The sequence below is a fragment of the Rhodococcus sp. C-2 genome (assembly GCF_027854095.1).
Classification (GTDB): domain Bacteria; phylum Actinomycetota; class Actinomycetes; order Mycobacteriales; family Mycobacteriaceae; genus Rhodococcus_F; species Rhodococcus_F qingshengii.
In genome coordinates, this window is the sequence record NZ_JAQGFI010000011.1 from 1 (window position 1) to 57,671 (window position 57,671).

General features: G+C 62.8%; 53 protein-coding genes (1 of these 53 running past the window's edge). 25 read left to right on the forward strand and 28 right to left on the reverse strand.

The genetic code is table 11. The features are described from left to right. Positions 1-417 precede the first annotated feature (417 nt). A complete protein-coding gene (locus tag PCS43_RS22435; protein ID WP_007732784.1) occupies positions 418-933 on the forward strand; it encodes an OsmC family protein in 516 nt (171 codons plus the stop codon). A 37-nt stretch (positions 934-970) separates the two neighbouring features. Further along, on the forward strand, positions 971-2,284 hold the full coding sequence (locus PCS43_RS22440; protein WP_003939848.1) for a bifunctional o-acetylhomoserine/o-acetylserine sulfhydrylase: 1,314 nt from the start codon (positions 971-973) through the stop codon (positions 2,282-2,284). 65 nt (positions 2,285-2,349) lie between these two features. Here PCS43_RS22440 and bphC read toward each other — a convergent pair whose 3' ends face one another. The 4 genes from bphC to PCS43_RS22460 form a co-directional block, all read right to left on the reverse strand. Continuing rightward, positions 2,350-3,270, reverse strand: coding sequence for a biphenyl-2,3-diol 1,2-dioxygenase (gene bphC / locus PCS43_RS22445; protein WP_003940493.1), 921 nt, complete (start codon positions 3,268-3,270; stop codon positions 2,350-2,352). A gap of 34 nt (positions 3,271-3,304) precedes the next feature. After that, positions 3,305-4,483, reverse strand: a complete 1,179-nt coding sequence (locus PCS43_RS22450; protein ID WP_125052032.1) for an acyl-CoA dehydrogenase family protein — start codon at positions 4,481-4,483, stop codon at positions 3,305-3,307. 171 nt (positions 4,484-4,654) lie between these two features. Continuing rightward, entirely contained in the window at positions 4,655-5,524 is an 870-nt protein-coding gene (locus PCS43_RS22455; RefSeq protein ID WP_019745379.1) for an alpha/beta fold hydrolase, read from the reverse strand. Between the two features lie 76 nt (positions 5,525-5,600). Continuing rightward, positions 5,601-6,509: an IclR family transcriptional regulator gene (locus PCS43_RS22460; protein WP_003940451.1), complete on the reverse strand. Its 909-nt coding sequence runs from the start codon at positions 6,507-6,509 to the stop codon at positions 5,601-5,603. Positions 6,510-6,647: 138 nt separating this feature from the next. Here PCS43_RS22460 and PCS43_RS22465 point away from each other — a divergent pair, with 138 nt between their 5' ends. The 3 genes from PCS43_RS22465 (at position 6,648) to PCS43_RS22475 (ending at position 9,424) form a co-directional block, all read left to right on the forward strand. Continuing rightward, positions 6,648-7,523 (forward strand): TIGR03619 family F420-dependent LLM class oxidoreductase, encoded by an 876-nt coding sequence (locus tag PCS43_RS22465; RefSeq protein ID WP_083056640.1) that lies wholly within the window; start codon positions 6,648-6,650, stop codon positions 7,521-7,523. A gap of 32 nt (positions 7,524-7,555) precedes the next feature. Then, the gene (locus tag PCS43_RS22470; RefSeq protein ID WP_003939809.1) at positions 7,556-8,047 is read left to right on the forward strand and encodes a nuclear transport factor 2 family protein; all 492 of its coding nucleotides are present in this window, start codon (positions 7,556-7,558) and stop codon (positions 8,045-8,047) included. 129 nt (positions 8,048-8,176) lie between these two features. Further along, positions 8,177-9,424: an Nramp family divalent metal transporter gene (locus PCS43_RS22475; protein ID WP_209909920.1), complete on the forward strand. Its 1,248-nt coding sequence runs from the start codon at positions 8,177-8,179 to the stop codon at positions 9,422-9,424. Positions 9,425-9,480: 56 nt separating this feature from the next. Here PCS43_RS22475 and PCS43_RS22480 read toward each other — a convergent pair whose 3' ends face one another. Further along, positions 9,481-11,076: an acyl-CoA synthetase gene (locus PCS43_RS22480; RefSeq protein ID WP_007729448.1), complete on the reverse strand. Its 1,596-nt coding sequence runs from the start codon at positions 11,074-11,076 to the stop codon at positions 9,481-9,483. 370 nt (positions 11,077-11,446) lie between these two features. On the opposite strand from PCS43_RS22480, the gene PCS43_RS22485 reads away from it, so the two are divergent. Then, complete coding sequence (locus PCS43_RS22485) at positions 11,447-12,385, forward strand: 3-oxoacyl-ACP reductase (protein WP_007729451.1); 939 nt, start codon at positions 11,447-11,449, stop codon at positions 12,383-12,385. Positions 12,386-12,412: 27 nt separating this feature from the next. Beyond that, positions 12,413-13,156: an SDR family NAD(P)-dependent oxidoreductase gene (locus PCS43_RS22490; protein WP_019745385.1), complete on the forward strand. Its 744-nt coding sequence runs from the start codon at positions 12,413-12,415 to the stop codon at positions 13,154-13,156. Between the two features lie 21 nt (positions 13,157-13,177). On the opposite strand, the gene PCS43_RS22495 is transcribed toward PCS43_RS22490, so the two are convergent. Further along, complete coding sequence (locus PCS43_RS22495) at positions 13,178-14,083, reverse strand: amidohydrolase family protein (protein WP_003940342.1); 906 nt, start codon at positions 14,081-14,083, stop codon at positions 13,178-13,180. A gap of 125 nt (positions 14,084-14,208) precedes the next feature. Between PCS43_RS22495 and PCS43_RS22500 the strand changes: the two genes are divergently transcribed. The 3 genes from PCS43_RS22500 to PCS43_RS22510 all read left to right on the forward strand — a co-directional run bounded on the left by PCS43_RS22500 (position 14,209) and on the right by PCS43_RS22510 (position 16,953). Beyond that, positions 14,209-14,736, forward strand: a complete 528-nt coding sequence (locus tag PCS43_RS22500) for a nuclear transport factor 2 family protein (RefSeq protein ID WP_050654616.1) — start codon at positions 14,209-14,211, stop codon at positions 14,734-14,736. 4 nt (positions 14,737-14,740) lie between these two features. Further along, positions 14,741-15,874 (forward strand): oxidoreductase, encoded by a 1,134-nt coding sequence (locus PCS43_RS22505; RefSeq protein ID WP_003940612.1) that lies wholly within the window; start codon positions 14,741-14,743, stop codon positions 15,872-15,874. Positions 15,875-15,954: 80 nt separating this feature from the next. Beyond that, entirely contained in the window at positions 15,955-16,953 is a 999-nt protein-coding gene (locus tag PCS43_RS22510) for an MDR family oxidoreductase (protein WP_209909923.1), read from the forward strand. Positions 16,954-16,958: 5 nt separating this feature from the next. Here PCS43_RS22510 and PCS43_RS22515 read toward each other — a convergent pair whose 3' ends face one another. Beyond that, complete coding sequence (locus PCS43_RS22515) at positions 16,959-17,510, reverse strand: ribonuclease H family protein (protein ID WP_007729467.1); 552 nt, start codon at positions 17,508-17,510, stop codon at positions 16,959-16,961. Positions 17,511-17,555: 45 nt separating this feature from the next. Between PCS43_RS22515 and PCS43_RS22520 the strand changes: the two genes are divergently transcribed. From PCS43_RS22520 to PCS43_RS22530, 3 genes are all read left to right on the forward strand, one after another. After that, complete coding sequence (locus PCS43_RS22520) at positions 17,556-18,509, forward strand: DNA-3-methyladenine glycosylase family protein (RefSeq protein ID WP_193594923.1); 954 nt, start codon at positions 17,556-17,558, stop codon at positions 18,507-18,509. A 17-nt stretch (positions 18,510-18,526) separates the two neighbouring features. Then, positions 18,527-19,177 carry a pyridoxamine 5'-phosphate oxidase family protein gene (locus tag PCS43_RS22525; RefSeq protein ID WP_003940212.1) on the forward strand — a complete coding sequence of 217 codons (651 nt, stop codon included), beginning with the start codon at positions 18,527-18,529 and terminating at the stop codon, positions 19,175-19,177. A gap of 111 nt (positions 19,178-19,288) precedes the next feature. Continuing rightward, positions 19,289-19,786, forward strand: a complete 498-nt coding sequence (locus PCS43_RS22530) for a hypothetical protein (protein WP_003940625.1) — start codon at positions 19,289-19,291, stop codon at positions 19,784-19,786. A gap of 7 nt (positions 19,787-19,793) precedes the next feature. Here PCS43_RS22530 and PCS43_RS22535 read toward each other — a convergent pair whose 3' ends face one another. From PCS43_RS22535 to PCS43_RS22555, 5 genes are all read right to left on the reverse strand, one after another. Further along, complete coding sequence (locus PCS43_RS22535; protein ID WP_003940184.1) at positions 19,794-20,183, reverse strand: ArsR/SmtB family transcription factor; 390 nt, start codon at positions 20,181-20,183, stop codon at positions 19,794-19,796. A 60-nt stretch (positions 20,184-20,243) separates the two neighbouring features. Next, positions 20,244-21,440, reverse strand: coding sequence for an acetyl-CoA C-acetyltransferase (locus PCS43_RS22540; protein ID WP_063315757.1), 1,197 nt, complete (start codon positions 21,438-21,440; stop codon positions 20,244-20,246). A gap of 40 nt (positions 21,441-21,480) precedes the next feature. After that, positions 21,481-21,933 carry a MaoC family dehydratase gene (locus PCS43_RS22545; RefSeq protein WP_003940415.1) on the reverse strand — a complete coding sequence of 151 codons (453 nt, stop codon included), beginning with the start codon at positions 21,931-21,933 and terminating at the stop codon, positions 21,481-21,483. Between the two features lie 67 nt (positions 21,934-22,000). After that, on the reverse strand, positions 22,001-22,747 hold the full coding sequence (locus PCS43_RS22550) for a GntR family transcriptional regulator (RefSeq protein ID WP_042448526.1): 747 nt from the start codon (positions 22,745-22,747) through the stop codon (positions 22,001-22,003). Between the two features lie 31 nt (positions 22,748-22,778). Next, entirely contained in the window at positions 22,779-23,930 is a 1,152-nt protein-coding gene (locus tag PCS43_RS22555) for an acyl-CoA dehydrogenase family protein (protein WP_003940468.1), read from the reverse strand. A gap of 200 nt (positions 23,931-24,130) precedes the next feature. Between PCS43_RS22555 and PCS43_RS22560 the strand changes: the two genes are divergently transcribed. The 3 genes from PCS43_RS22560 to PCS43_RS22570 are packed head-to-tail and all read left to right on the forward strand — an operon-like array spanning position 24,131 to position 27,253. After that, positions 24,131-25,006: an HpcH/HpaI aldolase/citrate lyase family protein gene (locus tag PCS43_RS22560; RefSeq protein ID WP_058226587.1), complete on the forward strand. Its 876-nt coding sequence runs from the start codon at positions 24,131-24,133 to the stop codon at positions 25,004-25,006. Beyond that, entirely contained in the window at positions 25,003-26,001 is a 999-nt protein-coding gene (locus PCS43_RS22565; protein WP_209909926.1) for a MaoC family dehydratase, read from the forward strand. The genes PCS43_RS22560 and PCS43_RS22565 overlap by 4 nt, the downstream gene beginning before the upstream one ends. Positions 26,002-26,032: 31 nt before the next feature. Then, complete coding sequence (locus PCS43_RS22570) at positions 26,033-27,253, forward strand: CoA transferase (RefSeq protein ID WP_208690219.1); 1,221 nt, start codon at positions 26,033-26,035, stop codon at positions 27,251-27,253. A gap of 66 nt (positions 27,254-27,319) precedes the next feature. Here PCS43_RS22570 and PCS43_RS22575 read toward each other — a convergent pair whose 3' ends face one another. Continuing rightward, positions 27,320-28,477, reverse strand: a complete 1,158-nt coding sequence (locus PCS43_RS22575) for an acyl-CoA dehydrogenase family protein (RefSeq protein WP_003940617.1) — start codon at positions 28,475-28,477, stop codon at positions 27,320-27,322. Positions 28,478-28,672: 195 nt separating this feature from the next. On the opposite strand from PCS43_RS22575, the gene PCS43_RS22580 reads away from it, so the two are divergent. The 5 genes from PCS43_RS22580 to PCS43_RS22600 all read left to right on the forward strand — a co-directional run bounded on the left by PCS43_RS22580 (position 28,673) and on the right by PCS43_RS22600 (position 34,876). Then, positions 28,673-30,136 (forward strand): MFS transporter, encoded by a 1,464-nt coding sequence (locus tag PCS43_RS22580; RefSeq protein ID WP_174519483.1) that lies wholly within the window; start codon positions 28,673-28,675, stop codon positions 30,134-30,136. A gap of 134 nt (positions 30,137-30,270) precedes the next feature. Beyond that, positions 30,271-31,401: a thiolase family protein gene (locus PCS43_RS22585; protein ID WP_003939840.1), complete on the forward strand. Its 1,131-nt coding sequence runs from the start codon at positions 30,271-30,273 to the stop codon at positions 31,399-31,401. A gap of 54 nt (positions 31,402-31,455) precedes the next feature. Further along, positions 31,456-32,220: an SDR family NAD(P)-dependent oxidoreductase gene (locus tag PCS43_RS22590; protein WP_125052042.1), complete on the forward strand. Its 765-nt coding sequence runs from the start codon at positions 31,456-31,458 to the stop codon at positions 32,218-32,220. A gap of 41 nt (positions 32,221-32,261) precedes the next feature. Then, complete coding sequence (locus tag PCS43_RS22595; RefSeq protein WP_209911712.1) at positions 32,262-33,917, forward strand: class I adenylate-forming enzyme family protein; 1,656 nt, start codon at positions 32,262-32,264, stop codon at positions 33,915-33,917. A gap of 53 nt (positions 33,918-33,970) precedes the next feature. Continuing rightward, a complete protein-coding gene (locus tag PCS43_RS22600; RefSeq protein ID WP_245361854.1) occupies positions 33,971-34,876 on the forward strand; it encodes an NAD(P)H-dependent flavin oxidoreductase in 906 nt (301 codons plus the stop codon). Here the strand turns inward: PCS43_RS22600 and PCS43_RS22605 are convergent. Genes PCS43_RS22605 through PCS43_RS22630 form a run of 6 tightly spaced genes read right to left on the reverse strand, consistent with a single transcriptional unit; the run spans position 34,873 to position 40,916 of the window. Then, positions 34,873-35,769, reverse strand: coding sequence for a LysR family transcriptional regulator (locus tag PCS43_RS22605; RefSeq protein ID WP_003939949.1), 897 nt, complete (start codon positions 35,767-35,769; stop codon positions 34,873-34,875). The two genes, PCS43_RS22600 and PCS43_RS22605, sit on opposite strands and share 4 nt — an antisense overlap. 3 nt (positions 35,770-35,772) lie before the next feature. After that, positions 35,773-36,675: a LysR family transcriptional regulator gene (locus PCS43_RS22610; protein ID WP_007729501.1), complete on the reverse strand. Its 903-nt coding sequence runs from the start codon at positions 36,673-36,675 to the stop codon at positions 35,773-35,775. Positions 36,676-36,705: 30 nt separating this feature from the next. Continuing rightward, positions 36,706-37,518, reverse strand: a complete 813-nt coding sequence (locus tag PCS43_RS22615; RefSeq protein ID WP_030537193.1) for an enoyl-CoA hydratase/isomerase family protein — start codon at positions 37,516-37,518, stop codon at positions 36,706-36,708. Further along, a complete protein-coding gene (locus tag PCS43_RS22620) occupies positions 37,515-38,276 on the reverse strand; it encodes a crotonase/enoyl-CoA hydratase family protein (RefSeq protein ID WP_065351440.1) in 762 nt (253 codons plus the stop codon). The genes PCS43_RS22615 and PCS43_RS22620 overlap by 4 nt, the downstream gene beginning before the upstream one ends. Positions 38,277-38,313: 37 nt before the next feature. Next, on the reverse strand, positions 38,314-39,360 hold the full coding sequence (locus tag PCS43_RS22625) for an MBL fold metallo-hydrolase (protein ID WP_030537195.1): 1,047 nt from the start codon (positions 39,358-39,360) through the stop codon (positions 38,314-38,316). Continuing rightward, entirely contained in the window at positions 39,357-40,916 is a 1,560-nt protein-coding gene (locus tag PCS43_RS22630; RefSeq protein ID WP_064074250.1) for a long-chain-fatty-acid--CoA ligase, read from the reverse strand. Before PCS43_RS22630 ends, PCS43_RS22625 begins: the two co-directional genes overlap by 4 nt. Before the next feature lie 187 nt (positions 40,917-41,103). Here PCS43_RS22630 and PCS43_RS22635 point away from each other — a divergent pair, with 187 nt between their 5' ends. Beyond that, positions 41,104-42,048: a LysR family transcriptional regulator gene (locus PCS43_RS22635; protein ID WP_209909933.1), complete on the forward strand. Its 945-nt coding sequence runs from the start codon at positions 41,104-41,106 to the stop codon at positions 42,046-42,048. Here PCS43_RS22635 and PCS43_RS22640 read toward each other — a convergent pair. After that, on the reverse strand, positions 41,982-42,872 hold the full coding sequence (locus tag PCS43_RS22640; RefSeq protein WP_007729523.1) for a LysR family transcriptional regulator: 891 nt from the start codon (positions 42,870-42,872) through the stop codon (positions 41,982-41,984). The two genes, PCS43_RS22635 and PCS43_RS22640, sit on opposite strands and share 67 nt — an antisense overlap. 182 nt (positions 42,873-43,054) lie before the next feature. On the opposite strand from PCS43_RS22640, the gene PCS43_RS22645 reads away from it, so the two are divergent. Beyond that, complete coding sequence (locus PCS43_RS22645; protein ID WP_209909936.1) at positions 43,055-44,725, forward strand: chitobiase/beta-hexosaminidase C-terminal domain-containing protein; 1,671 nt, start codon at positions 43,055-43,057, stop codon at positions 44,723-44,725. Positions 44,726-44,789: 64 nt separating this feature from the next. Here the strand turns inward: PCS43_RS22645 and PCS43_RS22650 are convergent, their stop codons facing one another. Continuing rightward, on the reverse strand, positions 44,790-45,980 hold the full coding sequence (locus tag PCS43_RS22650) for an acyl-CoA dehydrogenase family protein (RefSeq protein WP_007729528.1): 1,191 nt from the start codon (positions 45,978-45,980) through the stop codon (positions 44,790-44,792). A gap of 310 nt (positions 45,981-46,290) precedes the next feature. On the opposite strand from PCS43_RS22650, the gene PCS43_RS22655 reads away from it, so the two are divergent. Next, positions 46,291-47,511, forward strand: coding sequence for an acetyl-CoA C-acetyltransferase (locus PCS43_RS22655; protein ID WP_007729531.1), 1,221 nt, complete (start codon positions 46,291-46,293; stop codon positions 47,509-47,511). Positions 47,512-47,516: 5 nt separating this feature from the next. Here the strand turns inward: PCS43_RS22655 and PCS43_RS22660 are convergent, their stop codons facing one another. The 5 genes from PCS43_RS22660 to PCS43_RS22680 form a co-directional block, all read right to left on the reverse strand. Continuing rightward, the gene (locus PCS43_RS22660) at positions 47,517-48,713 is read right to left on the reverse strand and encodes a CaiB/BaiF CoA transferase family protein (RefSeq protein WP_007729534.1); all 1,197 of its coding nucleotides are present in this window, start codon (positions 48,711-48,713) and stop codon (positions 47,517-47,519) included. Positions 48,714-48,800: 87 nt separating this feature from the next. Continuing rightward, positions 48,801-49,541 carry a 3-oxoacyl-ACP reductase FabG gene (gene fabG, locus PCS43_RS22665; protein ID WP_058226592.1) on the reverse strand — a complete coding sequence of 247 codons (741 nt, stop codon included), beginning with the start codon at positions 49,539-49,541 and terminating at the stop codon, positions 48,801-48,803. Positions 49,542-49,583: 42 nt separating this feature from the next. Continuing rightward, positions 49,584-50,750, reverse strand: coding sequence for an acyl-CoA dehydrogenase family protein (locus PCS43_RS22670; RefSeq protein ID WP_064114207.1), 1,167 nt, complete (start codon positions 50,748-50,750; stop codon positions 49,584-49,586). A 120-nt stretch (positions 50,751-50,870) separates the two neighbouring features. Then, positions 50,871-52,391, reverse strand: coding sequence for an acyl-CoA synthetase (locus tag PCS43_RS22675; protein ID WP_003940405.1), 1,521 nt, complete (start codon positions 52,389-52,391; stop codon positions 50,871-50,873). 45 nt (positions 52,392-52,436) lie between these two features. Then, the gene (locus tag PCS43_RS22680; protein WP_003939812.1) at positions 52,437-53,234 is read right to left on the reverse strand and encodes an enoyl-CoA hydratase; all 798 of its coding nucleotides are present in this window, start codon (positions 53,232-53,234) and stop codon (positions 52,437-52,439) included. 109 nt (positions 53,235-53,343) lie between these two features. Here PCS43_RS22680 and PCS43_RS22685 point away from each other — a divergent pair, with 109 nt between their 5' ends. Continuing rightward, a complete protein-coding gene (locus tag PCS43_RS22685) occupies positions 53,344-54,774 on the forward strand; it encodes a coniferyl aldehyde dehydrogenase (RefSeq protein ID WP_193594916.1) in 1,431 nt (476 codons plus the stop codon). A 36-nt stretch (positions 54,775-54,810) separates the two neighbouring features. Here PCS43_RS22685 and PCS43_RS22690 read toward each other — a convergent pair whose 3' ends face one another. After that, positions 54,811-56,733, reverse strand: a complete 1,923-nt coding sequence (locus PCS43_RS22690) for an SEC-C domain-containing protein (RefSeq protein ID WP_270923121.1) — start codon at positions 56,731-56,733, stop codon at positions 54,811-54,813. Positions 56,734-56,768: 35 nt separating this feature from the next. Further along, positions 56,769-57,671: the 3' end of an SEC-C domain-containing protein gene (locus PCS43_RS22695; RefSeq protein ID WP_125052050.1), read on the reverse strand. The gene runs 990 nt beyond the window's last position; the window shows 903 of its 1,893 coding nt (coding positions 991-1,893); the start codon falls outside the window, past its right edge — the gene reads right to left on this strand; it ends in the stop codon at positions 56,769-56,771.

Genomic DNA, 57,671 nt, shown 5'->3' on the forward strand with positions numbered 1-57,671 from the left:
ACCCGCTGAGCCCGACGAATCAAGCGAAACGGAGGTCGCCTGAAACACCCTCATCCACAGGTCTTGACAATATCTCCGCCAAGGACGCAGTGTTGCGCTCTCCGGACATCGCCGAAGGACTCGACGCTTTCGCCACTCGTCGGACACCCCGGTGGAGCGGACTGCCGCCCGCATGACAGACCACAATCCGAGACAGATTTCCTATACGTCTGGTCGGAAAGGGTATGAACCGGTTACAGTCTCTCCTGTGACGGGAATCGGCGCATACGAGACGGGCACGCTGCTGACGCGGCGGCGCCATGTCGACTTTGCGCATGTCTGTACATCCGGGTGTCCGATCTACTGATCGGACCTACGACGTGAGCGCCGCTCACGTCGATACTCGTATGTACACCCAGATCAGGGGACATTTCTGTCATGACCACCGCCTCCATCTCACACCTGAGTTCCGTCGTAGCAGCCAACGCCGACGCCATCGACAAAGACGCGAGCAAAGCGCACGTCGTCTTCAAGGCTTCCGCCCAGGCGCACGACGCCGTTGCCAGCACTATTTCTCTCGGTAAGTACAGCGTCGAGGTCGACGAGCCGCCGGCCCTCGGCGGCGAGAACACCGCAGCCAATCCTGTCGAGTACTACCTTGCTTCCCTGCTCTCGTGCCAGGTGGTCACCTACCGCGTCTGGGCGGACAAACTCGGTATCGCTCTCGACGACATCTCGGCCAGAGCCGAAGGTGACCTCGACGTTCGTGGATTCTTCGGCTTCGACGACGCCGTCCGTCCGGGATTCTCCGAGGTCCGCGTGGTCGTCACCCTGACCGGCCCCGAAACCCGCGAGCGCTACCTGGAACTGCAGGAAACGGTCGACGCACACTGCCCCGTACTCGATCTCACCCGCAATCCCGTCCCAGTGCATACAGTCGTCGAAACCGCCTGACCCGCACCAACCCACCTTCACCACGGAGTATGAATTCATGAGCGAGAACACCCCCGTCGATACCGATCCGACCGCCGATTGGTCGTTCGAAACCAAGCAGGTCCACGCCGGACAGGGCCCGGACAGCGCCACCAACGCTCGGGCGCTTCCGATCTACCAGACCACCAGCTACGTCTTCGACAACACCGACCATGCGGCGGCGCTCTTCGGCCTCGCCGAGCCGGGCAACATCTACACCCGCATCATGAACCCGACGCAGGACGCCGTCGAGCAGCGCATCGCCGCCCTCGAAGGCGGAGTCGCGGCTCTGCTGGTTGCGTCCGGTCAGGCCGCCGAATCCTTCGCGATCCTCAACCTCGCCGAGGCCGGGGACCACATCGTCTCAAGCCCTCGCCTGTACGGCGGCACGTACAACCTCTTCCACTACACGCTGCCCAAGCTCGGTATCACCGTCGACTTCGTCGAGGACCCGGACAACCTCGATCACTGGCGTGAGGCAATCCGTCCGAACACCAAGGCGTTCTACGGCGAAACCATCTCCAACCCCAAGAACGACGTGTTCGACATCCCCGGCATCAGCGCAGTCGCCCATGAGCACGGCATCCCACTGATCGTGGACAACACGGTCGCAACTCCGTATCTCATTCAGCCGCTGAAGCACGGCGCCGACATCGTCGTCCACTCCGCCACCAAATACCTTGGCGGACACGGCACCGCGATCGCCGGCGTCATCGTCGACGGTGGCACCTTCGACTGGACCCAGGGACGCCACACCAACTTCACGACCCCCGACCCCAGCTACCACGGCGTCACCTTCGCCGATCTCGGCGCACCCGCCTACGCCCTCAAGGCACGCGTTCAGCTTCTGCGCGACCTCGGCTCGGCCATCGCACCGTTCAACGCCTTCCTCATCTCGCAGGGTATCGAGACACTGAGCCTGCGCATCGAGCGCCACGTGTCCAACGCCCAGAAGGTCGCGGAATTCCTCGAGGGCCGCGCCGAGGTCACGTCGGTCGCGTACGCCGGACTGGAATCCTCGCCCTGGCACGAGCGCGGAAAGCAGCTGGCTCCCAAGGGAACCGGCGCCATCGTCGCGTTCGAGCTCGCCGGTGGAGTCGACGCAGGCAAGAAGTTCGTCAACGCACTGACGTTGCACAGCCACGTCGCCAACATCGGTGACGTTCGCTCACTCGTCATCCACCCCGCGTCGACGACGCACTCGCAGCTCACCCCCGAGGAGCAGCTCGCTTCGGGCGTCACCCCGGGGCTCGTCCGCCTTGCGGTCGGCATCGAAGGGATCGACGACATTCTCGCCGACCTCGAAACCGGTTTGGCCGCAGCAGCTTCCTGATCTATCGCACGAAAAAGCTCGGCCCCGATATGCCATTGGGACCGAGCTTTTTCGTTGCGTAAGAGCTAGCTCTTGGGAGTGAACGCGGCCAGCGGTTCACTCTCGGACCAGTCATGGCCCCAGTAGCTGTCGGCCGTGATTTCCTCAGCGGTGTAGAAGGCTTCGTCGACAAGCATGCCTTCGCAACCGAACTCCAGATCCCATCCACCCGGTGCGCGCACGTAGAACGACACCATCTTGTCGTTCGTGTGGCGACCCAACGTCGAGGAGATCGAGAAGCCGAGCTTGGCAACACGATCGAGAGCCTGACCGACGGCGTCGAGAGTCTCGGCTTCCATCATCAGGTGCACGAGACCGGGCTCGTCAACCGGCGGCGCCGGGCACAACGCCAGGCTGTGGTGGCGCTGGTTGACACCCATGAAGCGAACGCGGCGAGCCGGCGGCGGCGCATCGATACCGCCGAGACGGATGGAACCGCGCGGGAGGAATCCGAGCACCTCGGTGTAGAAGGTGTATGCCTCGTCGAAACGCGTAACCGGAAGCACCACATGGCCGAGGCCCTGATCGCCGGTGACGAAACGGCCGCCGTGCGGGGTGACCAACGGGCTGTGGTCGAGTACCGGTCCGAAGAAGACCTCGACTCGGTTGCCGTTGGGATCGTCGAATGCGATGACCTGCTCGGCATCGCGGTAGCTGGCGTCGACCTCGGAGAGAACCTCGACCTCGACTCCGGCCTTCTCCACTGCTTCACGAACACGCTGGAGCGCGAACTGATCTCGCACTTCCCAACCCACTGCGAGAGCCTTGTCCGTCTCACCGGGCAGGACGATCAGTCGCGCACGACGCTCGTCCAGGCGCAAGTAGAGGCCGTCGGCTTCCGGGCCACTACCGACCGCGAGGCCGAGTCCGTCGACCACGAGCTCGCGCCAGCGAGCCACGTCCTGCGTTTGGATCCTGAGATACCCCAGGCCCCTAATTTCAGTCATGCCTAACCGTCCTTGCTTCGAAAGTATTTGTGGACTAGATCATCGAGCGGTGGATACCCTGCGGTTCGCCGCCGAGCTGCGAGAGCGTCGACGCATGGAAGATGGAGCCAGGCACATGAATCGCATGTGCCAAACCGGCATGAGCATCACGCCAGAACCGCTGCATCGGCGTGCTCAACTGCAAAGCCCCACCACCGGAACGAGCAAAGATCTCGTCCACCGCACGCACCGCACGCCACGCGGCAGCAGTCTGCGTACGGCGACCGATCGCACGAAGCTCGAACGAAACTTCCTGCCCCTTCTCGGTCATGTCCCAGAAACGATCCACCGTCTCCAAGATCGCAGCCCGAGAAGCAGCGATCTCGGCCGCCGCCTCACCGATCGCGAACAGCACGTACGGATCTTCCTTGATCGGAACACCACTGACCGTCACACGCTCACGCTGCGCCGCCATGTTGCACGCCAACGCACCTTCGGCGATACCGATCAACGACGAGGTGATCCCCAACGGGAAAATGCACGAGAACGGGAACTTGTACAACGTCTCCGTACGGCCCGCTTCCTTCCACGCCGTCCCGTCGTACACCTTTCCGGCGTCGATCGTGCGGTAGGTGGGCAGGAATGCGTCCTTGACGATCAGGTCCTTCGACCCGGTTCCGCGCAGGCCCACGACATTCCAGCTGTCCTGGTCGATGTCGTAATCGGAGCGCGGCAGCAGTACGTGCAGGTGCTTCGGCGGCATCAACGGCTTACCGGACTCGTCACCGACCATCGCGCCGATCATGATCCAGTCACAGTGATCGGTACCGGACGAGAACGACCAACGACCGTTGAGGATGTACCCACCCTCGACCGGCCTCGCCACACCCATCGGCGCATACGGCGACGCCATCCACGTATCGGGATCGGTTCCCCACACCTCTTCCTGAGCCTTGCGGTCGAAGAACGCAAGCTCCCACGGATGCACACCGACGATGCCGCTGACCCAGCCCGTGGCACCGTCCATCGCGCCGATAGCCATTGCCGTCTCGGCGAATTCACGCGGATGCGCCTCGAGGCCTCCGAACTCCTTCGGCTGGAACATCCGGATGACGCCGGAGTCGCGCAAGCGCTTCGCGCTGCCGTCCGTCAAGCGCATCAGCTTGTCACCCTCGACTCCGTCGGCGCGGATCTCGTCGGCGAACTGTGAGATGTTGTCCAGAACCTGACCCATGATTTTTCCGGCTTTCTGGTTTCGCTACCCGGCGAGTGCCTGGGCAGAATGAAAATCTGTTGGTGAAACGGTGGCAGGTAGCCCACCGAAGTGCAGAAACGCTTCCCGGTGAGTGGGAGCACCCCTGTGCGCCTTTTTGGTAGTGGGGGCTACCAAAAAGGCGCACGGGCCTTACTTGCCTTCTGGACGCGTCAGAAATGCCAGAACGGACGCGACCCAGGCGTCGCGAGCTTCGATCATCGTCCAGTGTCCGCAGTTGGGGAAGATGTGAACTTCGCCGTTGGGGATGTCGCGCATCGGCAGAATCGCCATGTCCACGGGGCTGACGCGGTCATCGCGTCCCCAGGTCAACAGCGTCGGCGCCTTGATCTTGTTCAGCTGCGCCCAGTACGGCACGGCGGTCGACGCAGCGGCAGCCGCGCCCATGGCGGCCATGGCCTTGCTGCTGTACATACGACGGGCGATCTCGAGCGTCGTCGGCTCGGTGGCCAGGGCCCAACGCTCTTCGATGAGCTGCTCGGTGACGACGGCACGGTCGAAGACCATCGAATGCAACCAGCGGACCAGGGCTTCGCGGGTGGGGTTGTCGGTGAACTCCATGAGAAGTTTGATGCCTTCACCGGGCCCCGGCGAGAAGGTGTTCTTTCCCATGCCGCCGATGGTGACGAGCTTGCTCACCCGGTGCGGCTCGTCGATCGCGACCTTGGTGGCGACGATGCCGCCCATGGAGTTACCGATCATGTGGACCGGGCCGAGGCCGAGGCCGTCGAGGAACATCCCGACCGACGCCTGCGCCATCATCATCGGATGGTCGGGGCCGGGATCGCTGACGCCGAATCCGGGAAACTCGAGAACGTAGCAGTGGAAGTGCTCCGCGAAGTCCGCGAGAACGCCGCGGTAGTTACGCCAACCGGTGACGCCGGGGCCCGATCCGTGCAGCAGCAGGAGCGGCGGGCCGTCGCCGGCTTCGTGGTACCGGAGCACACCGAGATCGGTCTGCAGTTCCTTCAGAGTTCCCTCGTAGCTCAGTTCAGTCGTCATGGTCCGAACGGTGCCATCAGTACCGCTGAGCTGCTATGACTCGTCCCGATCAGCGAGACAAGTCGATCAAAATACGTCAGATCCAGTGGTCGGACGACGCTGCCAGCAGGCGATCCATCGTCTCCGCCGAGAACGTATTGGTCGGAACGGGAGGCGTTTTGCGGCCGCGGCGAGGAGCACCCAGTTCGGGGTACAGCGTCCGTGAGACCTCGCGAGCCGCGTCGACGACCAGCGGAGCAACTCGCTCGAGCTGAGCGGTCCGCATGTCACCACACAACGCGATGCTGCCGACGGGACCCTCGTGTCCGCGAATTGCCGAAGCCACACAAGCGACTCCACGCGCCGACTCCCCGCGTTCGAAGGCCAGTCCCCGACGCTGACGGATGCGGTTCAGTTCCTGGTGGAGCACAGCGACGTCGGTGATCGTGTTCTCGGTACAGCGGGGAAGAGAAGACCCGAACAGAGCGTCGACGCGCTCGGGGTCGATCCACGCCAGCATCGCCTTGCCACCAGCCGTCGAATGAGCGAGCACTCTGCCGCCGACGCGGGACGGGAGCGCCGCGGCGAATCGTCCGCCGACCTTGTCGAGATAGACGCTCTCGCGTCCGTCGAGCACCGACAGGTGAACGACCATGCCGGTCTGCAGGTGCAGTTCGTGCAGAAGCGGTGCAGCGGCTTCGCGGATCTGGCTGTGGCCGCCGTCGCCACCACCGAGGCCGAGCGCGCGACGCCCGAGGCAGTAGCCGAACGATGCGTGATCGACCCAGTCCAGCTTGACCAGCTGATCGAGAATGCGGTGGACCGTGGAGCGCGGCAACTGAGTACGGCACGCGACCTCTTCCAGCGTCAGCCGCGCGGCGCGGCCGTCGAAGGCGTCGAGAATCAGTGTCATCCGCTCGACCATCGACGGCGGCAGATCCTTCTTGGGTTGCCCACCGGCAGTCTGGACGGTGGACAGTGTGTCGTTCATGTCAACAATGGTCATGGACGCCTCCCGAAAACTGGAATTGATTCTACCGACTATAACCCAGGTCACAGTTTCTGGAAAGTGAATCGATCTTTTCGATCCCGATCAGCGGTAATTCACCTGCCACCGGGCGAGTGGGGACGCTATAAACGCCCGATGCACCTGGGAATCGTCACACCGGTCCTGATTCAGCACCCGAGCACGCGCTCGGAGTGGGAGGCAAGTGCTGACATCGGCGAGATCGCCACAGTGGCCGCCACGGCGGATCGACTCGGTTTCCATCATCTGACCTGCAGTGAACACGTGGCGGTCCCCGAGGAGATTGCCGCCGAGCGCGGCGGAACCTACTGGGATCCGCTCGCCACCCTTGGTTTTCTCGCCGCGCGTACATCACGAATCCTGCTGGCGACCCAGGTGCTGGTGTTGGGCTACCACCACCCCCTCGAGATCGCCAAGCGTTACGGAACGCTTGATCGCGTCAGCAATGGACGCCTGATACTCGGCCTCGGGGTGGGGACTCTGAAACAAGAATTCGATCTCATAAATGCTCCATTTGCCGACCGAGGAGCGCGCGCTGACGATGCCTTGGCCGCACTTCGGGCATCACTGTCGACGCCGACTCCGGAGTATCACGGCGAGTTCTACGACTACTCCGGATTTGTCGTCGAACCCCACGCCGTCCAGAAACGGGTGCCGCTGTGGATCGGCGGCCGGACCAAGAGATCGCTGCGCCGGGCCACCACACACGGCGACGGGTGGGTGCCGTTCGGGCTGCGATTCTCCGAACTGAAGGAAATGCTCGACGCCACGACGCTCCCCGACGGATTCGACGTGGTGCTTCCCGCCGGTGCGCCGCTCGATCCTCTCGGCAATCGCGAATCCACCCTTCGCGCCTTGACTCGCGTCCGTGACGCCGGGGCGACCATCGCCAGCTGCTCGGTCGGCGCTCGAAGCGTCGAGCACTACTGCGAACAACTCGAAGAACTTCACCGAATCGCCCTCACCGAGGGCTTCTCTTTCACCACTTCCTGATTCCCCGACAATCCAATGCAAAGGACGTACCGATGACCGACTCGACCGCCCTGATCGAATCCCTGCTCGCCCGAGTGGAATTGCTCGAGGACAAGCTCGCGATCACCGAACTGCTGACCACATACAGCCCTGCCGTCGACAGCGGATCAGCCGACGAGGTCGCGAACCTGTGGCTCGAGGACGGCGTCTACGACGTCGATACCGGTGCGATGCACGGCCGCGGCGAACTGCGCGCGATGGTTCACAGCGCCTCACACCAGAACTGGATCATGAACGGCGCGGCCCACATGATGACACCCGCGCACATCCGCATCGACGGCAACAAGGCCGTCGCGACCTGCCATTCGCAGTTGGTCATCAAAGACCCCGAGAACCCGACGGGATTCAAGGTCCTCCGCATCACCGCGAACCGCTGGGAACTGATCAAGACGGACGGCGAGTGGAAGGTCGAACTGCGTACCAACGCCCTCCTCGACGGCCGACCCGAGGCTCGCGCTCTCCTGGCTGCCGGCGTGACGGCCTAACCGGCCTGTGCGCGGTTAGGGACCCTCTGCGGTCGCTAACCGCGCACAGCTGTTGAAAGTTCGGCTCCCCGAACTCTATAGTTCACTTATTCGAACCAACAGGTCCGAGTACGTGTGACCAGGAGACCGATGAGCACCAGTACGCAAGAGCCGACGACTCCGCGCCGACGACCCACGGGGAGATCCATCGCCCTGCTCGGTCCGGCGTTCGTCGCGGCAATCGCGTACGTCGATCCGGGCAACGTCGCCGCCAACCTCACCGCCGGCGCCAAGTACGGCTACCTCCTCATCTGGGTACTCGTACTCGCCAACGCGATGGCCGTCCTCGTGCAGTATCTGTCCGCGAAACTCGGTCTCGTCTCCGGCAGATCCCTGCCCGAAATGCTGGGTCAGCGCCTGCGTAAGAACAACCGCCGCGCCTTCTGGCTCCAGGCCGAGATGATGGCGATCGCGACCGACGGCGCCGAAGTCATCGGCGGCGCCATCGCACTCAACCTGCTCTTCAACATCCCGCTCTTCCTCGGCGGGCTGATCACCGGATGCGTGTCGATGGTGATCCTGACGATCCAAAGTCGGCGCGGACAGCGCACTTTCGAGTTCGTGGTGATGGGATTGCTGGCCATCATCACCATCGGCTTCCTGACCGGGCTCGCCTTCACCGACGTCTCCGGCAGCGAAGCGGTCGCCGGACTGGTCCCCCGCTTCGAAGGAACCGAGACCGTACTGCTCGCCGCCAGCATGCTCGGAGCAACGGTCATGCCGCACGCGATCTACCTTCACTCCGCATTGGCACGTGATCGCCACGGCCACATCAAACCCGGCCCACGGTTGCAGCGATTACTCAAAGTCACCCGTTGGGATGTCGTCGTCGCGTTGATCATCGCCGGTGGCGTGAACATCGGCATGCTGCTGCTGGCCGCTTCGGCGCTGCGCGGAGTACCCGGCACCGACACCATCGACGGCGCGCATGCCGCGATCGAGAATTCGCTCGGCCCGGGCGTAGCCGTGGTGTTCGCGATCGGCCTCCTCGCCTCCGGACTCGCGTCGACCTCCGTGGGATGCGCGGCCGGCGCCGAGATCATGCATGGCCTTCTGGCCATTCGGATTCCGGTGATCACACGCCGGATCGTCACGCTCGTCCCGGCGCTGATCGTGCTCGGACTCGGCGTCGACCCGACGCTGGCGCTCGTGCTCAGCCAAGTGGTCTTGAGCCTGTGCATCCCCTTCGCGATCATCCCACTGGTGCGAATGACCTCGGACCCCGAACTCATGGGCGACGCTCGCAATGCCCCGCTCACGACCGTCGCGGCGTGGATTGCGGCGGGCTTGATCGTTGCACTCAACGTCGCTCTGCTGGTTCTGACGGTGACAGGCTAGAGCACCGGAGCCACCCAACGCGTCCCTCACAAACGCGCTGGACGGCTCCGGCCGGACTAGGAGACTTGCTCGGCGAGAGTGGCCTTGGCCCAGCGATAGTCGGCCTTTCCGCTGGGAGAACGCCTGATCGACGGAACGTTCATGACGGTGCGCGGCACTTTGTACCGAGCGACCTGCGACGCGCAATGCTCACCGATCTCGGCAGCGTCCGGGACGTCGAAGCCTTCGCGGGTCGTGATGACCGCAGCGACGCGCTCACCGAACTTCGCATCCGGAATTCCCGCGACCAAAGCGTCGAGCACCGCCGGGTGACTCTTGAGCGCCTGCTCGACCTCTTCCGGATACACCTTCTCCCCGCCGGTGTTGATGCACTGAGAACCACGTCCCAGCAGGACGATCGAGCCGTCGGCTTCCACGCGTCCGACGTCGCCGAGCACCGACATCCGCACCCCGTCGATCACCGGGAACGTAGCCGCGGTCTTGACCGGATCATTGAAGTAGCCGACCGGCACGTGACCGCTGCGAGCGATGTAGCCGGTCTCGGGCGATCCCGGCTCCAGCGGCCGCATCCTTTCGTCCACGACGCGGGTCTCGTCGCGAGCGGCGATGCGCATCAGGCCGTCTTCGCCGATCTCCAGATTGCCGTCGACGCCCGACTCCGAGGAGCCGAATCCGTCGCGGATCACCAGGTTCGGAAGCATCGACTTGAGCTGCTCCCGCAGTGAGAGCGAGAACAAGGCTCCGCCGGACGAGACCATTCCGACCGTGCTGAGGTCGTAATCTGCTGCGTTTGCTGCCAATTCGTCTGCGAGCGGACGTGCCATCGCGTCTCCGACGACGGTGATGGAGACGGCCTTCTCACTTCCGGCGAGCTGCAGCGTCGCCTTCGCGTCGAACCGCGCCATGAGAATTGCGTTGGCGCCCATGAAGAATCCGGTGAACAGCGAGTACGACGCCGCACCGTGCATCAGGGGTGCGGTACTGAGCATGTTCATCGCGGGAACGTTCGGCACCGCGGCGAACAGAGCCTCAGCGGTCGTATGCGGCGGACCGAACGGATTTCCGCCGGTGAGCGCCGCGAAGTAGAAGTCTTCATGACGCCACATGACACCCTTGGGCATCCCCGTCGTGCCGCCGGTGTAGATGACGAAGAGGTCGTCGTTGCTGCGGGGCGCGAAGTCACGAGTAGCGGGCTGCTCCGCGGCAGCGTCGGCGTATCCAACGACGTCGACACCTTCGATATCGCGGACCACGGACTTGCCGACGACAACGACGTGTTTGATGCCGGGCGCGGCCGGGAGAACCGTCTCCACGACGGAAACGAACTCCTCGTCCACGATCAGTGCCACCGACTGCGAATCGTTGTACAGATAGGTCAGTTCGGCGTCGACGTAGCGATAGTTGACGTTGATCGGGACCGCACGAATCTTGAGGCAGCCGAGCAAACTCTCGACGAACTCGATGCTGTTGCGCATGTGCAGAGCAACGTGATCGCCGGGCCCGACACCGACGCTCGCCAGGTGGCGGGCGATGCGATTCGAGCCCTCGTCCAGCTCGACGTAGGTGCGACGACGACCATCGCACACGAGCGCCGTGCGGTCCGGAATCAGATCCGAGATGCCCTCGTACAGATCTGCCAAATTCAGTGACACTGCTGGTGCCTTCCTTGATGTCCGGCCCGGTGAATTCGGGGCCGACCGTACTGCGTTTTCGGTGGGAACTATCCGACCCTGGAGCCGACGAATGCGGCCGAGACCTGAGCGGATCGGTGGTGACGCAAACGCGTACGCGGTGGGATCGCCGCGTCGCCCCAAGGTGGCATGCAGCGCTCGTGACCCAGATCACCGCTCCCGCTGAGTGAGACTCCTCCTCAGTCGGCCAAACTTCTGTTCAAAACTAGAACTAATTCTGATTTCGCTCGAATGATTTTTTCGGAACCGACTACCGAACTCTCGACTTCAAATTAGAATGAATACTAATTCTGCAAGACGTACCCGACCGCCCGGATCGAAGGAGCACGACATGACGCAATCACTGAGCTTGGAAGGCAAAGTTGCCGCCGTCACCGGCGCCGGCGCCGGCCTGGGTCGCGCCGAAGCACTCGGACTCGCGGCTGCCGGTGCAGCCGTCATCGTCAACGACATGGGTGCAGCGGCCAACGACGTGGTCGACGAGATCAAGGCCGCAGGTGGACAGGCACTCGCCATCACCGGCGACGTCTCCGACTGGTCGCTCGGCGGGCGCATCATCGAAGAGGCTGTCAAGAACTTCGGATCCTTCGACATCCTCGTCAACAATGCAGGCATCCTGCGCGACAAGATGATCTTCAACCTGACCGAATCCGATTGGGACGACGTCATCCGTGTGCACCTCAAGGGCCACGCCGCCACCTCGCACGCAGCCGCAGTCCACTGGCGCGCAGCCAGCAAGGCAGCCGACGCACCGGTCTACGGCCGCATCATCAACACCTCTTCCGAGGCCTTCCTCTTCGGCAGCGCCGGACAGCCCAACTACTCGGCAGCCAAGGCCGGCATCACCGCTCTGACGCTCTCGAGCGCAGCAGGTCTCTCCCGCTACGGCGTCCGCACCAACGCGATCTGCCCCCGCGCGCGCACCGCCATGACGGCAGAAGCCTTCGGCGAGAACAACACCGGCGTCGTCGGCCTCGATCCGCTTGCACCCGAGCGCGTCGCGACCCTGGTCAGCTACCTCGCATCCCCCGATTCCGACGAGATCAACGGACAGGTCTTCGTCGTCTACGGCAAGATGGTGGCGTTGATGGAAGCACCCAAGGTCGAGAACCGTTTCGACGCAGCCGGATCCGCGTTCACCGTCGAAGAGCTCGGTGGCCAGCTCTCGTCTTACTTCTCCGGCCGTGGGCCGTACGAGACCTACGCCGCCTACAGCATCGCCGGCCTCGAAAAGATTGCACTTGCAGTCGACGAGACCGCAACAGTTTGAGCAGCACTTACGAAGAGGAGCGTTTTCATGAGGTTGAACGGCAAGGTAGCGATCGTCACCGGCGGCGCCGGTGGAATCGGTCGCGCTATCACCCGAGTCTTCGCCCGTGAAGGCGCGAAGGTCCTGTTCGTCGACATCAACGACGAGCAGGGCCAGGCCCTCGAACAAGAACTGGCCGGCTCCGGCAAGTTCCTGAACGTCGACCTTGCTGCCGCCGGTTCGGCCGAGCAGATCCGTGACGCCGCACTCGAGGCTTTCGGCAAGCTCGACATCCTGGTGAACAACGCTCACGCGTCCCGTCAGGCTCCGTTGCTCGAAACCACGCAGGACATGTTCGACCTGTCCTTCAACACCGGTTTCTACCCCGTTGTCCACCTCATGCAGGCGTGCCACGACGAACTCGCGAAGACCAAGGGTTCGGTCGTCAACTTCGCATCGGGTTCAGGTTTGGACGGAATGCCCACCCAGACGTCCTACGCTGCGGCCAAGGAAGCTGTGCGAGGCCTGACGCGCGTCGTCGCCAACGAGTGGGCGCCGGAAGGCATTCGGGTCAACGTGGTCTGCCCGTTCGCCGCCACCGAAGGCGTCGTCAAGTGGCAGGAAGCCTTCCCCGAGCGCGCAGCCGCATCGGTTGCCAAGGTGCCCCTCGGACGCATCGGTGATCCCGAAACCGACATCGCTCCCGTCGTGGTATTCCTGGCGAGCGAGGATTCCAAGTACATGACCGGACAGACGTTGATGGCCGACGGCGGCAGCATCAAATTGCGCTGAGCGAAATACTTCTCGGTGGGCTCAGCTCACCGAGAAGAGTTTCGCAGCGTTGTCGTGCACGACGGCTCGCAACCATTCGTCTCCGAGATCGAAACGCGTAACCGCTTGCAAAGCCGTGAGATACGGGTACGGAATGTTCGGGAAGTCGCTACCGAACAGAATCCGGTCCTGCATGTCGACGAGCCGTGAAACGTCCGCCTTCGGGAAGGCACACTGCTCTTCCGTGAAATCGGTGAACGCCATGGTCGTATCCAGGCGGACGTTGCCGTAAGCCTCTGCCAGATCGAGGAATTCGCTGTACTCGGGCATCCCCATGTGGGCGACGATCAACGACAGGCGCGGGTACCGTGCGAGCAGCGAAGCAATGCGATCAGGTCCCGTGTACTCCCCCGGCGCCGGTCCCGAACCACAGTGGATCACGATGGGCGTCTCGGAGTCCTCGAGTTGCCCCCAGACCTTGTCGAGCAGAGGGTCGTTCGGATCGTAGTTTCCGACCTGAATGTGGGACTTGAAGATTCGCGCGCCCGACTCCAATGCCTTGCCGACGTACGACGCCGCCGACTCCTCGGGATAGAACGTGGCCGTGTGCAGGCAATCGGGCGTTTGCGCGGCAAATTCGACGGCCCACTGATTGAGCCACTCAGCCATCGCGTGCTTGTGCGGGTAGATCATCGACGTGAAAGCCCGGACACCGAACTCGCGGAGACGGTGTACCCGCTCCTCCTCGGCAAGTCGGTACGCGATCGGCCAAGGACGACCGATCATCGGTCCCGCCGAATCGAAGTAGCCCCACACCTTGTCCATGACGCTCTTCGGCATGAAATGGGTATGGACGTCGATCACGCCAGGAACACCCAACTCGCGCCAAAAAGCCCGAACCTCGGCGATCTCCTCCGGTCCGGTCGATGGGACCTCTTCGGTACACACGTCTGACACCCCTTTCGTTCGCTCGACCATACCGAGTGCCGTCGCGCTCACCGGGACAGGTCGTTGACGGCCCGCCCGGAGCACCCGAATGTGAACCCATCTTGCCGATCACCGTTGGAGGTTGAATGTCTCAGGCCGAGTCCGAAGTGGGGTCGATCAGTGCCGTCGAGGAACTGCTCGCAATCGAGGAAATCAAGCGTGTGTTCGCCGCGCGCCTACGCTGCATGGACACCAAGCAGTGGCACGTCTACCCAACCCTGCACACCGCAGACGTCGTCAGCGAGACGTGGGGCGGACTCCCGACAGACAAGCAACCCAAGACCGGCGACACCTCGAACCAGGTAGTGGGCATCGACAAACTCACCGCGGCAATTCGGAACATGCTCGACGGCGAAATCCCCCTCACCACGGCGCACCACGCACACACTCCCGAAATCGTGCTGACCTCGCCCACCACCGCAACCGGCATCTGGGCGATGGAGGACATGCTGTGGTGGAACGACGGCGAGAAAGAACTGCACCTACACGGCTACGGCCACTACCACGAGAAATACCGCAAAGAAGACGGCAAGTGGCTGATCAGCTACCGAACCCTCACCCGGCTCCGTGTCGACCAGGACCCCGGATTCTTCCGATTCATGAAAGCGCTGTGACGAAGTGACCAACCCGCTGTTCCAACCGCTCCGCATCCGTTCGCTCGAACTGTCCAACCGCATAGTCATGTCGCCGATGACGCGCACGTACTCCATCGAAGGTGTGCCCGGCCGCGACGTTGCCGACTACTACCGCCGACGAGCTGAGGGCGGCACCGGACTGATCGTCACCGAAGGCGTCGCGATCGATCACGAGACTGCTGTCGACCACGCCAACGTCCCCAACCTCCACACTCCCGCTGCTCAGGCCGGATGGCGGAAGGTAGTCGACGACGTGCACGCTGCGGGCGGCAAGATCGTGCCTCAACTCTGGCACGTCGGACCTCTGTGGGGCGCGATGACGCAGATGGACCCCTCACTCAAGCCGATGCGCCCCTCTGGCGAATGGGGCCCGCTCGGCGTCACCTCGTACTCCGCTGCCTACGTCGAACGCGCACAGGCGAGCACCGAAGCGATGACCGAGCAGGACATCCAGGACGTCATCGACGCGTACGTCCGTAGCGCGAAGCACGCCGTCGAACTCGGCTTCGACGGCATCGCGATCCACGGCGGTCACGGCTACCTCCTCGATTCCTTCTTCTGGGAGGGCACCAACCAGCGCGACGACGCGTGGGGAGGCGACCTGGAGCGTCGTACCAGGTTCCCGGCCGCCGTCGTCGCCGCGATCCGCGCGGCCATCGGACCGGATCTGCCGATCATCTACCGTTTCTCACAGCACAAGCAGCAAGATTTCACCGCGAAGATCGCCGAAACCCCCGAAGAGTTGGGCGTCATCCTGGGCGCGCTGGTCGACGCCGGAGTCGACGTTCTCGACGCCAGCATCAGGCGTTTCGACGTGCCGGCCTTCGAAGGCAGCGATCTCTCGTTGGCGGGTTGGGCGAAGAAGCTGACCGGCGCCGTCACGATGGCCGTCGGCAGCGTCGGTATCGGAAAGTCGCTGCGGGACAGCCGCATCGAAGGCGTCGCCCCTGTAGTCGACAACATCCCACAGCTCGAGGAGCGCATCGGCAGTGGAGAGTTCGATCTGATCGCGATCGGCCGTCTCCATCTCGCCGATCCTGCATTGGCAACTACCCTGCGCGCCGGTGGCCCGCTACCGGCGTTCGATCGAGCGGTGCATGAGGGCAGCTTGATCTAGGGGCTCCGCCCCTGTGCGCCTTTCTGGTAGTTCGCACTACCAAAAAGGCGCACAGGGCCGAAGGCCTTTATGTTCGACCCATGACTACTTTCAACGCCTGGGTCGCCCGCGACAGCGACGGCACCATCGACTTCGCCCCCGAAACCGTCGACGAATCCTTCCTCCCGGCAGGTGAGGTCACCATTCGCGTCGAGTACTCGAGCGTCAACTACAAGGACGCGCTCGCGGTCACACCGAAAGGCGGGGTGGTTCGCGAGTACCCGATCGTCCCCGGCATCGACGTCGCCGGCGAGGTCATTGCCTCCGAGTCCGACGCATTCGCCCCGGGAGACAAGGTCGTCGCACATGGCTACGAGATCGGGACCGCCCGCAACGGCGGCTACGCCGAGATCGCCCGTTTGCCTGCCGAGTGGGTCGTGAAGCTCGACGGCATTTCCACCGCCGACGCTGCTGCGATCGGCACGGCAGGATTCACCGCAGCCATGAGCGTCCAAGCCATTCTGGCCGGCGGAGTGAAGCCAGCCGACGGTCCCGTCCTGGTGACGGGCGCGAGCGGCGGAGTCGGCACCGTCAGCGTCGACCTTCTGGCAAGCGCAGGCTTCGACGTGGTCGCCTCCAGCGGCAAGCCAGGCGCGGCAGACCTTCTGACGTCACTCGGTGCGTCTTCGGTGATCGGCCGGCTCCCCGAGGATCCCGACGCCAAGCCTCGCCCGCTCGGAAAATCTCAGTGGGCGGCGGCCATCGACTGCGTCGGTGGAAAGACCCTCGCTCACGTTCTGAGCACGATCAACTACGGCGGTGTTGTCGCTGCCAGCGGATTGACCGGTGGCGCCGCGCTGCCTACGACCGTGCTGCCGTTCATTCTCCGCGGAGTCTCACTGCTGGGCATGGACTCGGTATTGATGCCGATCGAGCCCCGTCGCGCGCTGTGGACCCGGCTGGGCTCCGACTTGGCGCCACGTCATCTGAAGGAGATCACGAACCTCGTTGCCGTCCGCGACGTCGTCTCGGTGATCGATCAGGTCCGCGAAGGCAAGTACACCGGCCGGGCGCTGGTTCAGGTTGCCGACGGGTTCTGAACAGCTCAGAAAAGTGTGAACAGATCTGCCGGTTCTTCGGCCGTCGTGGACTTCTCCTTGTAGGGGGAGTTCACGGCGGTCGGTTCCTTCTTCACCGGGGCAGCAAGCGGCACCGATGCGATGTCCCCCGAGACGATGGCGCGTGCGGCTTCGCCGGCCAGCTTGTCTGCCATTTCGTTGTAGTGGTTGCCGACGTGCCCGCGCACCCAGCGAAAGCGCACCGGTCCGACACGATCGGTGATGGCTCGATCGATACTCTGCACCAGTTCGAGGTTCTTGACCGCCCCGCCGCTCGCGGTCTTCCAGCCCTTGCGCTTCCAACTCGGCAGCCATTCCGACGCGCACTTGATGGCGTACTGCGAGTCGGATTCGATGAGCAGAGGATCAGCACCGGGATGGGCGACGACGGCCTCGAAGAGCGCACGCAACTCGGCAATCTGATTGGTACCGGACGCTTCTCCGCCGGACATGCTCGGACCCTCGTGATTGACCCACGCCCAGCCGATAGCCCCACCGGGGTTTCGCAGACAGGATCCGTCGGTGCTCACGATGATCATGGCTCGGACAATACGTTGCGCCACCGACACACGCCTTAACGGAGGATGGACGGTGGCGATACGCTGACCTCGATGACGCCGCTATCTCCGGTCGACGAAGTCACGGTGACTTCTCAGCGACCACTCGATGCCGCGCTGACGCTCAGCCCGCATCAGCGCGGACCCGGCGACCCCGCACATCGACGGTCAGCCGACGGAGCGATCTGGCGAGTTTCCCGCCAACTTTCGGGTCCTGTGACCTACCGCATCACCCAGTCGGATCGCCATACGGTCCGGGTACAGGCCTGGGGTCCCGGCGCCACGGAATTCCTGACCGGCGCCGAAGCGCTGCTCGGTCTCGACGACGAGGCCGAAGATTTTGCCCCCGAACATCCCAAGCTCGCCGAAGCTCATCGACGCTTCCCTCATCTGCGCATCGGCCGCACCGGCCGCGTCATGGAAGCTCTCGTTCCCGCGATCCTCGAGCAACGAGTCCACGGCATCGACGCATTTGCCGCGTGGCGCCGCCTGCTGACCAAGTTCGGGGAGCGCCCACCCGGCCCCGCGCCCGACGGAATGCGAGTTCCACTCACCGCGGACCAATGGCGTCGAATGCCGTCATGGGAATTCCATCGCGCGAACGTCGATCCAGCGAGGTCCAAGACGATCGTTCAGTGCGCTCGCGTCGCCGACCGCCTCGAGCAGGCATCCACGTTCCCCAGAACCGAGGCGACCAAACGGTTGCGAGCGGTACCCGGCGTCGGGATCTGGACTGCCGCCGAAGTGGCTCAGCGTGCATTCGGCGATTCAGATGCACTCTCGGTCGGCGACTACCACCTCGCTGCCGTCGTCGGGTGGTCACTGCTGGGTGAACCGATCGACGACGCCCAGATGGTGCAGTACCTCGCTCCCCTTCAACCGCATCGATACCGCGCCGTGAGGCTTCTGCAGGTCAGCGGGCAAGCCGTCAAACCCAAGTTCGGTCCGCGAACTGCCGTTGCCGACCACCGTTGGCACTGAGCATCAGGAGTTGGAAAATGTCGACCCGATACGCACACATCGCCTTCTCCCCCGCTGCGGTGGAGCGTCAGCGGTCGACCGGAAGTTTCACCGTGTACGGTTCGAAACTCGATCAGCCCGACGAGGGCCCGATGGAATTCGATTTCCGCGCGCAGGGATTCGTGAAATCCGTGGATTCCTTCTTCATGTCCACGGTGACGCCCGACGGTTGGCCGTACGTCCAACATCGCGGCGGCCCGCGCGGATTCCTGCATGTGTTGGGCCCGAATCGAATCGGATTCGCCGATCTCCCCGGCAATCAGCAATTCGTGACGCTCGGCAATCTGGAAGAGAACAATCGCATCTCGCTGTTCGTCATCGATTACCCGACGCGAACGAGATTGAAGATCTACGGGCGTGCGCAGGTGATCGAAGCGGACGAGGACCCTGCACTACTGCAACAGCTCTTGCAAGTCCCCGGCGGCACCATGACGGCAAAAGCCCAGCGTTCCATCGTCATCGACGTCGAAGCGTTCGACTGGAACTGCAGTCGAAACATCACGCCACGCTTCGACAAGGAGCGCATGGACGAATCCCTCGCTCTGGCACGCCAACCCCTGCAAGCCGAGGTAGATCGGCTTACTGCCGAGGTCGAAGAATTGCGTGCGCGGTTGTCGAAAAACGAATGAGACTAGGCGGTTTCAGGGCACTCGGAGTCGGGTAGCCACCAAACACGGCCCGTCGCGCGGAGACGACGGGTCCCGTTGTGCCCGAGGAGGTCCGCACGATCGATCCAGACGGTGGAGTTCTGGTTAACGAACTGCACCGCCACCATTCACGACTGGTTCCACACAGACAGATTGGCCGTCCCCATGAAACTGTCCCGAACTCTCACCATGTCCGTACTCGTCGTCGCCGCAGTCGGCGCCGGAGCCGGCACCGCGGTCGCAGCGCCCCCGAATGCGGGCTTCGATCCGTCCCAACCCCTACTGACACCGACCGCAGAGTCGAACAGCCAGGCGGCGTTGATGCTCTTCCCCGGTAACGATCCGAAGCAGGCCGCGTTCGACACGATGGCCAACGAGGTCAATATCGGCTGGAACAACGGTGGTCTGCAGTCGACCCTGATCGGAGCCAACCTCGGCGTCGGAATCGGCTGCCTGTCGATCTTCCCGAACTTCATCGCCGGCTGCATCGTCGGTGGAGTCATCGGCACGGTTGCCGGAGTCGGCGCAGGAATCACCAACGGAAACCCGAACGCTGCGCCGGCCGTCGAGAAGTTCTTCGCGACTCCTTGAGTAGCGCTCAGCTGTGCGTGTGCCCGGGGGTGGGTGTCTCGTCGTGAAAATGTGTGGCGCCGATCGAATGCAGCAGCTGGTGAACGGTGTCGTCCGCCAGTTGGTATCGCATCGATCGGCCGTCGCGGGTCGCGCTCACCCACCCCTGGCTACGCAGTAGCCGCAGCGCATGTGAGACGGCTGTGCCGCTCATCCCCAGCGCCACGGACAAATCCGTGACGCAGATACCCGGTGCGTGATGAAGGCAGAGCAACAGACGCAGACGGTTGGTGTCGGAGAGAAGCTCGAAGCGACCGGACCAACTGGTGACATCGAGCCCCTCGAGTGCGGCCCTGGCGCGACGAACATCCTCGACGCTCAGCGCGCCACTGGTGTCTGCTGCGCCTGCATTCGTCAACCGACTGCCTCCGTAGAACTTCCGATCCCCCGCCGCAAGTGTACCCAGAAGCGAACCTCGTCAGGCAGACTCCACCACGGCAGCCATACCCTGGCCACCGCCGATACACATGGTCAACAGCGCTTTTCCGCCGCCGCGTCGGCCGAGTTCGTGAAGCGCGGTTGTTGCCATACGCGCACCCGTCGCTCCCACGGGGTGCCCGAGCGAGATGCCGGAACCGTTGACGTTCAGGCGATCGAGGTCCTCGAATCCCCATTCCTTCACGACGCCGAGAACCTGGCACGCAAACGCCTCGTTCAGCTCGACCAGATCGAAATCGGCAAAGCGTGCACCGGTGCGAGCAAACAGTTTCGAGACGGCGGCAACCGGCCCGAGGCCCATCAGCGCCGGTTCACAACCGGCCGCGGCCCAACTGTCGAGGAACCCGATAGGTTCCAGCCCCAGCTCGTCCAGACGATCCTCGGCGACAACCAACATCGCTGCCGCAGCGTCGTTCTGCTGGCTGGCGTTACCGGCGGTCACGACGCCTCCCTCGGTCACCGCACGCAGCCGTGCCAGGGTTTCGAGTGAGGTATCCGGACGAATCCCCTCGTCAGCACGAAACTGTGTGACGTTCCCTTTTCGATCCGTCAGTTCGACGGCGACGATTTCGGCATCGAAGCGGCCGGATTCTCTTGCCAGTGTTGCCTTTCGGTGGCTGTCGACGGCGAAGGTGTCCGACTCTTCCCGCGTGATCCCGCAGCGTGTCGCGACGTTCTCGGCCGTTTCGATCATTCCGCTGATCCGACCGAATCGCCACTCGGGTTGCGAGCGCTCGCGGCCACGATCGAGGCGGTCGAACAGTTGCAGCCCACCGGATCTGGTGCCCCACCGCGCTCCGGTGGTGTAGTGCTCGATCCCGCTCATCGATTCGACGCCACCCGCGAGAACCACGTCGGCCGCACCCGTCTGGACCATCATGGCCGCGGAAACGATGGCCTGCAGACCCGTTCCACATCGGCGATCCGTCTGGAAGCCGGCTACCGAAATCGGCAACCCGGCCTCGAGCGCCGCCCACCTTCCGATGCACGGTGCCTCCGAATTGGCATACGACTGCCCCATCGCGACGTCGTCGATGCGGGACGGATCGATTCCGCTACGACGCACGGTCTCCTTGACGACGGTGGCAGCCAGACTTTCCGCAGGGACGTCACGAAGTGCCCCTCCGAAACGGCCCACCGCGGTTCTGACCGGCGCGACCAATGCTGCTCGTTTCACAACTGACCTCGAATCTCGTTCTGGAAGAATGGAAAAGGATTCAGGAGACCAACAGGCGCACGGTATCCGCTACCAGCGCAGGTTTACCCGCTCCTTCGATTTCGATCGTGTACCGCACGACTATCGTCGCGCCCTTCGCGGTGCGCTCGAAGGAAAGAATCTCCGCACCTGCCCGCACCGAAGAACCGACCTTGACCGGTTCGGGGAATCGCACCTTGTTGCTTCCGTAGTTCACGGTCATGGAGATTCCGTCGACACGCATCACCTGAGCGCCGAGCACCGGCAACAACGAGAGAGTAAGATAGCCGTGGGCGATGGTGCCGCCGTACGGACCCTGCGCTGCGCGCTCGGGATCCACGTGAATCCACTGGTGATCCTCGGTGGCGTCGGCGAACTTGTCGATCCGATCCTGTGTGACCGGGAACCACGCGCTGTAGCCCAAGTGCTCACCGACAGCCGTCTCTACTTCGTCGATTCCGTTGAAAATTCGCATAGTTCTCTCCTGAAAGGTGTTGAACAGCAAAGAAAAGTGCAGCGCTAATGTGCGCCGCGGCGCAGCGTCAATGTGCGCCGCGGCGCAGCGTGACCCGATACGTGTACTGCTCCGGCAAGAAATAGCTCACCGACAACTCGTTGGCAACGCCCTGCGCGTTGGAGTACAAACGGTCCACCCGCAACATGGCGTGGCCGATTTCGCAATCGACGTCCCTGGCAACGTCCGCCGTGGCCGGGGACACCGTGATCGATTGTGCTGCTTCGACAATCGGACTGTCGATCAGCGGTTCCAGCAAGCCGATCACCGTATTGGCGCTCACCGCACCGGCCGCCATGGCGGGCAGGTCGATGATCTGCCGCGCGATCGCCTCCGGCAGATGCGCCGTCGTCTGCACGAACGGAACTCCCTCGTGTATCCGCCGGAAGACCACGGTGTACACGACGTCGGTGTCGAGCCGAAGCCGACTGGCCGCCTCGATGTCCACGCGCCGGTGCAGCGGTGACACCACTTCCATCGTCGTGTCCCGCGAAAGGTTCATGAGATCTTCGATGGATCCGAGATGACGGAGATAGCGGCCGCTGTTCTCGGTCACGAACGTTCCGCGCCCGGGTACTCGGTACACGATGCCCTCGGCAACCAGATCGTGAAAGGCTCGGCGGACCGTCTGCCGACTCACGCCGTGATGCTGCGCCAGTTCGGATTCGGTGGGCAGTTGAATGCCGTCGCGGTAGGTACCGGCAGAGATCTGCTGACGAAGCTCACGAGAGAGGCGTTGGTACGCCGGCTCCGTCTCTCTTTCCTTACCGCTCATAGCGACATGATCCTACTTGCTCACCGATCCGTCACAGACCGCCGCGGGCAACCAGCTGCGAAACGATCACGTTGCGCTGAATTTCGTTGGTTCCCTCCCCGACGATCATCAGTGGTGCATCACGGAAATACCGCTCGACGTCGTACTCCGTCGAATAGCCGTAACCGCCGTGGATGCGGACGGCGGACAAAGCGATTTCCATCGCCACCTCGGAGGCGTACAGCTTGGCCATGCCCGCCTCCATGTCGCACCGCTCCCCACTGTCGTACATCTGCGCCGCGTGCCACGTCAGCTGCCGTGCGGCCGTCAGCTTCGTTGCCATGTCGGCGAGGTAATTGCCGATCGACTGGTGCTTCCAGATCGGCTGGCCGAAGCTCTCGCGCTGCTGCGCGTAGGCAAGTGAATCCTCGAGTGCGGCCGTGGCGACGCCCAGTGCGCGGCAAGCCACCTGGATACGGCCGGTCTCGAGCCCCTTCATCATCTGCCCGAAACCCTTTCCGGGAGTACCGCCCAGAATGGCCGACTCGGAGATGCGGTAATTGTCGAAGGACAGTTCACAACTCTCGACGCCCTTGTATCCGAGCTTCGGGAGGTCGCGGGAGACGGTCAGCCCTTCGCCGTGCTCGACGAGAACGATCGAGATGCCCGCATGACGAGGGCTTGCGCTTGGATCGGTCTTGCACAGCAAGGCGATCACGCCGGATCGGCGGGCATTGGTGATCCATGTCTTGGCTCCGTTGACGACCAGATCTGTGCCGTCGCTCTTGGCGTTGGTTGTCATGGCCTGCAGATCGGAACCTCCGCCGGGCTCGGTGAGGGCCATCGTTGCCCGGATCTCGCCGGTTGCCATTCGCGGCAGGTACTTCACCTTCTGCTCTTCGGTACCGAACAGCGAGATGAGTTTCGCGACCACCGTGTGACCGCCCATCGCCCCCGCCAGGGACATCCATCCGCGTGACAGTTCCTGCGTCACCTGCGCATAACAGGGCATGGACACCGGCGATCCGCCGTACTCCTCGGGAATCGCGAGCCCGTAGATCCCGATCTGCTTCATCTGATCGATCCACTTCTCGGGATACTCGTTCGCGTGCTCCACCTCCTGGACCGTGGGCTTGACCTCTCGGTCGACGAACCGGCGCACGGTTTCGATCAGGAATGTCTCTTCGTCGTTGAGCTTGAGCATGAATCCGCCTCGACTTGAAATAAGTTTGTACGGCCATATTTCGATATTGTTCGCGCAATGTCAATACCGCGCCTTGACATCGATACGTAGCAACTGCCAGCATCGAGTCAGTTCGTTGCACATCAAAGCCGTTCACGGCAGCTCATCCACTTCACAACTGGCCGTACATTTGATTTCCAGATCGAGGTAATCGACACACTATGGACGAGAACCACTACCGCGCCACCAGACGTCGCGCGTCCCTGGTCGCGCCGGGTTCAGACGAGCGCAAGGCACGCAAAGCACTCTTCTCGAACGCAGACGAGGTGATTCTCGACCTCGAAGATGCCGTCACTTCGGCGAACAAGGACCTGGCGCGAACCCTCGTGAGCACCTTGGTGCACGAGTTCGGTAGGGCGCGCACCATCTCGGTCCGAATCAACGGCCTGACCACACCATGGGCCCGCGACGACCTGATCGCCTGCGGCGCCCTCGGAGAATCGCTGACGAGCGTGATCGTCCCGAAGGTCGAGTCCGCCGACGAACTACTCGAGGCCGAGCACATCCTCTTCACTGCCGGTGGGCACCACACCACCCTGCAAGCCCTGATCGAAACTCCGCTCGGCGTCCAGAATGCCGACTCCATCGCCCGCGCGACTCCTCGTCTCCAAGCCGCGATCATCGGATACGCCGATCTCGGTGCAGCGCTCGGCCGTTCACGCTCGGCACTGCCTGAACACTGGCTTGCCGTCCAGGACAGAATCCTGATCGCCTGCCGCGCAGCCGGCGTCGCAGCCATCGACGGGCCCTTTCTCGGCATCACCGACGACGACGCTTTCCGCTGCGCCGCGCACTGGACCAGCGCTCTCGGGTTCGACGGCAAATGGGTCATCCACCCGGCGCAGATCGACTCGGCCACTACCGCATTCACTCCTTCGGACGACGCCGTCAATGACGCCCGACGGGTACTGACCGCACTCGAAGAAGCCGAAACCCTGGGTTCGGGTGCCGCCCAACTCGACGGCCAGATGCTCGACGAAGCTGTGGCCGTGGCAGCGCGTCGTACGCTTGCCCGAGCCGAAGGAGTCACCGTATGAGCGAGCACTACGTGGGAGGCCCGTACTTCGACGAGCTCACCCACGGTCAGATCTTCGACGAAGCCCCCGCGGTGACGTTGACCAGTGGACTCGCCGCCTCCCATCAGGCGATCCTCGGTGACCGCATGCGCCTGCCTCTCGACGCACACTTGTCGTCGAGCGTCACGGGTTCCGGTGCACCAGTGGCAAATCCAGGACTGGTCACCGACATCGCCATCGGCCAGTCAACCGTGGTCACACACCACGTCAAGGCGAACCTCTTCTACCGTGGACTGCGATTCCACCGTTTCCCGGTACTCGGCGACACCCTGTACACGCGCACCGAGGTTGTCGGTCTACGCGAGAACTCGGCCAAGCCGGGACGCGGCGCCACCGGACTTGCCGCGCTACGGATGACGTCTGCTGATCAGAACGGCAACACGGTCCTCGACTTCTACCGCTGCGCCATGCTCCCCCTGAGCCCCGACCCGATCGAGGCGAGAACTCGCCACGCCGACGACCTCGGGGCGACCGGTCCGTCCGAACCGGCTCCGTACGTATCACCTGACGGTTGGGACCTCGACACGTATCGAGAGCGGGTACCCGGCAGGCACTTCGATTCCGATTTGGTGGGCTCCGTCTTCCACAGCAGCGGCGACGTCGTCTCCAGCGCACCCGAACTTGCCCGGCTGAGCTTGAACATCGCAGCGACGCACCACGACGATCGCGTCGGCGCCCACGGTCGCCTCGTCTACGGCGGCCACACCATCGGGATCGCACTCGCCCAGGCGACTCGCGCTCTGCCCAACGTGGTGACGGTTCTCGGGTGGCACTCGTGCGATCACACCGGACCCGTTCACGAGGGCGATACCCTCACGAGCGAACTGCACGTCGAAAACTCGTCGCCCCTCGAACACGGAACCGCAGTGCAACTGCGTTCGCTCGTGTTCTCCCACAATGCTTCTGCAACACAAACTCCGGTTCTCGACTGGCGTTTCACCGTGTTGATGGCATGAGCACACACTCTTCTATCACGGAGGACCACACATGACTCAGAGCCCAGGCCCGCTGTCCGGGCTTCGCATCGTCGAGGTCTCGAGCTTTGTCGCCGCGCCCCTGTGCGGATTGACGCTCTCCCAACTCGGCGCCGAGGTGATCCGGATCGACCCGATCGGAGGTGCCTCCGATTACAACCGCTGGCCCGTCACAGACAAGGGCGCGAGCATCTACTGGACCGGACTCAACAAAGGCAAACGGTCACTGTCAGTGGACATGCGCGCCGAACGCGGCCAAGAACTGATACGCCAACTGGTCACGGCGCCGGGACCTGGCGGCGGAATCCTGGTCACCAACGCCGGCGGCCGCAAGTGGATGAGCCACGACTCCCTGGCCCAGTTGCGTAGCGACGTCATCACCCTCGAGATCCTCGGACGCCGCGACGGCAGCCCCGGAGTCGACTACACGGTCAACGCCGCCTTGGGATTTCCACAGATCACCGGCCCCGCCGACTACGCCGGAGTTGTCAATCACGCCTTGCCTGCCTGGGACGTCGCATGCGGGCTCTACGCCGCCCTGTCGATCACTGCCGCAGTGCGCCAACGTGACTCGACCGGACATGGATCTCGGATCACGCTCCCACTCGAAGACGTCGCATTGGCCACCGCGGGAACCCTCGGTTACCTCACCGAAGTACAAGTGAACGGTCGCAGTCGCGAGTCCGGCGGAAACGCCGTCTACGGCACGTACGGAATCGATTTCGTCTCCAGCGACAACGAACGGTTCATGATCGTTGCACTCACTACCCGCCATTTCCGCGACCTTGCGTCGGTCACCGGCACCACGGCGGCTGTCGACGCTGTCGAAGCTGCACTCGGAGCCGACTTCTCCACCGAAGCGGATCGCTACCGTCATCGAGAGGTACTCACTGCTCTGTTCTCACATTGGTTCCGGGAACACAGCGGCGCCGAGATCGCTGCAGCGCTGGACACATCGTCGGTTCTGTTCGAGAGGTACCGCAGTTTCGAGGAAGTGGTGAAATCTGGCGAACTGGAGAACAACCCGATGTTCTCCGCACTCGATCAACCTCGAATCGGAAGCTACCTGGCTGCCGCCAATCCTGCCTCGTTCGACGGCGCACACCTGGGTACCGGACCCGCCTCCGAGGTCGGCGGCGATTCGATCGCGGTGCTCGCCGACATCCTCGGAACCAACGCCGATCACGCCTCGACGCTGATCGCGGACGGCGTGGTCGGGGTTCCGGCGAACTGACCTACCCGGAAGATGTTTTCGGCCTCGGAACATTTGTTCCGAGGCCGAAAACATGTCGAGAGTGCGTCAGAGACCAAGATCCTTCGCGATGATGGTCTTCATGACTTCACTTGTGCCACCGTAGATTCGTGTGACACGCGTGTCTGCGTAAAGACGCGCGATGGGATACTCGGTGATGTAGCCGTACCCGCCGTGCAATTGGAGGCACTTGTCGATCACTCGACCTGCCGCCTCGGTGCAGAACAGTTTCGCCTTCGCTGCGTCGGGAATCGTCAGAGTGCCGCGGTCATGACATTCGAGTGCGTTGTCGGACACCAGCTGGATGGCATCAACCTCGGTAGCGCATTCGGCCAGAACGAATTTGGTGTTCTGGAAGGCCGCGACCGGCTTGCCGAACACCTTGCGGTCCTTGACGTAGTCGATGGCAAAGCGAAGCGCTGCACTGGCAGTGGCGGCCGCTCCGAACGCGATGGTCAACCGCTCCTGAGCCAGGTTGTGGGTCAGATAGCTGAAGCCGTCGCCCTCTTCTCCGAGTCGGTCCTCGACGGGCACCTTGACGTCGACAAACGAAAGCTCCGCAGTGTCGGAGGTCTTGAGCCCGATCTTGTTGATCTTGCGCCCCACCGAGTATCCGGGCGACGACGTATCGATCACCAGAATCGACAACCCCGTGCGCCGGTTCTCCGCTGTGCTGGGCGCGGTACGGCACACCACCAGGACGCGGTCGGCAAGTACTCCACCGGTGATGAACGTCTTGGAACCATTGACCACGTAGTGCGTACCGTCCTCCGACAGCTTGGCCGTGGTCGCGATGTTCGCCAGATCCGACCCTGTTCCCGGTTCGGTCATCGCAATCGCGAACATCAGATCTCCGGAAGCGAAGCCCGGCAACCAGCGGCTCTTCTGTTCTTCGTTCGCGTACTCGAGCAGGTAGGGCAGGATCAGGTTCGTATGCACCGACTGCGAGCCGAACGACGCCCCGGCGGCAGCAACTTCCTCGGCGACGACGACGTTGAACTTGAGCGACTTCTCGCCGCCTCCGCCGTATTCCTCCGGCACCTGAATTCCGAGTACGCCCAGCTCTCCGAGTCGTCGGTAGAAGTCACGGGGCGGGTGACCGTCCTCTTCCCACTTCTCGTGGACCGGGGTTACTTCCTTCGCGATGAAATCGCGAACGGTAGCCCGGAATGCCTCGTGATCCTCGTTGAACACGGTGCGCTGCATGTATGAACTCCAGTCGGTCAAGGGGACAGGGTGATCCTGATCTCACCTTGCCTCAATGTTCCGCATTCGATCCAACACTCATCGGCTATGCGTCCGATAGGGCGTACCAATATGGCCTGACCTGCGATACATAGGCAACCGCTATCGTTCCGATCATCGACGCGACATTGCTCAAAGTGATCCAGAACACGTTGAATGAGTCAGCCGGCAAACACACCACCATCGATCGCTTCGAGGCCGCGCTTCGAGCACGATCGCATCCGCCCACCAGTCTCGAAGGGACGCCACGTGACCCCCATCGCGCCACAGCGTAACGACGTCCAGCCCGAAGCAACAGCAACGCCAGATTCGTCAGCAGTTCCCGTCTTCGGTACCCGCAAGCGTGCGTGGACGATGACCGGGCTCGTCGTTTTCCTCTACATCGTCAACTACGCGGACAAGGCAGTCCTCGGAATCATCGCTCAGCCCCTCGCTCGTGAGCTCGGACTGAAGTCTTCGCAAATCGGCATGGTCGGCTCGCTCTTCTTCCTGATGTTCTGCATCGGTGGATTCCTCGCCGGACCGCTCAACAAGTACCTGACCCTGCGTTGGGCGCTGTTGATCCTGGCCGCAATCTGGTCCGTGGTCATGCTCCCCCTCGTTCTCGGCGCCAGCCTCGCGATGTTGATCGTCTCGCGCATGCTCCTCGGATTTGCCGAAGGCCCCAGTTCGGCGCTGATGCACACCGCGGCGTACTCGTGGCACCCGCCGGCCAAGCGCGGCCTTCCCGGCGCAATGCTCGCCGGATCCGCCTCTGTCGCAAAGATCGCCCTCGCGCCGGTACTGACCTTCATCGCCGTTCATTACGGCTGGCGCGCAGCGGTTCTCTCGCTCTCCGTTCTCGGTCTCGTGTGGATGGGTTGCTGGCTGGCCGGTTGGTCCGAGGGCCCGTACACGAGCAAGGCCGTCAAGGCGACCAAGACTGCAGATACAGAAGCAACCGAGGCAGCCGGGACAGCCACGAAGGCGGTCACCGAGCCCAACGTTCCGTGGCGCAAGATCCTGCTCTCCCGCACCTTCGTCAGCTGCTGCTTCCTCATCGCGACCATCTACGCGCTGACCACCGTCGTTCTCACCTGGTTGCCGTCGTACTTCGAGGTCGGCCTCGGATACAGTGCGATGCAAGCCGGTTCGATGTTCGCGCTGCCCTCGATCGTCGGTCTCGTCCTCATGATCACCTCCGGTTCCGTCACGGACAAGTTGATCGGCCGCGGCTTCACCTCTCGTACGGTTCGCGTCATCGTTCCCTGTGTCGGCGTTCTGATCTGCGGATCGATTCTCCTGTTCCTGCCACAGATCTCCACCCCCATCGTCGCTGTCGCCATGGTCTCGATCGGCTACGGGTTCTCGGCAATCACCTTCCCGCTCATCAACGCTGCGATCTCGGAGCTGTGCCCGCCGCAGCAGACTGCCGGAACGATGGGATTCTTCCTCGCCATCATGTCGATCGGTGGCCTGATTGCTCCTTACGCAACGGGAGTCATCGTGGACAACGCTGCAACCCCGGCCGACGGCTACGCCCAGTCCTTCCAGGCAATCGGCGTCATCGGAGTGATCGCCGCGGTTCTGGTCCTCGTCTTCGCCAATCCCGAGCGCGATCGCAAGCTCATCCGAGGCTGAGTACTCCACGTATAGCCATTCGCTAACAAAGCCATTCACCGAAAGACATTGCCGGGTCGACCCGCTCGTGATCGACTCGAGACACGCCCCGACCGCACAGTCGCAGAACCGGGCACGAACAGCAGGAGAGATACATGCGAGATGCCGTCATCGTCGACGCAGTACGTACACCGATCGGCCGTCGCGGCCGCGCCCTCTCGGAGATCCATCCGGCCGAGTTGTCCGCCCATGTACTGCGTGCGCTCGCTGAACGGACCGGACTCGACGCGGCGACGGTCGACGACGTGATCTGGGGTTGCGTCAGTCAGGTCGGCGAGCAGGCCGGAAGCATCGCCCGCACAGCGGCACTCGCTGCCGGCTGGCCCGACAGCGTTCCCGGCGTCACACTGACCCGGGCCTGCGGATCGAGCCAGCAGGCAGTTTCCTTTGCTGCGGCCACCGTCATCTCCGGTCAGAACGACGTGGTCGTAGCCGGAGGCGTCGAATCGATGTCACGAGTACCGATGGGTACCGCCAGCAAGAACGGTGAGCATTTTCCGGCTTCGGTACTCGAACGCTACGGGGTGGACGGTTTCAGCCAGGGGACCGGCGCCGAGATGATGGCCCGGAAATGGGCACTCACACGAACAGCTCTGGACGAATACTCCCTCCGCTCACACGAACTCGCGGCCCGTGCCACCGATGAAGGGGCATTCACCGGGCAGATCACTCCGATCGCGGGCTTGTCCCAGGACGAAGGCATTCGGCGAGGCGGAAGTGTGGAGTCGCTCGCGAAGTTGCCCCCGGCCTTCGACGCCGACGGTGCCATCCACGCCGGCAACTCTTCTCAGATCTCCGACGGGGCGGGCGCCACACTCGTCACGACCAGCGAGTACGCCCGGGCACGTGGGTGGAAGCCGCTCGTTCGTATTCACACCGCAGTGGTCGCAGCCGACGACCCGGTCATCATGCTCACCGGTCCGATTGCCGCCACCGCAAAGGCATTGGATCGCTCCGGATTGTCCATCGACGACATCGGCGCCTTCGAGATCAACGAGGCATTCGCCCCCGTCCCGCTTGCCTGGCAGGCTGAAACCGGCGCAGCCATCGATCGTGTGAATCCGCTCGGCGGCGCTATCGCGGTCGGCCACCCACTCGGCGGATCAGGTGCGATCTTGATGACTCGCCTGGCACATCACATGCGCGACAACGGAATTCGCTACGGTCTCCAGTCGATGTGCGAGGCCGGCGGCATGGCCAATGCGACCATTCTCGAATTGATCTGACCCGACAACGCTTTCGGGCCGACACGTCATCCAGCAGGAAAGAAGAATTGATCCATGAAACTCGAGGGACTTTCCACCGCGATCACCGGCGGCGCTTCAGGCCTCGGCCTGGCAACCGCTCGACGGCTGCTCGACGCCGGAGCGCAGGTCACGTTGATCGATCTGCCTTCGTCCGACGGTAAGCAGGTGGCGGCCGATCTCGGTGCTGCCGCACAATTCGCCCCGGCCGACGTCACCGACAGCGAACAATTCGCCGAAGCACTCGACGCGGCGCACGAGCGCAGCGGCCTCCGCGGCGTCGTCCACTGCGCGGGCGCCGGGCGTCGTATGCGCATTCTCGACAAGGACGGAAAAGCCGGATCGGTCGAAGATTTCGAGTTCGTCGTCAAGCTGAATCTTGTCGGTTCGTTCAACGCACTCCGTCTCGGCGCCGAGCGGATGGCGGAACTCGACGCCGTGGACGGTGAGCGAGGTGCCATCGTCATGACGGCGTCGGTCGCAGCATTCGAAGGTCAGATCGGTCAGATAAACTACACAGCGTCCAAAGCCGGCATCGTCGGTATGACGGTCACCGCTGCCCGCGATCTCGCCAGCCGCGGAATTCGCGTCAACACCATTGCTCCCGGCATCATGGACACTCCCCTCCTGGCGCGCCTACGCGAAGACGTGCGCACGGCCCTCGAAGCCTCTGTCCCCAATCCCTCACGACTGGGTCGTCCGGACGAGTTCGGCCAGCTCGCCGTCTCGATGCTCGAGAACGGCTACCTCAACGGCGAGACCATCAGACTCGACGGCGCTATCCGAATGGCTCCCCGGTGACGGGCACCAGCGTGATCGCCAATCCACAACTGCGGCACAACATGCAATACCCGGATACCACCATGGCGTACTGGGCGCCCAGCATGGCGGCGCTCTACGGTGACCGCCTCGCCGTCGTGGACGGCGAGCGTACGTGCACCTTCCGCGAACTCGGCCAGCGCAGTGCGCAATTCGCCGGCGCACTGCGGCAAGCCGGGGTGGGCGTCGGCGACGTGGTGTTGATGCACCTCGGGAACTGCGTCGAGTTCCTCCAGGCTTACTACGGATGCCTACAGGCCGGGGCGACAGTCACATTGGTCAACCCACTGCAGCCAGAGCTCGGCCTGCGCAAGCAGATCGAAGAGACGTCCGCCGTTGCTGCAGTGACTCAGAGTTCGCAGCTGCACGTACTGCTCGCGGCCGCTTCAGGAAGCTCCGTGCGTACGATCGTGATGGTCCAGGACACCGAGGGCGCGCTCGACACACCGGAGTCGGTCGTCGCATTCGACTCCTTCATCGCCGATCTACCCACCGAATTCACCCCTGCCTCGGTTCGTAGCGACGACATCGCACACATCGCGTTCACCGGCGGAACCACCGGAGTCTCCAAAGGTGTTCGTGTTCTTCACCGCAACGTCGTCGGCAACATCACACAGATGTGTGGGTGGAGAACCGGTCACGAGTTGGATGCAGGTCCTGAAGGTCTCGTCACTCCTCGACGCATCGATGGCCTCGACGTGCTCGGTCCGACGCCCGGGACCGGGGCGACCATCGTGGTCTCCCCTCTCTTCCACGCACATTCGTTGCTCAACACGTCGTTCCTGTTGATTTCCGGTCTCACCCAGGTGTTTGCCGGTCGGTTCGAACCCGGCCGGATGCTCGAGCTGATCGAAAAGCACGAGGCCACCTATCTCACCGGGTCTCCCGCCATGTGGCACGCACTGTCGGTTCATCCCGACGCCACGGTGCGCAACACCGACAGCGTGTGCGTCGTCTCTTCGGGTGCTGCCCCGATCGACAGTGTCACGCTCGCCGCACTCCGCCGGGCATTTCCCAAAGCGCTCGTCGTCGAAGGCTACGGGCTGACCGAGGCCACCTGTGTGGTCACGGCCGCTCCGCTGATCAACGGCTCGGAATATCGGCAGAGCAGCGTCGGCCTCCCGATCTTCGACACCGAAATCCAGATTCGCGATCAGCTCGACCGGAAGACCGTTCTGGGCGAGAACGAACGCGGCGAACTGTGGGTGCGTGGGCCTCAGGTCACCGACGGCTATCTCGGACACCCGGAAACCACCGCAGAACAGTTCGTCGACGGCTGGTTGGACACGGGAGACATCGCGTACCTGGACTCGGACGGATACCTCTTCATCTGTGACCGGGCCAAGGACATGCTCATCTACAAGGGATACAACGTCTATCCGCGGGAACTGGAAGAGATTCTGGTCTCGCACCCGGCGATCTCGACTGCCGCGGTCGTCGGCCGCGAAGTGGGGAACAACGGCCAGGAGCCCGTAGCCTTCGTCGTGATGATTCCGGGCACCGAGTTCGACGCCGAGCAGATCAAGGCGTTCGTCGCCGAGCAGGTGCTGCCGTACAAGAAGATTCGCGAAGTCGTCGAGGTAGAACTCCTTCCGACATCGGCTGCCGGTAAGGTCCTCAAGACCGACCTCCGCTCGAGACTTCTCGAATCCGTCGATCAGAAAGGCGGTTCCAGGTGACGACCTTCGCAGACCTGACGTCGCAACTGCGTGTCCCGGTTCTCGCTTCACCGATGTTCATCATCTCGACCCCTGACCTCGTCATCGCGCAGTGCACCTCTGGCATCATCGGGTCCTTCCCGGCACTGAATGCTCGTCCGCAGTCGGCACTTCGGGATTGGCTCAAACTGATCACCGTGGCTCGTGAGGAACATGATCGTGAGCACCCGGAGAATCCGTCGGCGCCATTTGCCGTCAACCTCATCGTCCACCGGTCCAACAACCGCCTGGAAGAGGATCTGGCGACCATCGCCGAGTTCGAGGTTCCGATCGTCATCACGTCCCTCGGCGCTCGCACCGACATCAACGACGCAGTCCACGCATACGGCGGAATCGTTCTCCATGACGTCATCGACAATCGCTTTGCACGCAAGGCGATCGAGAAGGGCGCCGACGGACTGATCGCGGTAGCTGCCGGGGCCGGTGGCCATGCCGGTAGGCAGTCGCCGTTTGCCCTGATTCGGGAGATTCGTGAGTGGTTCGCCGGTCCACTGCTGTTGTCAGGTGCCATCGCTCATGGTGATTCGATTCTCGCTGCGCTCGCGGCCGGGGCCGATTTGGCATACGTCGGATCAGCTTTCATCGCAACCGAAGAGGCTAACGCGGATCCTGCGTACAAGGAGATGATCGTGGATTCAGGGGCCTCCGACATCGTCTATTCCAACCTGTTCACCGGAGTACACGGAAACTACCTGCGGGGCAGCATCGTTGCCGCCGGCTTGGACCCCGACAACCTGGCCGAATCCGATCCATCCGCAATGAGTTTCGCGACCAACGACACCGATACCAAGGCCTGGCGTGACATCTGGGGTGCCGGACAGGGCATCGGAGCGATCGATGCAGTCCTTCCGACGCATGCAGTAGTAGAGCGTCTCGCCGCCGAGTACTCTGCCGCGCGAGAACGTATCTGCCGACTCTAGTGCTGTGACCGGCGTTCGTCGGACAGGTACTCGTGGATCAGGTTCACGAATACCTGTCCCACCGGCGACAACGTCGAGGGGTCGAAGGCGAGACCGTACGCACGCAGGAATCTCGGCTCGCAGGCCCGTTCCACCACCTGACCAGGCATCGATTTCGCCACCGAGCGCTCGACCAACGAGCCGCCGAGTCCGGCGATGACCATCGGGAGCCGCGACTCCCGTTGCTCGGTCACCACCGCGAGTTCCGTTCTGGTACCGGCCTTTCGGATCGAATCTTCGATCGCGTCACCCATCGCTGCCCCGCGAGGAACGAATACCATGGGAATGTCCGGCATTTCCGAAAGGCGTACCGGCCCCTCGGGTAGTTCCGTTCCCGCCGGGTAGACCAGGCGGTATTCCTGCTCCCCCAATTCGACGATTTCGAGCCCTTCGCCCGCCTCGAGCGGCAGATGAGCCACCGCGAATTCGCAGTGGCCGTCCCGGATGAGACTTTCCAGATTGTCCTCACGCTCGAGTTCCGAGAATCTGACTCGCGCTTGCGGATACCGTCGACAGAACTCCGCAATCAGATCGACGATCGTCCCCGAGGTCAGTGCAGGGAAAGCCATGATGTCGAGGCGACCGACGATGGCGCCATCGGATGCCGTCAACTGTTCAGCCGCCGCAGCTACGTCTCGCAAAACCTGTCGACTCGGGCCGACCAGACTGCGACCGGCAGCACTGAGCACCATGCCGCGCCCGATGCGGTGGAACAGCCTCACTCCCAGTTCACGTTCGAGCCCGCGCAACGCTTGTGACACGGTCGGCTGAGCAACGCCGAGAGCCGCTGCGGCGCCGTTGATCCCCTTGTTCTCGACCACTGCGAGGAAGTACTCCATCTGCCGGAACTCCACAGTTCACTCCTCTTCCGTGGACGGAACGGCGGAGGTGGCCATTTCCGCAGCCGTCGCGATGAATGCAGCGGCCGCCGGGGATTGCTCGCCCGAGCGATAGACGATACCGACGTCGCGTGTCAGCGGCGGATCGAAGGAGAAGGCGCAGACGTCTGTCATCTGCTGTTGTGCAACCCTTCTCGGCACTACAGTGGCGCCGATTCCTCGACGCACGAGTTCCCACGTGGTCACAGGGTGGACACAGTCCACGACTACGTTCTCGGCGCCTTCGCTGAGCAAGCCCCGGAACTGATTCGATTGATCACCGAGATCGACCACAAGCGGCAAACTGTGCAAGAGCGCTCGCGGAACCGGATCCGCCAACGGCGTTGCAAGTCGGCCGGACAACGACGCATGGGTGGCGAGCACCAACTCCTGAGTGGCAATCGGAGCCGTGACCAAACCTTCGTACCCGATACTCAGATCGGTGACGCCGACCTCGGCCGACCCTCGCCGCAACGCATTGTCGACCCCGGCCGGGCCGTACGTGTCGAGAACACGCACGACGATCTTCGGGAAGTTGGCCCGGAATCGCCGGACCAACTCGACCATCGGATCGATCGAGAACGCCGAGTACGAGACGACGTCGACACGACCGAACTCGAGTTCGCGAACGGCGGTCACTTTCGCCTTCGCGCGCTCGACGTCGGCAAGGATTCTCCTGGCCGCGAGATCGAACGTGCGGCCCGCGTCGGTAAGAACCAACCGCCTGCCCGTCCGGTCGAACAGCGTGGCGCCGAGTCGACGCTCGAGCGTACGAATTGCCTGTGACAGCGAGGGCTGCGAAATGTAGAGAGCCTGAGCGGCCTTCGTTATCCCACCGTGGTCGACAACAGCGACGAAGTAGGTGACGAAGTGCAGATCCACTCATCCATCATACGACCAGCGATCCGTCGCTCACTCCACCCGAGTTGCCCCTGGTACGGCCCACTCTCCGGTGAAGATCGGCTCCCGCTTTTCCACGAAGGCACGAACCGCGTCGGTGGCATCCGTCGCAAAATTGACCGCTTGCGCCCTCGCCTCGTTGTCCAAGGCCTCCCGCAACGAGAGGGAGGTGTGACGTTCGAGCATGGCGGCAGACTGACTCAGTGCGGCCGGCGGGCCGGCGGCGAGCCGCTGCGCCAGTGTTGACGTGTGTTCGTCCAGCTCGGCCGGTTCGACCAGATAAGTCACCAACCCGAGCTCGTAGGCTTCCTGTGCGTCGATCGTCTCGGCAAGCATCACCAGTCGCTTGGCTTGTTGGAGGCCGACCAGTCTCGGCAGGATCCACGAACCACCGAAGTCGACAGACAACCCCCGTTTGGCAAAGATCTGGCTGAACTTCGCACCCTTGGCCGCCACGACGAAGTCGCAGAGCAACGCCATGTTCCATCCGGCTCCGACGGCAAACCCGTCGACCTTCGCCACCAGAGGTTTGGGAAACTCACTCAGTGCGATTGCCGTTGCGTTGATGACACGCATGCGATCGAGCGGGTGCGACGAGCCACGCTTGTCCAGATCGGAGCCCGCGCAGAAGGTCCCATCCGCGCCGGTCAGGATCACCGAGCGAATCTGCGCGTCCTCTTGAAGTTCGAGGACTGCTTCACGTAGAGCGATCCAGGCGTCGAGATCGAGAGCGTTGCGGCGGTGCGGCCGACAGAGAACAATCGTCGCGACAGCACCGTCTCGTTCGATGCTTACGGCCGCACGCTCGATCGTCTCGGCACTCATGAACCACTCCACACGGGAGAGCGCTTCTCGGCAAATGCCGTGGCGCCCTCCTTGGCATCACGAGAGGTGAAGACCGGATCGATGAATTCGCGTTGCGCGACAAAGGCATCCGGATCGGTGTACTTGGCGGACATTGCCAGTACCTGCTTGGTCGCGCGAACAGCCAGTGGACCGTTAGCCGCTACTCGGGCCGCAAGCTCGCGTGCGACGGTCAGCGCGTGTCCCGGTTCGGCGAGCCGATTGACCAAGCCGTGATGATGCGCCACGGTGGCACTGAGTGGATCCCCCGTGATCGCGATTTCCATGGCCAACTGATACGGAAGAATTTTCGGCAGACGTAGGAGTCCGCCGGCGGCCGCGGCAAGTCCCCGCTTCACTTCGGGCAGGCCGAATTTCGCGTCCGTGGACGCCACGATCAAGTCGGCCGCCAAGGCCAGTTCGCAACCGCCGGCGAGTGCCCAACCTTCGACGGCTGCGATCAGCGGCTTCGACGGCGGTGCCTCGGTCAGACCGGCAAAACCACGACCCGGTAGCGATGGCCGCTCTCCGCGCGCAAATCCCTTCAGATCCATACCGGCGCAGAAGGTTCCACCAGATCCGGTCAGAATGCCGATGGTGAGATCGGCCCGTTCCTCGAACTCGTCGATGGCCGCAGCCAAGGCTTCGGCAAGTTCGAGATTGACCGCGTTCTTGGCCTCGGGACGATTGAGGGTGATGACGGCAACGCCGTCGGCGAAGTCGGTGAGCACGACGCTCATGTTCGGTTCCTACTTCCGTGATGAGATTCTTGAAAGGTCACTGCGCGCGAATGCTCCAGCGCACGGGTGTGCCGCCGGACGGTGTCACGATCTCCCGCTTGGCCAAAACAACAAGATGAGCATGGGTTTCGCGGACTGCCAAGCGAAGTAGTCGCGGCGACATCTGTTCGAACGGGCGAGACCAGGAGATCGTGCGTGAGAGTTCCCAGGCCGTGGATTCAGGCTCATCCTGCACCGCAGCCACGATCTCCGCCAATCGCTCCTCGTGGTGCCCCATCAATTGACGTGCACGATCGGCGATCCCACGGAATCGATATTCATGTGCCGGAAGCACTTCGCACTCGCCCAGTGTTGTCGTCGCCTCGAGCGAGAGAAGATAACGATGAAGTGGGTTCTCGAGTTCACCGGGAATCGTGGAGATGTTCGGGCTGATCCTCGGCAGCATGTGATCGCCGCTGAACAACAAGCCTCTGTCCTCTTCCACGAAACAGAGATGTCCGGGAGTGTGCCCCGGTGTCCATTGGGCGCGGAGATTCCAACCGGGTAGGTCGAGTGAATCCCCTTCTCCCAGAACAATGTCGATGGTTTCGTGCTCGGCGAACCGCACCAGGTCGACCCGAGACGCGTCGAGCACTTCGGCCGGTGCGCCGAGTTCGGACAACTGCAGGTTCCAGCCACTGATGTCGTCGCGGGTCTGTTCGGGCCCGTGGTACCCGAGGAGCGTCGCGTCGGCCACGTGCATCGCAAGTGTCGCGCCGCTGACCTGCCGAAGACGCGGCGCCAGGCCGAAGTGATCGGGATGCAGGTGCGTGATTGCCGCATAGCGCACTTCGGAAACGTGGTATCCGATCGATGCTATGCCGTCGACGAGAGCCTGCCAGGACTGTTCGTGATCCCAACCGACGTCGATGAGGGCAAGTCCGTCGTCGAGCGCGAGTGCGTAGACGAGTACGTAGCGCAAAGGGTTGTCCGGCATAGGAACAGGGATCGACCACAATCCGTCCCGCACCTGTTCGACCGGTGGAAGGACTTTGTTCGCCCATGCCTCACGTTGTGCGACACCGACGTCTTCGGTCACGATCATGATGCTTCTCCGCTCGCGTTCAGCATGGTCCGCAGGCTCGACTTGAGCAGTTTCCCGCTCGCGTTGCGAGGTAGGGAGTCCACGAAATGGATCTGGCGAGGTTTCTTGTACGACGCCAACTTCGCTGTGCTGAAAGCGATCAACTCGTCGACGCTCGGCACGTCGGCACCGTCGACCAGTTTGACCACTGCGGTCACGGATTCACCCCAGCGCTTGTCGGGAACCCCGACCACCGCGACCTCGGCGACCGAGGGGTGCTCGGCCAGAATGGATTCCACCTCGATCGGATAGACGTTCTCTCCGCCGGTGATGATCATGTCCTTGAGTCGATCGGTGACGAACAGATACCCCTCGTCGTCCAGATGGCCGGCGTCCCCCGTTCGGAGGAAACCGTCGTGGGTGAACAATTCGGCGGTCTCACGGTCACGTCGCCAGTATCCGCGAGTGTTGTTTCTACTGCGCGCGACGATCTCACCGGAACTATTGGGCGGCAATTCCTCACCAGTGGTGACGTCTCGAATCGAGATCTCGACGCCGATCATCGGCTTGCCCGCAGAGCGAAGCAACTCCGAACGCGGCCCGCTCACATGATGGTCGTAAGCACGAAGGACGGATACCGAACCCGTCGTCTCGGTCATCCCGTATCGCTGAACGAATTTGCAGTTCAAGACAGTCATCGCGTGGGCGAGGAGCGCCGGAGTGATCGGTGACGCCCCATAGGCGACCACCTCCAGGCTGGTCAGATCGAAACTGTCGAGAGTCGGCAGATCTACCAGCGTCTGAATGACTGCAGGCACCAGAAATGCGTGGGTGACGCGGTGGGTCGCGATGGCATCAGCGACCCGAGCAGGCGCCATGTCTCCGAGCAGCACCAAAGGCACTCCGGCCGACAAGCATGTACTCATCCAGCCGGCACCGGCGATGTGAAAGAGGGGAAGTGCATCGAGTGCGACTGCATTCGAACCGAATTCGTAGACATCGAACCCCTCGGGCTCGTTGTACAGATTCCGGTGCGTGGCCACGACGCCCTTGGGCCGGCCGGTTGTCCCGGACGTGTACAGCTGCAGAACTGCTGCGTCCGGATCGTGCCCGTGTCCGGGGTCGACACCGGTCCCTGATGCCACGAACTCCGCCCAGGTTCGCGAATCCGGCAGGACCCCTGCAGCTCCCACGGTTATGACCTCGATGTCCGGCAACGCTGCGGACATCGCCGCCGCCCCCGCGGCGAACTCGTCATCGACGATCAAGACGTCGAGCTCCGCGTCCTCGGCGATGTCGACGAGTTCGAGTGGGTTGAGCCGCCAGTTCAACGGTATGAACACAGCGCCTGCCTTCGCACATGCGATGAAGGTTTCCGCACCTTCGAGGCCCATACGCAGTAGCGCACCGACACGAGCACCCGTTGTGGTCACTTCTGCCAGCGCACTCGCCAAGGTGCTGGTCTCGCCATCCAGCTCAGCCCAAGTCAACATTCGGTCGCCGCACGTGATTGCCGGATCGGACGGCCGTGTCGACGCCGAGTGACGTATCCGGTTGGGTAGGTGAAGCTCGCTCACATCACGCTCCTGTGTTCCAGGTACTCACCGAGCACGAACCGCGGTCGGTGGTACTGGAACAGTCGACCATCGCTATGGCCTGCGCCACAAAGACGAGAAGGCGCACAGAGCCATAGCTCAGACCTATGTCAGCAGGTCGCAGCAAGTCACCGCCGCCAAGGCTCCGTCATCTGGGAGAATTCGTCAGATGCAGGCACCCGGGATGGACATACGCAGCGCGCAATATCTCGTCGCGGTCGTCGATCACGGCAGCGTCACTGCCGCCGCGGACGTCCTGCGTATCTCGCAACCGTCCCTCTCGCAGGCCGTGCGCAACCTCGAACGAACTCTCGGAGCCACACTCTTCGAGCGCACCACTCGCGGTCTGGCTCCCACCACGGTCGGACTGGCAGTTGCCGATTCTGCCCGTACGTTGCTCGCCGACGTTGCTCGGGCCGAGGCCGCGGTGGCTGCGGTAACCGCTTTGCGCGCCGGGGAACTCGCCATAGCAGTTCAGTCCGATCTCGCCATCGACCCTGTTGCAGAGGTCGCCGGACGCCTCCATCTGACGGCACCCGGAATTCGGTTCTCCACGAACGCCTCCGCCAACGCACAGGACGTGCGCGCGCTCGTCAGAGCAGGTACGTGTGAACTCGGATTTCTCGAGACCCACCCGGGTACCGAAGTCTCCGACGGGCTTCGAGAAATTGCCGTGAGCACCCAGGAAACGGTCTTGTCGATCCCCATTCGCCTGGCCACAGACCTCCCCGATCCGGTTCCGCGCACCGTGGTCGCGCGCCTGCCAATGGTGGTCGAGGCATCCGCAGTTCGGCGCGGGCACTCGATCGACGACGATCTGGAACTCACCGACGTCGTCGTGGAAGTGCCAGATCGCCTTGCTGTCCGGGAAATGGTCGGGCAAGGTGTAAGCGCCGCGCTGCTGCCCAGATCGATCGCCGATCAAGACTCACCGGCATCTGAGGTTCGCTCGCTTTTCCCACCGATCACCCGGCAGACGATCTTGGTCTACCGCGACGGCCCGCTCTCACCGGCCGGGTCTGCGTACATCGAGAACATCTCCCCACGTCACAAGCCCTCCACGAACAGCCTGCCCAACGGCGAGAGCGTCTCCGGATCGAACTCGACGCCGTAATTCAGTGAGATCGGCGGCTCCACCGGAAATATCTCCGCGCCGGACGCGACCGATCTCTCGGCCAACGAACGCTCCATGAATGCCATGCCCAAACCAGCAAAGACGAACGCGCCGACGGTCTCCCGCTGCGCCAACTCCGTCGACATCCGAGTCCGGGCCCCGGCGGCCTGCAGAGACGACTCGATGGCAAGGCGAGCCCGCGAGTGTTTGAGCACACCCACCACGGGGAGATCGGGCAATGCCGTCAATGACACCGGCTCTCCCGCAGCGGGTTTCACACCATTCGGCCAGACGTCGGGATGAACCCCCGACGGCACTGCCAGCCAGTACTCGTTCACCCCCAACACTTTCGTGGACAGCGCCGACATGTCGGGTGGCCAGTAACTGAAGACCACCTCGCACGCGCCGTCTGCCAACACCTGCTCAGACGTTGCACCCTGCGGCAACTCACCGACCCGAACGGTCACAGCAGGCCACCGCTCACGAAAGTCCGCCACGATGCGTGCGATCGGACCTTCGAGACCATGTGCCGCGGAGCAGATGTCGAGCCGGCCACGAGGCTCGTCGGCCGTACCGATCGCGACGTCGAACGCGGCCGCGCTGCTGCGAGTCATCTGCCTCGCCGGCCCTACCAACGCCCGACCTGCTGCCGTCAGCACCAAACCGCGACCGACACGGTGAAACAGTTCGACTCCGAGTTCGCGCTCGAGGCCACGAATACCCTGCGACAGCGACGGCTTGGTGACCGACAGATTCTGCGCAGCCGTCGACAAGGACTCACCACCGGCAACGGCAAGGAAGTACTCGATCTGACGTAGGTCCACTCCATCGACTTTGCCATAAACGCAGCCGGGTATACCGGTACCAAGCACTGCAGGGTGTTCACACACGCTTCATTAATCGGACATTCAGGACACACCTTCTTCTACCCGGCGCCACCTACCGTAATTGGTCCAGACCAATTACGGATAGGTCTGAACCACCGCGTCGAAGACAAGGAATCCTCGTGAGACGTACGACCATCGCGATAGCAGCCGTGACAGCGGCTCTCGCCGTTCCCGGCATCGCCCCCGCCGAATCCCACGCCGAACCCGGCTGGGGCAGTTCGTCCTTCGAATGGGGCAGCTCTTCGGGCGAGAACAACACGCCGCCCGCAGCGCCCGGCGTCAGCGTCCCCGGCGGACGGTACGAGCACCCCGTCGACCTGACCTTCACCGCCGAGCGCGGCGCCACCGTCCGCTACACCGTGGACGGAACGACACCCACCACCGACAGCCAAGCTGCCACGCCGGGACGTCCGCTGCACATCGCACAGGACACCAACGTCACTGTCGCAGCTTTCCGCGGCGATCACGCGAGCGCGGCCGTCTCGTTCGGCTACCTGATCAAGACCTCGGAAAAGCCGCTGGCTCAGGTCGTCGTGATGTCCGACGTCCACGTCGGCGATCACGCGAACAACGACAAGAAGTACGAAAGCTTCTTCGACACAATCGGTTCCATCTACCCGAAACCCGACGCCATCCTCTCCAACGGGGACATGATCAACGACAACGGAGACGGCAAGGGGCCCGACCACAAGATCGTCGCAGAAATCTTCCAGGCAAACCTCGCCCGAAAGGGCATGAACGACACACAACTCCTGATCTCCAACGGCAATCACGATGCAAGTCTCGCGGCGATCAGAGCCGGATATCCGGCGGAGTGGTTCCCGGATTCCGGTGGCGGATACTACGAATCCGACGTCAATGGTGTCCATCTCTTCACGGTCAACACCGAAACCTACAACAATGATTCAGCGCAACGCAATTGGCTGAAGTCCCGCCTGACCGAAATCACCGCGGAGTCCGGGAACCTAACCAAGCCGATCCTGGTCCAGGGACACCGGCCGGCAAGCAACACAGCCATGGACGGGCAGCAGGCGTCGAACCCTCGATTGACCGAAGACCTGAGTGCCTTCCCTCAGGCAATCTTCTTCTCCGGGCACTCACATCTGAACAACAACGACGACCGGTCGATCCATCAGCGTGACTTCACGTCGGTCAACGACGGCTCGATGTCGTACATCGAAATCGATCACGGCTACCAGATGGTGACCGAGTCCGGTCTCGCGAACCGTTTCGAATCACCCACTGCCCAAGCGCTCTTCGTCGAGGTCTACCAGAACCGCACGGAAATCAACCGAATCAACATGGCGGCAGACAAGCACGACATCTACGCCGGTGGCGCGTGGTCAGCCAACTGGCAGCCGCCGTACTCGAGCGCGGGCACGCTGAGCGGTTCGGGGTGGACGGTCGAACTCGACGGGTCGACCAACCAGCAGATCAAGGACAACTTCCGCTACACCTCGGGCGCACGGAACACGCACGCGCCGGAGTTCACCTCGAGCACTCCGCTCTCGGTGACGACCGGCGAAAACGGTGCGACCGCACTGAGGATCGCGCAGGCCAAGGACGATCAGATGGTGCACCACTACGCCGTCGAGGTCACGGACACAGCCACCGGAGCGAAGGTGGTCTCGTCGAAGGTGCTCTCGGACTTCTACTTCATGCCGCGGCCGAACAGCCTCGACATTCCGATTCCCGATGCCGCAGCGGGCACCGCGTACGAAGCCCGCGTCGAAGCCGTTGACGCATACGGCAACCGGTCACCGGTGACAACCCTGGCCTTCACCCGCTGACGTCCTCCCGCTGACCCGACACGACAAAGCGGCACCGCGCATATTCGCGGTGCCGCTTCTCGGCTCAGTTGTACGTGCGAAGCAGGCCCTTGCTGATGATCTGCTTCTGGATGTCGCTGGTGCCTTCACCGATCAGAAGGAACGGCGCCTCACGCATCAACCGCTCGATCTCGTATTCCTTGGAATAGCCGTATCCGCCGTGGATACGGAAGCTGTCCTGGGTGACCTCCGAGCAGAATTCACTCGCCAGATACTTCGCCATACCCGCGGCGACATCGTTGCGCTCACCCGAGTCCTTGAGCCTGGCAGCGTTGACCATCATCAGATGTGCCGCTTCGACTTTGGTGCCCATCTCGGCGATCCGGAACGCGATGGCCTGATGCTCGGCGATCGGCTTGCCGAAAGTCTCGCGTTGCTTGGCGTAGGTGACAGCCAGTTCGAAAGCGCGCTGGGCAATTCCGCAGGCACGCGCGGCGACGTTGACCCGGCCGACCTCGACGCCGTCCATCATGTGCCGAAATCCCGAGCCAGGGGTGCCACCGAGAACCTCCTCGGCTCCGATCTCGAAACCGTCGAAGATCATCTCCGTGGTGTCGATTCCCTTGTACCCCATCTTCTCGAGCTTGCCCGGAATGGTCAGGCCCGGGAGTACCTCGCCGAAACCTGCGGGTTTCTCGATCAATATCGTCGTCAGATTGTTGTGCGGCTTCTCCGCGCCCTCGTCCGTCTTGACCAGGACTGCCACCAAGGTCGAGGAACCCCCGTTGGTCAGCCACATCTTCTGGCCGGTGATCACGTAATCGCCGGAGTCCGTCCGCTTCGCCTTGGTCGATATGGCAGCAACATCGGAACCGAGGGCAGGCTCCGACATGGAAAATGCACCGGTGAGTTCCCCGGAAGCCAAACGCGGCAGGTACTTCGCCTTCTGTTCCGGCGTCCCGTGCGCCGAAATCATGTGAGCCACGATGAAATGCGTGTTGATGACACCGGACACGCTCATCCATCCACGGGCCAATTCTTCGACGCACAGCGCGTAGGTGAGCAATGATTCGCCGATACCCCCGTACTCGGGGTCGATGGTCAGTCCGAACAGACCCATGTCCTTCATCTGCTTGACGATGTCGGTCGGGTACGTATCCGAGTGTTCGAGTTCCTGCGCCGCGGGGATGACCACACGATCGACGAACTCGCGTACCGCCCCGACGATATCGGTCTGAGTTTCGGTCAATCCCGCCGTCTGCGCCAAACGAGTCACTGTTCCACCTGTCAGTCGGTACTTCGTGCCCTCCCGGTCGACGAAATTGATTCGACTCCAGGAACTTTCATCCCGCCGCGACGTGTGTGCGGCAGAGACGCTGTATCCATTCAATCCCCGAAGGGTATATGTGTCAAAGTCGATTTCGCATACGAACCGTATGGCGGAGACTATGTCCGAACAGGTCGTTCCTGCTGTTGACAACCGCGCCACGCGTGCTGGATATTCGAGTGGCCAGGTCGCGACGGGCCCTTCGATCGGCCCGTTCACGCGACGCATTCCCCACCTCTCCTCGAGACAGGCGCATTCCATGCACGACGCAGTCATCTGTGAACCCGTTCGCACCCCGGTGGGCGGATTCGGCGGAGTCTTCAAGGACGTTCCCGTCACCACTCTCGCCGGCACTGTTGTGCGTGGCCTCGTCGAACGAACCGGCATTGCGTCCACCGATGTCGACGACGTCATCTTCGGTCAGGGGTACGCCAACGGAGAGGCCGCGGCCATCGGGCGAATCGCGGCACTCGACGCCGGTCTGGACGTGTCCGTTCCCGGAATACAACTCGATCGCCGTTGCGGTTCGGGATTGCAGGCGATCATCTACGCCGCGATGCAGGTACAGACCGGGATGAGTGATCTGGTCATCGCCGGCGGCGCCGAAAGCATGAGCGGAACCGAGTTCTACTCCACCGACATGCGTTGGGGCACAAAGCGCCCTTCCGTCGAGTTCCACGACCGATTGGCCAAACCGCGCACGAACTCCGGCGGAGTCAACTTTCCGGTGGAAGGCGGCATGATCGAGACCGCCGAGAACTTGCGCCGGGAGTACTCGATCACCCGCGACGAGCAGGACCGATACGCGGTGCGATCGCACGAACGGGCCGTTCACGCCCAAGACAGTGGGTACTTCGACGACGAGACCATTCCCGTTTCGGTGCCCGGACGCCGTGGTGAGCAGACAGTCGTCACCCAAGACGAGCATCCGCGCCGAGGGATACAACTGTCCGATCTTGCTGCACTGCGCCCCATTCGAGGTCGCGTCGACCCTGAAGCAACAGTCACCGCCGGAAACGCCTGCGGCCAGAACGACGCCGGAGCCGCGGCCATCGTCACCACTGCGGCCAACGCCGAACGGCTGGGCCTGCGGCCGTTCGCGAAACTGGTCAGCTGGGGTGTGGCCGGTGTGGAGCCGAACCGGATGGGCATCGGACCGGTGCCTGCCGTGGCGAAGGCTCTCTCCCGTGTCGATCTGTCGCTGGACGACATCGACCTCATCGAAGTCAACGAGGCCTTCGCCGCCCAGGTTCTCGCGTGCGCCAAAGCCTGGGGATTGAGCGCGCAGGACATCGAAGAACGCTTCAACGTCAACGGTTCCGGAATCTCGCTCGGACATCCTGTCGGCGCTACCGGTGGGCGGATCCTCGCCAATCTGCTGCGCGAACTCGACCGGCGCCAGGCACGGTACGGGATCGAGACCATGTGTATCGGTGGCGGACAAGGGATTGCCGCGGTGTTCGAGAACCTGCGACGCTAGAAGCGTTAACCAATCGATCCGTCGCGGCGAAGTTCCGCGATCCGGTCGCCCGTAAGTCCCAACTCGGCCAGCAGAGAATCCGTCTGCTGGCCGAGTGCCGGAACGTCACCCATGCGCATTTCGACATCCGAATACGTCATCGGAGGCAGCACGGCATCGATCGGACCGTTCTCGGTGCCCACGGACCGCCATCTGGCACGCTTCTCCAGCTGCGGATGTTCCAGCAGACCGGCCATGTCGTTGAGTGCCGCGGCCGGAACACCAGCGGCGGCCAGACGCTGATCCAGATCTGTCGTCGAGTACAGACGCGTCAGAGAGCCCACCAATTCGTCTACCTCGCCACGGTTTTCGACGCGCACGATGTTGGTGCGGTAACGCGGATGATCGACCAGATCCTCTCGCTCGAACACGTCCACCATCAGCGCTCGCCATCCACGATCGTTCTGGACGCCGATCAGGATTTCGCCGTCGGCCGTGGGATACGAATCGTAGGGAACGATCGCGGCATGGCCGAGACCGACACGTGGAATCTGCTTGTCCGCATACATTTTCATGTACATCGGATGGCCCAGCCACTCGACGGTGGAATCGAACATCGAGACCTCGACGAGCGCTCCCTTGCCCGTTCGCTCTCTACGGAACAGGGCGCTCAGAATCGAAGTCAGCGCGTACATTCCTGCCGCGATGTCGGAGACCGGGATGCCGGTCTTGGTGGCCGTCTCCGGTGTGCCTGTCACGGAGATCATTCCGGTCTCGGCTTGGACCAACATGTCGTAGGCCTTGCGCTCACGCCGCGGGCCGGCACTGCCGTAGCCGGACATGTCGATCACGATGAGCCGTGGGTATTTATCGCGCAGTTCCTCCGCGCCGAACCCCAGTCTCGCGGCTGCGTCGGGAGCCAGGTTCTGCAGGAACACATCGGCTCGCGCGACCAGATCGAGAAGGATCTGCCGGCCGGCTTCCGACTTCACATCGACGGCGATCGATTCCTTGGAACGGTTGAGCCACACGAAGTGTGATGCCTGACCGTGAACCGCCTGGTCGTAGTGACGCGCGAAGTCACCCTCGCCGACGCGTTCTATCTTGATCACCCGCGCACCCATGTCCGCGAGATGTCTGGTGGCGAGCGGTGCCGCCACCGCCTGTTCGAGTGCAACTACGGTGATTCCGTCGAGCGGAAGATCCGAGTTCGGCTGTCCCATGTCAGTAGTCACCCCAGAAGTTTTACACCCAGAATTCTCACACTCTGAATTCTTGCACTCTGAATTCTTGCACTCGAACAGGACGGATCAGATGTGGCGGCCGCCGGTGATCTCGAGAACCGTGCCGGTCATGTAGCTCGAGAGGTCGCTCGCGAGGAACAGCACAACCGAAGCAACTTCCGAAGGCTCGGCTGCGCGCCCCATCGGAATCTCGGCAAGCTTCTCGTTCCAGATCCGTTCGGGCATCGCCTCGGTCATCGCCGTGCGGACCAGTCCGGGCTGAACGGCGTTGACGCGAACGTTCTTGAACGCGACCTCTTTTGCCGCGGCCTTCGTCAGACCGACGATCCCGGCCTTCGCGGCCGAGTAGTTGGTCTGCCCGAGCATGCCCACCTTGCCGGAGATCGACGAGATGTTCACGATCGCGCCCGTCTCACGCCCGCGCATGCGGGCGGCGGCAGCGCGTGTTCCGTTCCAGGCGCCCTTGAGGTGAACGGCGATCACGTCGTCGAAGTCCTGCTCGGTCATCTTCCGCATCGTGGCGTCGCGCGTCATGCCGGCGTTGTTGACCATGACATCGACTGGACCGAAAGCGCTTTCGGCCAGATCGAGCATGGCCTCGACCTGTCCGGAGTCACGCACGTCGCAGGAAGCGAAACGGGCGACCGACTCTCCACCGAGTTCGGCGACCGCAGCCGTTCCCACGGTTTCGTTGATGTCGCCGAGAACGACGGTCGCGCCTTCCTTGATGAAGGTGCGCGCAATTTCGAGCCCGATGCCCTGGGCTCCGCCGGTCACTACCGCAACCTTGCCGTCCAACAATCCCATGTCCACTCCGTTCGTGAGGTTAAAGCTCGTCTGGAAAATGTGTCAGCGCTGGTTTTGCTTTTTCGCTTGCGCCACGAGCCCACCACCGAGAATCAGACGCTGGATCTCGCTGGTTCCCTCGTACAGGCGCAACAGGCGAACTTCACGGTAGATACGTTCGACCGGAACACCGCGCATGTACCCGTTGCCCCCGTGGATCTGCACGGCGAGATCTGCGACCTTGCCCACCATCTCGGTGCAGAAAAGCTTTGCCGCCGAAGGCCCGAGACGGCGATCCTCACCGCTGACGTACCGCGCGGCCACCTCGCGCACCATCGCACGCCCTGCCATCACACCGGCTTGCTGGTCTGCCAACATCGCTTGAACCAGCTGGAAGTCACCGATCGCGGTGCCGCCCTGTTCCGTGACCACGGAGAACGCGACAGATTCGTCGAGCGCTCGCTGTGCTGCTCCCACCGAAAGCGCCGCGATATGGACTCGTCCGCGCGCGAGAGACGTCATCGCTGCGCGGTATCCGGTGTCCTGGTCGCCACCGACGAGGGCCGACTCGGGAACCCGGACGTTGTCGAAGGTGACCTCGGAGGTCCAAGCACCTTCCTGACCCATCTTCTTGTCCTTGGGACCGACCGTGACACCTGGCGTGTCAGCCGGAACCAGGAACACTGCAATTCCCGGACCATCGGAATCCGCCGGGCGAGTGCGCGCGAACACCACGAACAGCTGCGCCAGTGGAGCATTGGTGATGAACCGCTTGTTGCCGTCGATCACCCAGTCGGATCCGTCCAGCACTGCCTTGGTCCGAAGGCCGGCCGGGTTGGAGCCCGCGCCCGGTTCGGTGAGAGCAAAGGAAGCCACGACATCACCGGAGGCGATGCGCTCGAGCCACTGAGCCTTCTGCTCGTCGGTACCGAAGCCGACCAGCACCTGCCCGGCAATTCCGTTGTTGGTACCGAACATCGAACGCAGCGCCAGAGACGTGTAGCCGAATTCCATTGCCAGTTCGACGTCTTGGGTGAGATCGAGTCCGAGCCCACCCCATTCCTGAGGGATCGCGTAACCGAAGAGCCCGATAGCTGCGGCCTTCTTGCGTATGTCCGCAGGAATGGCGTCGGTGTCGGCTATCTCCTGCTCACGCGGAACTACTTCCTTACGGATGAACTCCCGCGCAGTCGCCAAGATATCTGCGAAGTCATCTGCGTCGACCTGCATTCCCACCACTCACCTTGCTGTTTCCGAAGTCCATGCCGTCCCCCGAAGTCAATACCGTGAGGCAATCGGAGTCAAAGACCTGAAAACGAACCGAAGGTAAGGCAGAACCTATAGCAAGCTTCAGACGGTGCGCAGTTCCCGCTTCAGTAGCTTGCCGCTCTGGTTGCGCGGAAGCTCGGCCACGAAACGGACATGCTTGGGCACCTTGAACGGAGCGATTCGCTCCTTGACGTGGGCAATCAACGCCTCGGGCGTCAACTCGTCGTTGCCGTCCTTGAGCACGACGATCGCGGTGACGGCCTCGATCCACTTCTCGTCGGGCGTACCGATCACGGCAACTTCTGCCACGGCGGGGTGCGTGTAGACCGCATCTTCGACCTCGCGTGACGCCACCAGGATGCCGCCGGTGTTGATGACGTCCTTGATCCGGTCGACGACCGTGATGAAACCTTCTTCGTCCCGCACGACCAGATCGCCCGAATGGAACCAGCCGTCACGGAAGGCCTCGGCGGTGGCTTCCGGATTCTCCCAGTAGCCGTTGCACAGCTGCGGTGAGCGGTAGAGAACCTCGCCGGACTCACCGTCGGCGACATCGTTTCCGTCGGCGTCGACGACGCGGGTTTCGACGAAGAACACCGCGCGACCACAGGAAGACGGGCGATCAGCATGCTCGCTGGGCTGGAGAACTGTTGCCAGTGGGCCGATTTCGGACTGGCCGAAGCAGTTGTAGAAACCGATGTCCGGGTAGCGCTCGCGCAGACGATTGAGCACGGTGACCGGCATGATCGAGGCGCCGTACTGCGCCTTCTTCAGCGACGACAGATCGCGGGTCTCGAGGTCCGGATGGTTGGCCAGCGGTACCCACACGGTCGGCGCCAGGAACAGCGATCCGATCTTTTCGGCTTCGACACGGCGCAGGATTTCCGGGATGTCCGGCGCCTGCATCAGACTGACCGTCGCGCCGACGGACAGGTACGGCAGCATGAAGACGTGCATGCCCGCGGAGTGGTACATCGGCATGCAGATCAGCGGGTTGTCGTTCTTGTCGAGGCCGAGCGCGATCACCGAGGACACGTACTCGTGAACCAGTGCACCGTGAGACATCATGGCGCCCTTGGGCTTCGAGGTGGTGCCCGAGGTGTACAGGAGTTGCGCCAGATCGGTCGACGTCGCACGCGGTTCGAAGACCGGCACCTCGCCTGCCTCACCGATCGTGACGACGGACAGTTCCGCGTCCCGCAGTGCGATCACGTGATCGAGATCGAGGTCGGAGCGTACCGAGTCGAGCGTCGGCGCCAATGCCGGATCCACCAACACCGCGCGGGCGCCTGACTGCGCCACGAGGTACCGGAGTTCCTCCCCCTTCAGTGCGTAATTGACCGGAACATGCACCAAACCTGCTCGTGCACAGGCAAGAAATCCGATTGCATAGGCGTCGGAGTTGGTTCCGTATGCCGCGACGCGGTCGCCGTGTTCGAGCCCCAGACCGAGCAAGTAGGCGGCGACCCGCGTCACCGCGTCGTCGAGTTCGCGGTAGGTGCGAGTGCGATCTTCGAATACGACGGCTACACGGTCGGGGTACTTGGCTGCCGAGCGCCGAAGCACTCCGTCGACAGTGTTGGTGCGTGGATCCAGGCTCATGCGCCTCAGGTTATAGGACGTCCAACTAAACCGGAAGAGCGATCGTTACTTATTGCGCCATTCGGGCTTTCGCTTGTCCACAAAGGCCTGCATACCTTCCTGAGCGTCGCAGGTCACGGCGTTGGTTGCCATAGTTTCCGCCATCGCCTCGTACGCCTGCGCTTGCGGCAGATCGATCTGGCGATAGAACGCCTGCTTACCGATCTTCACCGTCAAGGGGCTGGCCGTCGTGATCTTGGCGGCCAGTTCGCGCACCTCTCGGTCCAGGTCTTCGGGCGCGACGACGAAGTTCACCAGACCCCAGTCCGCAGCGGTGTCGGCGTCGATCGTCTGCCCGGTGAGCAACATCTGCATCGAGCGCTTGCGCCCTACTGCCCTGCTCAGCGCCACCATGGGCGTCGAGCAGAACAGTCCGATCTTGACGCCCGGCGTGCCGAAGACAGCATTCGACGCAGCAACAACCAGATCACACGACGCGGCCAGTTGGCAGCCCGCCGCGATAGCCGGGCCCTGTACTGCGGCAATCACCGGCTGCGGAATCCGCTGTACGGTCTCCATCATCTCGGTACAGCCGTCGAAGATCGCCCGCTCGTCCTCGAGGGTTCTCCCGATCATCTCCGTCAGATCGTGTCCGGCGGAGAACACCGGGCCTTCGGCGCGCACGATCACGACCCGCACGCGCTCGTCTACAGACAATTCGACAAGGGCAGCCGTCACCTCACGCATGGTCTCCGCCGAGAGCGGATTGCGCCGCGCCGGCCGATCGAGCGTCAGGAAACCGAGTCCCACCGATTCCTCGACGGAAATCTTCACTGCAGTGTCTTCTACCTGTGTCTGCGACATGTGTTCTCTCTACCAATCGAATCCGTCCCGGTCAACGAGACGAAAAGGGCATCCACTCGCACCGCGTCGATACGGTCCGGTCAATACTTCGCCACTACGAGGAGTGCCCATGAGCACCGATGCCGCCGTCACCACTGATCTCGAAGAGATTCTGCGCGCTCAGCAGGAAGCAACTCGAGCCGCTGGTCTTCCGTCCGCGCAGACACGACGCGAGCGCATTCAACGCGTCGTCGATCTCCTGGTGGCAAACCACAAGGATCTGACCGAGGCGATCAACGAAGACTTCGGCGGCCGAATCCCGGCCTACTCGGTGATGAATGACGTTCTCGGGTCGATGGTTTCACTCAAGCACGTTCGTGATTCGCTCGAAGAGTGGATGATTCGCTCACCGAGAGCTACCGGAGCGATGCAGGACCAGTTGGGTGCCACGGCGTACGTGTCGTACCAGCCGAAGGGTTCGATCGGCATCATCGGAACCTGGAATGCTCCCCTGTTCACTCTCCTGAGCCCGCTCGCCTGCGCCCTCGGAGCAGGAAATCGCGCCGTTCTCAAACCGTCGGAGATCGTGCCCAATACTGCGGCCGTCCTGGCCGAGGCGGCGCGTCGAACTCTCGACCCCGTGGAGGTCGCGGTGGTGACCGGCGGCCCGGAAGTCGCTGATCGGCTGACGTCGCTGCCTTTCGACCACCTCGTCTTCACCGGCAGCACGACCGTCGGAAAGCTAGTCATGGCCAATGCTGCGAAGAACCTGGTGCCGGTCACCCTCGAACTCGGCGGCAAGTCACCGAGCGTCTTGAGCCGCAGTGCCGATATCAGCTCTGCTGCTTCGCGTTTGGCTATCGCGAAGTCCACCAACGCCGGTCAACTCTGTGTCTCTCCCGATCTGATCTACGTTCCGCGCGAGAACACGGAAGCATTCATCGACGCGTTCACCGACCAGTTCACGGGACTGTTTCCCACGATTGCCGACAACAAAGACATGGTCTCGATAGTCAGCGATCGTCACCTCGCACGCATCGAGGGGTACATCGCGGACGCCGAAGAACGTGGGGCACGAATCATCACCGTTCCCGACGAAGAACTCTCCGCAGACACTCGTCGTCGCCCACTGCGAATCGTGGTCGACCCTCCGACCGACGCGCAGATCATGAAGGAGGAGATCTTCGGGCCGGCCGTCGTCGTCTTGCCGTACGACCAACTCGACAACGTCGTCGCCGACATCAATTCACGACCGAAACCGTTGGCGCTGTACTACTTCGGAACCGATCTGGACGAGAAGGAATCCGTACTCGAACGCACCGTCTCGGGCGGCGTCACCATCAACGACGCGATGTCTCACCCCGGGCTGAGCGACGCACCCTTCGGCGGCGTCGGGGCTTCGGGCATCGGGCACTACCACGGCCGTGAGGGTTTCCTCGAGTTCAGTCACGCGCGAACGGTATTCGAAGCAGCGCAGCATGACCCACGCGGTGAATGGGGAATGCTCCCGCCGTACGCTGAGGGTTTCGAGCAGATGATGTTGGCTCAGGTAACGCCCTAGGGCCTCCGGCCCCGTGCGCCTTTTTGGTAGTTCGCGCTACCGGAAAGGCGCACCGGCAAGGCCGCGACTGAGGAACTCCACCAGCTGACCCGGTTCGGTATCCACCGACTCGATCAGTTGGATCAACTCCTTCTTGTCTTCTACCGCAAGCGGTTCGATGCCACCGAACGTGCGCATCGTGGACCCGGCCGGAAGAACACGAGCACACACGAGTGTGCCTGGCTCGAGGTTCAGCGAGCCCCACTCGTCCGTGACCTTCACCAGATGCCCGTTGCGGACGTCGCTGAGGGTCACCAACTGTCCCGGCTCCGTCGAGGCGACCTTGTACACCGAGCGCGGAATCGACAACCACTGATCGGCCAGTTCGCGTTCGTCGGCAGGCAGCAGTTCTCCGCGGCGCTCGACAAAAGCTGCGAAAATACCCGCATCGAACAAGGCAGCGTCGACGGCCAAACCACCTTCGACGGCCAGCGTCAGTGCTTCTTCGCTGTTGAACTGCTCGGCACGGATGAGCGCAAGATCGAACACGGCGTCGAAGTACTCCGGCGTGCGCGAGAACAACTGAGCCTTGACGTAGAGCCAGCTGGCCCGGTCGTCGAACGTCACCTCGGACTTACCGAGATGGCAAACCTTGAACTTTCGACCGGAACCGCACCAGCACTTGTCATTTCGTCCGAGTTCGGGGTGCTCGGCCGGGGCGTAGCGCTGAAGAACCTCGTGCAGAACCTCGGACTCGCCACCCTCGATTCGGCCCAGCAAAGCCAGCGCGCGCGTCACATCGCTTCGATCGGCGGCCAGTAGCGCCAGATCGAAGATCGCGGGAGTCCAGTCGGGATCGAGATCGTGCGCTGATTCGTACGACGCCTCAGCGGCCAGGATCTTGCCGAGACGATCCGAAGCCTTGCCCGCCAGCCAGTGCGCTGCCGGCTTGACACGACGCGACCCTTTCTCGGCGAGAGCAGTTGCAACAGAATGCAATACGGAATCATGATCGTCGAGTTCGGACAACAGCTCCAACGCTGCCGCAGCCGCGGGCGGCTCGGCGAGGCCTGCGAAGGCCTGCGGATCCTCCTTGATCTGCTTGCGCGCCCAGTCCGAGACATCCTCGACGCCTTCGGCTTTCGCGGCCATGACCACATCGACGAAGGCGATCACCGACGCGGCTTCTTCGGGGTGCAGATTCTCGCGGACCTCGAGCATGCGGGCCCGGTTCGCCAGGTGGTATGCCTCGAAATCGAATCCGTCGACCGCAACGTAGTCACCGTCGCGGACGTAACCTGACGCCTCGAGCATCTCGCCCAGCGGGGCGGTCGGCTGACGGAACAGCGACGGCTCGTCGAGCATCAACTGCCAGACAATGGCATCGAGGGTGTCAGCACCGATGTCGGCAAGGACCGTCGCCAGGTGCTCGCCGAATCCGGGTGCGGGATCCAGTACCTCGGGGATGGTGCAGAGCGTCAGCTCACGGTCAGCGACGAACAATCCGATCAAGTCACCTGCCGAGCACTCGGCAAGGGTGTCGGTGTCGAGTAGAAAGCCTTCGTCGTGTGGGAACTCCGGATCTTCGATCCCACGATCAGCCAACAGGTCGTCGTCTATCCCGCGGTGCACGACGCTGATGCCATGAATTTCGTCGTCGTCACGATCGAGGAACACCCGCAGCATCATCAGATCGGGGTTCGCGTCGAGAACGCCGGACTTTATTTCGGCTTCGGTGAGCCGATGGGTCAGCACTCGATGCTCGAACAACGTGTCGAGTGCGGCGTACCGCTCCTCACTCAAGTAGCCGAGCAGTGGGTCCTCGACGTACTCTACGAATTCGGCCATGTCGTCGGCTGTACCGTGGCCGGCATCGGCCAACAGGGTGCCCCAGTCCGCCGCTGTCTGCGGGCCGTGCTCACGCAACAACTCCATCGCGGCTTCGGCGATCAAGTCATTGGCATCCATCGGTTCGTTCACCTATCCAACTTTAACGGGGTCGACTCGATACATCGTCACCGGTCATCGGTCGAGTGATCGGCGCCTCCACGCAACTCGCGCACCAGTTCTTCGGCCTCGAGATCTTCGGAAGCGAGAACTTCGAGTACCCTCGCAGCCTGCGATTCCGTTGCCATGACCACAACACCCACCGCAAACGCGCCAGTGGGGGCCGTCAGGACCCGAGCACTGATCACATCACCTGGCTTGCCTTCGACCGAGTGAGCAACCGTGACGGTCTCCTTGGACCCACGATCGAGCAGCACGACGCCGGTGTCGGACGTTTCGATCACCTCGTACACCGACCTCCGGATTCCGAGCCACTGTGCGGCTGTCACAACTTCCGCCTCCGGAAGTAGTTCGCTGCGTCTGGCCAAGAATTCGGCAAAGATTCCACCCTCGAACAGAGCGACGTCCAGTGCCGATCCGTCGAAGATCGTGGCCGCGATCAGTTCGTCCTCGGAGAGATTTTCGTTTTCGAGATCGTCGAGCCCGGTCACGATGTCGACGAATTCGGAGGCAAACGCAAACAGGCATGCCTTCTTGTACAGCCACCGACCGTCCGCCTTGACGGATTCATCGGCCTTTCCGAGGTGGCAGACCTTGTATTTGCGGCCGGAACCGCACCAACACTTGTCGTTTCGACCGAGTTCCGGGTGATCGGATGGCACGAAGTCCTGCAGTACGGCGTAGAGATTCTCTTCGGTTCCGCCGTCGATCCGCCCGAGCAGTGACAGCGCCCGGGTCGCATCGCCGCGGTCCGACGCGAACTGAGCCAGCTCGAACAAGGCCGGACCCCAACCGGATTCGGCAAGGAGCGCTTTCTCGTAGTGCGCCTCCGCTTCGAGGACGCGCCCCAGCCGATCGACGGCCTTACCGGCGAGCCAATGAGCCGCCGCCCTGACCGACCGTGGCCCTCG

Bases quoted from the DNA above. Each gene is read 5' to 3' on its own strand.
- PCS43_RS22435 (WP_007732784.1), top strand. From the start codon at position 418: ATGACCACCGCCTCCATCTCACACCTGAGTTCCGTCGTAGCAGCCAAC.
- PCS43_RS22440 (WP_003939848.1), top strand. From the start codon at position 971: ATGAGCGAGAACACCCCCGTCGATACCGATCCGACCGCCGATTGGTCG.
- bphC (WP_003940493.1), bottom strand. From the start codon at position 3,270: ATGACTGAAATTAGGGGCCTGGGGTATCTCAGGATCCAAACGCAGGAC.
- PCS43_RS22450 (WP_125052032.1), bottom strand. From the start codon at position 4,483: ATGGGTCAGGTTCTGGACAACATCTCACAGTTCGCCGACGAGATCCGC.
- PCS43_RS22455 (WP_019745379.1), bottom strand. From the start codon at position 5,524: ATGACGACTGAACTGAGCTACGAGGGAACTCTGAAGGAACTGCAGACC.
- PCS43_RS22460 (WP_003940451.1), bottom strand. From the start codon at position 6,509: ATGACCATTGTTGACATGAACGACACACTGTCCACCGTCCAGACTGCC.
- PCS43_RS22465 (WP_083056640.1), top strand. From the start codon at position 6,648: ATGCACCTGGGAATCGTCACACCGGTCCTGATTCAGCACCCGAGCACG.
- PCS43_RS22470 (WP_003939809.1), top strand. From the start codon at position 7,556: ATGACCGACTCGACCGCCCTGATCGAATCCCTGCTCGCCCGAGTGGAA.
- PCS43_RS22475 (WP_209909920.1), top strand. From the start codon at position 8,177: ATGAGCACCAGTACGCAAGAGCCGACGACTCCGCGCCGACGACCCACG.
- PCS43_RS22485 (WP_007729451.1), top strand. From the start codon at position 11,447: ATGACGCAATCACTGAGCTTGGAAGGCAAAGTTGCCGCCGTCACCGGC.
- PCS43_RS22490 (WP_019745385.1), top strand. From the start codon at position 12,413: ATGAGGTTGAACGGCAAGGTAGCGATCGTCACCGGCGGCGCCGGTGGA.
- PCS43_RS22500 (WP_050654616.1), top strand. From the start codon at position 14,209: ATGTCTCAGGCCGAGTCCGAAGTGGGGTCGATCAGTGCCGTCGAGGAA.
- PCS43_RS22510 (WP_209909923.1), top strand. From the start codon at position 15,955: ATGACTACTTTCAACGCCTGGGTCGCCCGCGACAGCGACGGCACCATC.
- PCS43_RS22515 (WP_007729467.1), bottom strand. From the start codon at position 17,510: ATGATCATCGTGAGCACCGACGGATCCTGTCTGCGAAACCCCGGTGGG.
- PCS43_RS22520 (WP_193594923.1), top strand. From the start codon at position 17,556: ATGGACGGTGGCGATACGCTGACCTCGATGACGCCGCTATCTCCGGTC.
- PCS43_RS22525 (WP_003940212.1), top strand. From the start codon at position 18,527: ATGTCGACCCGATACGCACACATCGCCTTCTCCCCCGCTGCGGTGGAG.
- PCS43_RS22545 (WP_003940415.1), bottom strand. From the start codon at position 21,933: ATGCGAATTTTCAACGGAATCGACGAAGTAGAGACGGCTGTCGGTGAG.
- PCS43_RS22550 (WP_042448526.1), bottom strand. From the start codon at position 22,747: ATGAGCGGTAAGGAAAGAGAGACGGAGCCGGCGTACCAACGCCTCTCT.
- PCS43_RS22555 (WP_003940468.1), bottom strand. From the start codon at position 23,930: ATGCTCAAGCTCAACGACGAAGAGACATTCCTGATCGAAACCGTGCGC.
- PCS43_RS22560 (WP_058226587.1), top strand. From the start codon at position 24,131: ATGGACGAGAACCACTACCGCGCCACCAGACGTCGCGCGTCCCTGGTC.
- PCS43_RS22565 (WP_209909926.1), top strand. From the start codon at position 25,003: ATGAGCGAGCACTACGTGGGAGGCCCGTACTTCGACGAGCTCACCCAC.
- PCS43_RS22570 (WP_208690219.1), top strand. From the start codon at position 26,033: ATGACTCAGAGCCCAGGCCCGCTGTCCGGGCTTCGCATCGTCGAGGTC.
- PCS43_RS22575 (WP_003940617.1), bottom strand. From the start codon at position 28,477: ATGCAGCGCACCGTGTTCAACGAGGATCACGAGGCATTCCGGGCTACC.
- PCS43_RS22580 (WP_174519483.1), top strand. From the start codon at position 28,673: ATGAGTCAGCCGGCAAACACACCACCATCGATCGCTTCGAGGCCGCGC.
- PCS43_RS22585 (WP_003939840.1), top strand. From the start codon at position 30,271: ATGCGAGATGCCGTCATCGTCGACGCAGTACGTACACCGATCGGCCGT.
- PCS43_RS22590 (WP_125052042.1), top strand. From the start codon at position 31,456: ATGAAACTCGAGGGACTTTCCACCGCGATCACCGGCGGCGCTTCAGGC.
- PCS43_RS22595 (WP_209911712.1), top strand. From the start codon at position 32,262: ATGCAATACCCGGATACCACCATGGCGTACTGGGCGCCCAGCATGGCG.
- PCS43_RS22600 (WP_245361854.1), top strand. From the start codon at position 33,971: ATGTTCATCATCTCGACCCCTGACCTCGTCATCGCGCAGTGCACCTCT.
- PCS43_RS22615 (WP_030537193.1), bottom strand. From the start codon at position 37,518: ATGAGTGCCGAGACGATCGAGCGTGCGGCCGTAAGCATCGAACGAGAC.
- PCS43_RS22620 (WP_065351440.1), bottom strand. From the start codon at position 38,276: ATGAGCGTCGTGCTCACCGACTTCGCCGACGGCGTTGCCGTCATCACC.
- PCS43_RS22625 (WP_030537195.1), bottom strand. From the start codon at position 39,360: ATGATCGTGACCGAAGACGTCGGTGTCGCACAACGTGAGGCATGGGCG.
- PCS43_RS22635 (WP_209909933.1), top strand. From the start codon at position 41,104: ATGCAGGCACCCGGGATGGACATACGCAGCGCGCAATATCTCGTCGCG.
- PCS43_RS22655 (WP_007729531.1), top strand. From the start codon at position 46,291: ATGCACGACGCAGTCATCTGTGAACCCGTTCGCACCCCGGTGGGCGGA.
- PCS43_RS22660 (WP_007729534.1), bottom strand. From the start codon at position 48,713: ATGGGACAGCCGAACTCGGATCTTCCGCTCGACGGAATCACCGTAGTT.
- fabG (WP_058226592.1), bottom strand. From the start codon at position 49,541: ATGGGATTGTTGGACGGCAAGGTTGCGGTAGTGACCGGCGGAGCCCAG.
- PCS43_RS22670 (WP_064114207.1), bottom strand. From the start codon at position 50,750: ATGCAGGTCGACGCAGATGACTTCGCAGATATCTTGGCGACTGCGCGG.
- PCS43_RS22675 (WP_003940405.1), bottom strand. From the start codon at position 52,391: ATGAGCCTGGATCCACGCACCAACACTGTCGACGGAGTGCTTCGGCGC.
- PCS43_RS22680 (WP_003939812.1), bottom strand. From the start codon at position 53,234: ATGTCGCAGACACAGGTAGAAGACACTGCAGTGAAGATTTCCGTCGAG.
- PCS43_RS22685 (WP_193594916.1), top strand. From the start codon at position 53,344: ATGAGCACCGATGCCGCCGTCACCACTGATCTCGAAGAGATTCTGCGC.